The sequence below is a fragment of the Streptomyces sp. NRRL F-6676 genome, assembly GCF_000725625.1.
GTDB lineage: Bacteria > Actinomycetota > Actinomycetes > Streptomycetales > Streptomycetaceae > Streptomyces.
This window is the reverse complement of record NZ_JOHS01000007.1, coordinates 112,464-167,550: the sequence shown is the minus strand read 5'-3', so window position 1 is coordinate 167,550 and position 55,087 is coordinate 112,464. Positions and strand designations below refer to the sequence as shown.

Sequence of the window (55,087 nt, the reverse complement as noted above, 5' to 3'; positions counted from 1 at the left end):
TCTTCGCCCGCCGCGTCGCCCACCTCACCGAGGTCACCTCCGTCACCGACCCCGACGGCACCCAGGTCGTCTACGCCGTCACCGGGCAGCTCTTCTTCGCCTCCTCCAACGACCTCGTCACCCAGTTCGACTACGCCGGCGACCCCGACAAGGTCGTCATCGACCTCACCGACACCCACGTCTGGGACGCCTCCTCCGTCGCCGCCCTGGACGCCATCGAGACCAAGTACGCCCAGCGCGGCAAGACCGTCGAGATCATCGGTCTGAACACCTCCAGCGCCCGCCTGCACGGCAGGCTCAGCGGCGAACTCACCGCGAGCCACTGAAACCGGCCACCGGGCTCCGGGCCGGCGGGGCCCGGCCGCGACGGATCACTATCGTGTCCGGGGGCGCTTCCCGCGCCCCCGAGTCGTGAGGAGTGACGCACCATGGCCGAACCGGCGCCCGACGAACTGATCGACGTCCACGCCCACTTCGTGACCGACTCCTATGTGCGCGCGGCCCGGGCCGCCGGGCACACCCACCCGGACGGGATGCCCGGCTGGCCCTCCTGGAGCCCCGCGGAACACCTGCGGCTGATGGACGAGCACCGCATCCGCACCGCGCTGCTGACCATCTCCTCCCCGGGCACGCACTTCGGCGACGACGCGGCGGCCCGTACGCTCACCCGCGAGGTCAACGAGTACGCCGCCGGCGTCGTCCGTGCCCACCCCGGCCGCTTCGGCCACTTCGCCTCGCTGCCGCTGCCGGACGTCGACGGGAGCCTCGTCGAACTCGCGTACGCGCTGGATGAGTTGGGCAGCGACGGGGTCACCGTCGAGTCCAACGCGCACGGCCGCTACCTGGGCGACGAGCGGTTCGAGCCGCTGTGGGCCGAACTCGGCCGCCGCGAGGCCGTGGTCTTCGTCCACCCCACCTCTCCCGTCCACCCCGAGACGGTCTCGGCGGGCCGGCCCCGGCCGATGCTGGAATTCCTCTTCGACTCCACCCGCACCGTTTCCGACCTGGTCTTCAACGGGGTCCTCACACGGCACCCCGGCGTGCGGTGGATCTTCACCCACGGCGGCGGCACGCTCCCGCTGCTGGTCGACCGGATGGAACTCTTCCGCACCGCGTTCGACGGCGGCTCCCCGGACGAGCCGTCCGTCCGGGAGCAGGTGTCCGGGCTCTGGTTCGACCTCGCCGGGACCCCGTTCCCGCACCAGGTACCGGCCCTGGAACGCGCCTTCGGCCCCGCACGGATCCTGTACGGCAGCGACTACTGCTGGACGCCGGTCGGCGCCGTCGCCCAGCAGGTCGCCTCCCTCGACACCGCCGACCAGCCCGGCGCCACCACCTGGCGCGCCCTGACCACGGCCAACGCCACCCGCCTGCTGCCCCGCGTCGCCGCCCAGGACCGGTGACCCGGAACCGGTGACCCGGAACCGGCCCGCATCCCCCGCGGCCGGGCGCCCGCGCTCTCGACCTGTACGAACCGACCCGTGACCGCCTTCGACGCACTCGGACGACCTCGCGGAAGCCGCCCTGTCGCGGACAGCCCGTGATCCACGCGAAGGGCGGTGAGCGAGGCCGCCCGGGCGAAGGCGGTGTGGCCCGCGTGAACGCCTGATCTACCCTGAGAGGACGGCTGAGCCGGCGAGTGGGTGTGCCCGTCCGTGGCCGGGGCAGGTGCGGGTCGAGTGCGAATGAGGGCGTATGGAGTCGGTTACCGGCGGCGACGGCCGTCCCTCCCCGCTCACGGGGACACCGATACGGGTGGCGGTGAGGCTGGAGAAGGAGGGCGTGAGCATCGCCCGGGCCCGCGACCTCGCGACGGCCTTCCTCGGCCGGGTCCGGGACGAGCTGGGGCTGCCCGTGTCCGCGCGTGTCGTGGGCGACACGCAGCTCGTCGTGAGCGAGCTGGTCACCAACGCCCGCAAGTACGCCCCCGGGCCGGTCTCCCTGGAGTTGCGGGTCGAGGCGGGGCTGCTGGAGGTGGTCGTACGGGACGGCGACCCGGAGCTGCCGGTCGCCAGGCCGGCCGACGCCGACCGGATCGGCCAGCACGGGCTGGAGATCGTCAAGGCCATCGCCCGGGACCTCGAAGCGAGGCGCGAGCCGACGGGCAAACGCATCACGGCCCGCATCGCGCTCGTCGACGACTCCATGGCCGACGACTCCCTCGTCGCCGATTCCTGACGGCACGGGCGTCCCGGTGCCGGGTCGCTCACCTGCTCGGAGGGAATCGATGTTTGAAGTCGGCACTTTGGGGTGGGTTGCGCCCGACCGGTGAGTACGGAACGCTGAACGTTCGACATTTTCCAGCGGAGAGGTGGTGGGGTACGCACGGCGCGTGCCTGCCGATTTGAGTGCTTCCCTCAGTCCCACCGGCTCCCCTCCCGGTCCGTCCACCGGCACCGGCGATGCCGGCGCCCTGGTGGGCGAGGCCTGGCGCGACGCCCCGTACCCCGTGCTCGTCGTCGACCGGCACGGCGGCCTGATGCGGCTCAACCGGGCCGCCCGCCGCCTCCTGCCCGACGCGGCACCCGGTGACCGGCTGAGCGCGACGGTGCCGCCCTGGCTGTCGGACGCCCACCACCGCCTCACCGGGGCCCCGCACGGCACCGGCGGCGAGACCCCGGCCGGACACCTCGGCGACCGGTTCTTCGAGGCCCACCCCACCCCGTCGGCCGACGGAACCGTGGTCTGGTGGCTGGTCGACGAGACCGACCGCAGGCGGGCGGAGGCAGCCCTGAGCAGCGCGCGGGCACGCTCCGAGATGCTCTCGCGGATCTCCTCCACGCTTCTGTCGACCCTGAACGTGCCGCGCTGCATGGAGGTGACCGCCGCCATGGCCGCACAGCACATGGCCGAGGCCGCCGTCCTCATCGCCCCGCCCCAGGGACGCCGCCACCCCCTCACGTACGCCGCGCGCGGTGAGGCGGTCGTCCAGGTCACACGCCAGGTCGACGTCGCCGGCGTGCCGGGGCTCGCGGAGGCGCTGCAAGGTTTCCCGCCGGTGCCGGCCCGCTGGCTCAACCCGGACGACATCCCCGACTGGCTCATCCCCGACGGCTTCGCCGGCCCGGTCGGCTCGGTCATCGTCACCCCGCTGCCCGGCCACGGGGTGCCCGCCGGGGCCCTCGTACTGCTGCGCTCCGGCACCGAGAGGGCCTTCACCGAGGGCGAGGAGGTCTTCGCCCACCTGTTCGCCGCCCGGGCCGGTGCCGCGCTCTCCGCGGCCCGCCTCTACGCCGAGCAGTCCGCCCTCACCAAGACCCTGATGCGGGAGCTGCTCCCGCCGGTGCTGTCCAGTGTCAACGGCGTGGAGTACGCGGGCAACTACCGTGCCGCGGCCGACCAGGAACGCGTCGGCGGCGACTTCTACGACGTCCACCCCGGCCCCGATCCCTCCCGGGAGACGTTCGTCGTGCTGGGCGACGTCGCGGGCAAGGGACTGGACGCGGCGGTGCTGACCGGCAAGATCCGCAACACCCTGCACGCCCTGCTGCCGCTGGCCGACGACCACCAGCGGGTCCTCGACCTCCTCAACGGGGCGCTCCTCTCCTCCCACCACACCCGCTTCGCGACCCTCGTCCTCGCCTCCGTGCGCCGCCACGGCAGCCGTGCGCGGTTGCGGCTGACCAGCGCGGGCCATCTGCCGCCGCTGATCGTCCGGTCCGACGGCACGGTGGAGGAGGTGCCCACCCACGGGACCCTCGTCGGCGCCCTGCCCGAGGTGCCGGCGCGCACGGTCGAGACGGCGCTCGCCCCGGGGGAGATCTGCCTCCTCTACACGGACGGCATCACCGAGGCCCGCGGCGGCCCGCTCGGCGACGAACTCTTCGGCGAGGACCGGCTGCGGCGGGCGCTGGCCGGCTGCGCGGGCATGCCGGCGGAGGCCGTCGTGGACCACGTACAGATGCTCGCCTCCCAGTGGCTGCACTCCGGGCGCCACGACGACATGGCCGTCGTCGCGATCGGCGCGGCGAGGACCGGACCGCTGACGGTCGTCAGCGGAGAGAACAGCGGGAGGAACGGGTGAGCGACCTCACCACACCGGCCGGACTCCGGGACGCGCTGTGGCAGGCCGTGGCCGGCGGCGACGAGTACACCGCCGTCGGCATCGTCCGGGAGGCCTCCGCCGGGCAGGTCGACGAGGAGACGCTGCTCCTGGACGTGATCGCCCCGGTACAGGAACGCATCGGCACCGAGTGGGCCGCCGACCGGCTCACCGTCGCCCAGGAGCACGCCGCCACCGCGATCAACGAACGTGTCGTCGCCACGCTCGCCCACCACCGGCCGGCGGAGCCGCGCCCGGCCACCGGACGCGGACCCGGACGTGTGACGGTCGGCTGTGTCGACGGCGAATGGCACGCCTTCCCCGCCCGGCTCGTCGCCGAGGTGCTGCGGCTGCGCGGCTGGCGGGTCGACTACCTGGGCGCGCAGACCCCCACCCCGCACCTGGTCGCCCATCTGCACCACACCCACACCGACGCGGTGCTGCTCTCCGGTTCGCTCCCCACCCATCTGCCGGCCGCGCACGCCGCCATCACCGCCTGCCAGGCCGTCGGCGTCCCCGTGCTGGCGGGCGGACGCGCGTTCGGTGCCGACGGCCGGCACGCCCGGGCACTGGGCGCCGACGGGTGGGCGGCCGACGCCCGCGGCGCGGCCGACATCCTGGAGAAGGGGTTCTCCGGGCCCGACCCGTCCGCGAACCGCCAGGCCGTGGACGACCTGCCGCACCTGGCCGACCAGGAGTACACGCTGATCGTCCGGTCCCGCGCCCAGCTCGTCGGACAGACCCTGGCCGGCCTCGAGGACGCCTTCCCCGCCGTGCGCCACTACAGCGACGCGCAGCGCGAGCGCACCGCGGAGGACCTGGCCCACATCGTCGACTTCCTCGCCACCGCCCTCTACATGGACGACGCGGAGGTCTTCACCGGCTTCCTCACCTGGACCGCGGGCATCCTCCAGGCCCGCGGGGTCCCCTGCCCGTCCCCCAAGCCGGCACCCCCGCATGACCGAACCGACCGCCACCGAGTTCGCCCTGGCCACCGCCGACGAGCCGCCCACGCTGACCGTGCGGGTGACCGGCGAACTGGACCACGACACCAGCGAGGACCTGGTCCGTGCCGTGGCCGGCCACCTGGCCCGCGGTGCCGTCCACCGCGAGGTGCGCCTGGACTTCGCGGAGCTGACCTGGATCGACTCCTCCGGTCTGTCGGCCCTGCTGATGGTCCACCGCCACACCTCCGCCGCCGGGGCCCGTCTGCGCCTGCGCAACAGGCCCGAGTGCCTGGAGCGCATGCTCCACCTCACCAACGTCCTCGACCACCTCCTCACCACGCCCGCCACCCTGGCTGCCCGGGAGGCCGCCGGGACCGAGGAGGACGACGACGGAAAATCGGAGGCCGGAGCCACCTGACCCCCGGCGCCGGTAAGGTCGGGGCGTGGTGCGCAGCGACAGGACGCAGTCGGACGACGCGTTCGCGGGGCTGGCGGGGGACCCGCGGGAATCGAGGGACGAACCGGGCGAGTTGTCGGCGCGGGAGGCGCGGGAGGCGCGGGAGGCGCGGGAGGCGCGGGAGGCGCGGGAGGCGCGAGAGGCGCGAGAGGCGCGGGAGCCCCGGGTGTTGTGGTGGGGCTCGGCCGGGCTGGTGCTGGCCGTCCTCGGGACCGCCGTGCTCGTCGCCGGTGCCGGGCGCGGCGACCGGCTGCCCGTCGCCGAGGCCCTCGTCCTCGCGCAGGTCGGCGCCCTGCGGTGGCAGACGCGCGCCCCGGTCCCGGTCCTGGCCGCCAACGCGGCGACGGGGCTCGCGGTGTGGGCGCTGCTGCCCTCGGTGACCCTGACGGGCGCGCTGCTCGCCGCGCAGATCACGCTGTGCGTGCTGTCCGCCACCCGCCCGCCGCGCACATCGGCGCGGGCCCTGGCGGCGATGTGCCTCCCGGCGCCGCTGGCACTGCTGACGGGCGGCACCCCGGGGCTCGTGCTCTGTCTGCTGTCCCTCGCCCTGGCCTGGACCCTGGGGCAGTGGCGCGGGGCGCAGCAGGAGCGGGCGCGGTCCGAACTGCGCCGGGCCGTGGCGGAGGAACGCGCACGCATCGCACGCGAGGTGCACGACGTGGTGGCGCACACGCTGTCGGTGATGGTCATTCAGGCGAGCGCGGCCGACGACGTGTTCACCGAGCAGCCCGCACAGGCCCGCCAGGCGCTGCGGGCCATCGAGACGGGCGCCCGCTCCGCACTGGCCGAACTCCGCCTGATCCTGCGGGCGTTCCGACCCGACGCGGGGGAGGAGCCGACGCCCGGGCAGCGGGACCCCGCGCCCTCGCTCGCCCGCCTGGCCGAGCTGGCCGACACCGTGCGCGCGACCGGGATGACCGTCCACGTGCACGAGGAGGGCACCTTCGACGGGCTGCCGGCCGCCGTGGACCTGGCGGCGTACCGGATCGTCCAGGAAGCTCTCACCAACGCGCTGCGCCACGCGGCCGGCGCCGACGAGGTGAGCGTGCGGGTGACGGCGGAGGAGGACCACGTGAGGGTCACGGTGACCGACAACGGGCGGGCGGGGCACGGCCGTCCGTCCACGGCGGGCGCGGGGCGCGGACTCGTCGGGATGCGGGAGCGCACCCGGCTGCTGGGCGGCACCCTGCGCGCCGGGCCGCTGCCGGGCGGCGGCTTCGAGGTGGTGGCCCGGCTGCCGGCGGAGCGCGCGTCATGACCCTGCGCGTGGTGGCGGCCGACGATCAGGCGCTGGTCCGCACCGGCTTCCGCATGATCATCGACGCCCGGGACGACCTGGAGGTGGTCGGCGAGGCGTCCGACGGCGGGGAGGCGGTGCGGCTGACCCGCGAACTGGCGCCCGACGTGGTGCTGATGGACGTCCGCATGCCCGTCGTGGACGGCATCGAGGCGACCCGGCGGATCGCGGAGGGCGGCAGCCGGGCCCGGGTCCTCGTCCTCACCACCTGGGACGTGGACGCGCACGTGGTCGACGCGTTGCGCGCCGGGGCGAGCGGCTTCCTGCTCAAGGACATCCGCCCCGCCGAACTCGTCGACGCCCTCCGCCTCACCGCGCGCGGCGACGCGCTGCTCGCGCCGACCGTACTGGCCCGCGTCCTCGACCGGTTCCTGCGTACCACCCCCGACCCGGCGCCACCGCCCTCCCTGCGGGAGCTCTCCGGGCGCGAACGGGAGGTGCTCACCCTGATCGGGCAGGCGCTGTCGAACGCGGAGATCGCCGCGCGGCTGTGCCTGTCGGAGGCCACCGTCAAGAACCACGTCACCGCGGTGCTGCGCAAACTCGGCCTGCGCGACCGCGTCCAGGCGGTCGTCGCGGCGTACGACCACGGACTGGTGCGGCCGAGGCACCCCTGAGCGGCCGCCCCAGCGGCGGCCCCGGCCCCTGACGCGCCCTCTCCTCCCCAGGGAGGAGAACGGCCCGCCGTCCGCCCGTGCTCCCAGTGCCGGTCCCTCCGCGCGGCCGATCCGCGGCCGGGGCGCCCGGACCTAGCGTCGGGGTGTGATCGACGACCTGGCCTGCCTCATGTACCTGCTCGCCCACGACGAGGGCGCCGAAGGCCCCTACGACCGCTCCCGCACCGCACTGCTGGTGCGCGCCGCCGCGTTGACGGACCTCGCGCTGCGCGGCCGGCTGCGCGAGGACGGCGGCACGGTCACCGTGCACGGCACGGGGTCCACCGGTTCCCCCGTCCTGGACGCGGTGCTGCGCGACGCCGCCGGGCACGGCTGGAAGCACCTCGTGCGCAGGCACCGCAGACGGACCCTGGCCGAGGTGGAGGACAGGCTCGCCGCCGCCGGAGTGCTCAGCCTGACGGCACCCCGTGCCCGTGTCGGCGCCCGGCGTTCGACCGTCACGGATCACCCGGCGGCCGTCGCCGTCGGCGCCCCCGCGGCCCCCCCCGGGGGGCCCCGCAGCCCCCGCCGGTCCCGCATCGACGCCTGCACGGAGCGGCTCGCCGCCCTGGCACCCGGCCTGGAGCAGGCCGTCCGCGCCCTGCCGACGACCATGATCGCCGCACGCGGCGGCATGGGCGGCGGCTGACCGCGCGCGGGCGGCCCGTACCGCCGCCGGACGACCGGAACACCGCACACCACTCGGAAGTACCGGAACACCGCACACCACCCGGACGACCCGAGACACCGGACCACCAAGAAGACCCGAGACACCGGACCACCCGGAAGCACCGGAACACCACCCATGGGGAGAGACCCATGACCGAAACCGCCGCCAGGCGTCTGACCGGCTTCGCCTGCCTTGCCGCCGCCGTCGCCCTCATCGTCGAAGTACCCCTGTACTTCCTCTACTCGGGCCCGCCGCCGGACGCCAACGTGCTCGCCAGGCTGCTGATCGGCATCGTCGCGCTGACGTTCCTGATCGTGTTCGTGACGGCCTTCCGCGAGCTGGTGAAGACCGTGAGTCCCGCCCACGAATGGGCCGGCACGCTGGCGTTCGCCTCCGGACTGGTCTACGCGACGATCACCCTGGTCTCCAGCGGCTTGGAGGGCGGCGCGGTCATCGCCGCGGACCGTCCGATCGACCCGACCATCACCGTCAGCGGCACCTACATCCTCTACGGGTCGATCGACCGCCTCCTGCTCGCGCTGTTCCTGACCGCCGTGGGCTACGCGCTCTCCCGCACGCGTCTGCTGCCGCGCTGGACCCACAGGTCCGCCTTCGTCCTGGCAGGGGTGAACCTGGCCTTCGTGCCGTCCCTGTTCTTCGGCAACACCCCCGCGCACTTCTACGCGGCGAACGGCTGGGGCACCACCGCCCTGATGGGCGCGATCCTCAGTTACTGGCTGCTCGCCCTGGGCGTCTCCACCTGGCGCAGCGCCGCCCGGAGTGTGCCGGGGCAGGTCACGGACGGCCGGCCGCCGGCGCGGAGTGCGGCTCGACGGCCCGCCTGAACGCGTCCTCGTCGGCGGTGTGCGGGGCGGCGGTGAGCAGGACGACCTCGCGCAGCAGGCGGCGCCGCGGGCATGGGGTGTGACCGCCGCCCGCGTGGTGGTCGGCCCTGCCGCCCCTGGCGGTCCGCAGCGCGGGGCAGTCGGGGCAGGTGGCCCGGACCGGCGGACCGTGCGGCTGCTCGATCTCCTGGCCGTGGTGTACCCGAGGACACTCGCGGGCGCTGACGAACTCGGCCCGGCCCGGGGCCCCGTCGCCTCCGGCACACGGAAGGGCGTCGGGTCGCCGCCCGTGACATGACGGCACGCATGCGGTAGTTCGACCGGATCGTCGTGGTCGCCGACCCGGCGGGTGCGTAGGCGCCGGGTCGGCCCGAGGAAGGAAGCGAAGTCGAGCACCGTGCGGCGCCACTTCCGCGCGCACGGAACGCCCTCGGTGCCACCGGCGGCGGTTCGTTCCCCGCCACCGCCGGTGACCTTGACCACGGCCGTCGTCTCAGAGCGTGACGACGATCTTCTGCGCGGACACGCCCTTCCTGAGCTGTTTCAGAGCGCCGGGGACGGCGCTCAGCCCGTGTCCGACGACACGGGCCTCGGGAGCGGCCCGGTAGGTGCCGGAGGCGAGCGCGGCCGGGAGGAACTCCTCGTAGATCGCCGGTCCGATCTCGTTGTCCTTCAGCGTGCCACCCCAGATCCCGCTCACCGTGACTCCGAGGCGCGGTGCCCGCCGGGACTGCAGGCGGACGAGCAGCCCGGGCAGGGCCGAGGCGACGCGTTTGCTGCCCGTGGTGCGGGCGGCGATCGCGAGGGTCGGTTTGAGTGATCCGTTGCCGATCGCGAGGGTACCGGCCAGCGGGCTGTCGCCGATCCGTCGCAGGACCTCGTCCACGGCGGTGGAGCCGGCGCGGTCGACGGTCTCGGCCGCGCCCAGCGAGCGGAGATAGTCGAAGTTGTGCGGGGATGCGGTCGCCACGACCCGGTAGCCGGCATGGCGGGCGAGCTGGATCGCCTGGGAACCGACACTCGTCGACCCACCCCACACCACGACCGTCTCCGGCCGGTCGGCGGCGTCCGCACGGGGCAGCTCCAGCGCGAGGTGGTCCTTCTGGAACAGACCGGTCGCCGCGGTCGACAGCGCCAGAGGCAGTACGGCCGCCCGCTCGAAGGACAGTGAGTCGGGGAGCGGGGACACCATGTGCTGCATCAGAACGACATAGTGTGGGAAGGCGCCCTCCGCGGCCCGGTTCCGTGATTCCTCCGCACCGACCGCGTGCCCCAGGACACGAGTGCCCGGAACGAGGCGCGTCACGCCCGGACCGACCTCGACGACCTCCCCGGCCACGTCCGATCCGACGACGGCCGGGAACCTCAGCCAGGGCAGAACGAGGCGATAGGCGAGACCCGGTATCCCGTCCACCGGGTTCACCGCGACTGCCCGCACTCGCACGACGACTTCGTCGCGCGCCGGGGATGTATAGGGGGCGGGCGCCACTTCGAAGCGCGCGCCGCGCCTGGGGAGCCACAGAGCGCTGTTCTGTTCGGTCATCTGCGAATACTGCCCGATCACGGATTCCCCGGCGCGGCGCTTCGCGTGCCTGGGCGCCTCCGTTGCGGGAATCGAGTGCCGTGCGGGGAAGCGATCGGGCGGCCGCCGGTGTCCGTGAGGGCAACTCCCGTTACCTCAATGGTGACCTGGGGGGCGAGCAGGCGCAGTGCCTCCTCCGAGGGGGAGCCAGGTTGGCGGTGTGGACGGTCCTGGTCGGTTTCGTTGTTCCGTGCATGGTGGGGATGGATGAACCTGGTGTGTGGGCCGGGGAGTTGGAGTCGGTCTTCGTGCGTGTGGCGGGCCACGGTTCTCTCGGGTGGATCTTCGGCGGCGGATGCGGGACTACGCGGCCGCCGCCTTCGGGCTCGGCCTTCCGCAGCCGTGCGCGCAGCCCGTCGCGGATCGACCGCCGTATCGCGTGCGTCACGGACACCACCGGCACGGTCATCGAACTCACCGAACCCGCCCCGGCCCGCTGAGCACCGGCGCCGGTCTTCAGCGGGGCCTTCGCCGGACGACGTCGGCGAGGACCGTGGTCACCAGTTGGTGCACGGTCGCCGTGGCCGGCGGGCCGGGGTCGCGGTCCGCGAACAGCAGGTGTCCGCCCCCGACCAGCGACAGGGTGAGGGAGTCGATGTCGGCGTCGGCCGCGATACGGCCCGCGGCGCGCTCGTCGGTGAGGTAGGCGGAGACCGCGCTCGTGACCTTGGCGAGGATCGCCAGGCCGCCGCCTTCGGGCTCGGCCTTCCGCAGCCGTGCGCGCAGCCCGTCGCGGAACGTGATGAGCGGGATGATCGCGACCGGCACAGGGCCGAACAGTGCGGTCAGCGCCTCCGTGAGGTTGCCGGCCACGGTGCCGGTGCCGACGGTCTCGCGCAACTCCCGTGCCTGCGCACGGAGTTGTCCGGCCCGGTCGAGCACGAGTTCGGTGAGGAAGGCGTCGAAGTCGGCGAAGTGCCGGTGCAGGACGCCCTTGGCGCAGCCGGCCTCCTCGGTGACGGCCCTGCTGGTCAGCTCGTTCGGGCCGTCCCGCAGCAGTACGCGCTCGGCGGCGTCGAAGAGCTGCTGCCGCGCGTCGCGAAGGTGCACCCCGGTCGGCACTGGCGGCTCCTCTCCCGTGTTCCGGCGGCGGCCATTGGCAAGTGGGCGCCTGCCCACTAAAGTGAACGCATGCCCACTCTAGCGCGGGAGCAGCCCGAACCGGCCCGGCCGCACCACCTCAGGCAGCTGGCCGAGTCCTTCGGTACGGACGCCCGGCGCTACGACGAGGCCCGGCCGGAGTACCCCGGCGACCTGGTGGCCCGGGTGGTCGCCGGGAGCCCGGGACCGGACGTGCTCGACGTCGGTTGCGGCACGGGCATCGCGGCCCGGCAGTTCCAGGCCGCCGGCTGCGCCGTGCTCGGCGTCGAGCCGGATGCGCGGATGGCGGAGTTCGCGCGGGAGCGCGGCCTGCCGGTCGAGGTGGCGACGTTCGAGGCCTGGGAACCGGCCGGCCGGACGTTCGACACGCTGATCGCCGCCCAGTCGTGGCACTGGGTGGACCCCGCCGCCGGCGCCGCGAAGGCGGCCCGGGTACTGCGCCCGCACGGGCGCCTCGCGGTCTTCGGGCACGTCTTCGAGCCGCCCGCCGAGGTGGCCGAACCGTTCGCGGCGGCCTATCGCCGGGTGGCCCCCGACTCCCCGTTCGCCGCGCAGCCCGCCCGGCGTCCGCTGGAGACCTACCGAGCCGGGTACGCGAAGATCGCCGACACCCTCCGCGAGACCGGGCGCTTCGGCGAACCGGAGCAGTGGCGGTTCGACTGGGAACGGTCCTACACCCGCGACCAGTGGCTGGACCTCCTCCCCACCACCGGCGGCCTCACCCGGCTCGCTCCCGGTCAACTGGCCGAGGTGCTGGGCGCGGTGGGTCGTGCCGTCGACGCGCTGGGCGGCAGCTTCACGATGCGGTACACCACTCTCGCGGTGACGGTCCTGCGCGCCGGGAACCTCTGAAGCCGCCGCGCTGGGGGCGGGCAGGCTCGGAGGATTTCGTGCGTGGGCGGGTGCGCGCCGGGCATCGGCCGGTCGCGCGGTTCCCCGCGCCCCTGCGGGGGCTTCGGTCGTCGTCGCGCGCCCGTGTCGGGTCCGTGTGGTCGACGGCCTCCTGCGCGAGAGCTAGCATCCGCAGCCAACTGGCCGCACACTGAGGTCAGTTGGCTCGCGTTCGCCGTCTTCCCGTCACCGGTGGGGATCATGTCGATGCTACGGATTGTCAAGTACCTGACATGCGCTGTGTCGGCCGTGCTCCTCACGGCCACCGCCCCCGGCGCACTCGCCGCCACCCCCGACCGGCCACCGGCGTCCGGCCCGGCGGCGCCCACCGCCACCTGGCAGCCGCCCCTGTCGACCCGCGGCCGCTACCTCGTCGACGCGGTCGGCAACCGCTTTCGGCTGAAGTCGGCCAACTGGGACGGGGCGCAGGGCTCCTGGACGGGAAGCGGGGACACGGCGGACCCCGCCAACCATCACGCCGGGCAGGACTCCCACGGCATCCCTCTCGGTCTGGACCGCGCGCCCCTCGCCACCCTGCTCGCCGACTTCCACGCACTCGGCATCAACAGCGTCCGGCTGCCCTTCTCCAACGAGATGATCCACGCAACCGGCCCCGTGCCGGACGCCGCCGTCGCGGCCAACCCTCAACTGCGCGGAAAGACACCGCTGGAGGTCTTCGACGCCGTCGTGTCCGCCCTCACCGCCGACGACTTCGCGGTGGTGCTCAACAACCACACCAACACCACCCGCTGGTGCTGCGGCGTCGACGGCAACGAACGCTGGAACAGCGGCCGGACCACGCAACGCTGGGCCGACGACTGGGTCTTCATGGCCCGCCGCTACGCCGCCGACCCCCGGGTGGTGGGAGCCGACCTCTACAACGAGGTACGCCGGGACATCCTGCACGACCCCGACTGGGGCGGTGGTGACGACTACGACTGGTACGCCGCCGCCCAGCTCGCCGCCGACCGCATCCTCACCGAGGCCAACCCCGACCTGCTCATCGTCATCGAGGGCATCAACTGGACCGGCCTGCCCGTCGACGGCTTCGCGCACGGCCGCCCGGTGCTCACTCCCGCCCGCACCCTCTCGCACACCCTCGTGGCGAGCGACAAACTGGTCTACTCCGCCCACTTCTACGGCTACACCGGCCCCCACCACAGCGGAGCCACCGGCATCGGCGAGACCAGCGACCCCCGCTACCAGGACCTCACCGAGGACGAACTGCGGCAGGCCCTTCACGACGAGGCGTTCTTCGTGTCGGAGGAGAGCGGCCGGCACTTCACGGCACCCGTGTGGATCAGCGAGTTCGGCATCGGCGCGGGCGAGACGGGCGCCGCCGCCCGCACCTGGTTCGGCCGCGTCACCGACTACTTCGCCGACCACGACGCCGACTTCGCCTACTGGCCGCTGGTCGGCTGGGAGGGACACGACGACTGGGCGCTGCTGCGCTACGACACCGCCGGCCACCGGTACGGTCTGCTCGACCAGGCCGACTGGCGCCGCACCGGCTGGGACCGGCTGATGAGCGCACCGAGCCGCACCGGCCCCGTCGCCCCGGTACCCGTCTGGCGGATGCTCACCACCGACCACGGCGACCACGTCGAGTCGCTGCGGGTGCGGGCCACCGGCGACTGGGACCCGGGCGCCGCCAAGGCCGCCTGCCCCGACGGGCTGCGGCTGACCGGCCTGAGCCACACCGGGGGCCGGGGACTGTGCACCGACGTCACCGCGGGCGACCTGCGCGCCGAGAGCGGCGGCCAGACGGTGGTGACCGACGAACGCCACGTCCCGCAGGGCGGCGACTGGGCCTCCGGCTACACCAAGTTCCAGTGCCCGGCCGACGCGTACCTCATCGGCTTCAGCCGGCGCGGCAGCCGCACCTCGGCGGCCCTCTGCGCCCCCGCCCGCACCCCGCTGGGCACCACGGGCCGTACGGTCTGGTTCGACCGCTCCGACAACCGCCCCGACTCCGGCGGCGACTTCGCCTCCGGCCACTACAAGGGCCAGTGCGCCGACGACGAGTACGCCGCCGGGATCGCCTTCACCACCCGGGTGGGCAGCGCGGGGGGCCCGGCGGCGCTGCTCTGCCGCCGGCTGTCCTGAGCGCGGCCGCGGGGCGGGCTCGTAAGGGCGAGCGTCAGGCCCTGCTGTCGTACGCCCGCCGGCAGTCGCTGATCTCCTCGCTGTGCTCGACGGTCCAGCGGTAGAGATGGCCGAACGGCTCGCGCAGCGACTCGCCCAGCGGGGTGAGGGAGTACTCGACGCCGACGGGCGAGGTCGGCAGCACCGTACGGCGGATCATGCCGTTGCGCTCCAGGCGCCGCAGCGTCTGCGTGAGGACGCGCTGCGTGACACCCTCCAGGCCGCGCTTGAGCTCGTTGAAGCGGGTGGGCCGCTCCAGCAGCGCCATGACCATCATCGACCACTTGTCCGCGATCTGGTCGAGGATCGGCCGGCTGGGGCAGTCCGCCCGGAAGACGACAGGTGTGCCGGCGTAGACGCCGTAGGGGTCGGTGTCCTTCATGTGCCCTGGTACTCCCAAAGTGCGTTCTTGACGATCACCGCGGTGCCGCCGACGGTAGGTATGCATCACAAACTTACCCACCTTCCGGTAACCCAGGGAACCTTCATGACCTCCGTGACGAACGACGTCCACCGCGCGCCCGATGCCTACTCCACCCTGCGCCTGAGCAGCGCGGACGGTGTCGCACACATCGTCCTCGACAATCCTCCGGTGAACGTGCTCGGCGTGGCGATGATGCGCGAGCTGCGCACCGTGCTGACCGCGCTCGCGGACGACGCGTCGGTCCGCGTGATCGTCTTCTCCAGCGCGAACCCCGAGTTCTTCCTCGCCCACGTGGACATGCGCATCGGGGAGGACATGGACGCCCTCGGGGAGCTCGCCGCGTCGGCGCCGGAGGACGTCAATGTGTTCCAGGCCGTGGGCGAACTCCTCCGTCATCAGCCGCAGGTGACCATCGTCAAGCTCGCCGGGAAGGCCCGCGGGGGCGGAGCCGAGTTCGTGGCCGCGGCGGACATGGCGTTCGCCGCCGCCGAGACCGCCGGACTCGGCCAGATCGAGGCACTCATGGGCATCGTCCCCGGCGGCGGCGGAACGCAGTACCTCCGGGAGCGCGTGGGCCGCAACCGCGCGCTGGAGGTGATCCTCACCGCCGACCTGTTCGACGCCGGGACGGCCGCGTCGTACGGCTGGATCAACCGGGCACTGCCCGCCGCCGAACTCGACGCCTACGTCGACCGCGTCGCCCGGAACATCGCCGCGCTGCCCGAGGGCGTCGTCGCGGCGGCCAAGCACGCGCTGCCCGCCGCCGACCTCACGCAGGGACTTCTGCGCGAGAACGACGCCTGGGCCACCGCCATCGGCCAACCGGCCGCTCAGGACCTGATCGCCGGCGGCCTGCGCGACGGCGCGCAGACACCGGCCGGCGAACGCGGCCTCGAGACGCTGATGCGCGGCGTCGCACGCTGAGCGCGGGGCCGTACCCGCCCGCTCAGTCCAGGTCGGACATGTCCAGGACGAACCGGTGGCGGACGTCGTCGCGGCGGAGGCGGTCCAGTGCCGTGTGGATCTCGGCGGACGGCAGCACCTCGACGTCGGCGGTGATGCCGTGGTCGGCGCAGAAGCGCAGCATGGCGGCCGTCCCGGGGCGGCCGCCGCTGCCCGCCGAACCGAGCCTCTTGCGGCCCACGAGCAGGTCCATGGCCTCGACGGTGACCGTACCGAGGTGGCCGAGGAGGCTGAGCGTGCCGTCCACCGCCACCAACCGCAGATACGGGGCGAGGTCGTGAGGCGCGGAGACGGTGTCGACGACGACGTCGAAACCGTCCCGCGCTGCCGCCATGCGTGCGGTGTCCGAGGAGGCGATGAGTTCCTTCGCGCCGAGGCGGCGGGCGTCCGCGCGCTTGGCGTCCGTGCGGCTGAGGACGGTCGTCTCCGCGCCGAGCGCCACCGCCATCTTCACCGCGAGGTGCCCGAGACCGCCGAGCCCGGCCACGGCGACACGGCTGCCCGGGCCCACGCCGAGGGCGCGCAGCGGTTCCCACACGGTGACGCCCGCGCACAGCAGCGGGGCGGCCGCGGCCGGGTCCAGGCCGGCGGGGAGCGCGTGGGCGAACGCCTCGCGCACGACGTACTCGCGGGAGAAGCCGCCCAGGGTGGTCGACCCGTCCTGCCGGTCGGTGCCGCCGTAGGTGAGGGTCGGGAAGGAGTGGCAGTAGTTCTCCTGCCCCGCCTCGCACATGGCGCAGACGCCGCAGGAGTCGACGATATTGCCCACCGCGACACGGTCGCCGGGCGAGAAGGCCGTCACCCCGGGGCCGGTCGCGGTCACCACGCCGGTGAACTCGTGACCGGGGACGAGAGGGGCCTCCGCTCCCGGTTCGTAACCCCGCACGGCGTGCAGATCCGTGTGGCACAGCCCGCAGTGGTCCACCCGCACCGCGAGGTCGTCCGCGCGCAGGTCACGGCGGTGCAGCGTGGTGCGCCGCAGGGTGCCGGGTCCGGTCGCCTGCCATCCGACGGTCGTTCGCACAGCCTCTGCCTCCTACAAACAAACTGTTCGGTCTATTGCGGGCAGCCTAGGCATGGGACGGCCGTTGAGGCAAACCAACTGTTCTGTTTTGGTAGAGTGCCCGCATGCCGGAACAGCCCCAGACCTCCCGCGGCGCCGCGACGTACCGGCGCATCCTGGACGCCGCCACCGAGGAGTTCGCCGAGCACGGCATCGCAGGCGCGCGCATCGAACGGATCGTGACGGCGGCGCGCACCAACAAGGCGCAGCTCTACGCCTACTTCGGCGACAAGGAACGCCTCTTCGACGCGATCTTCCTCGGCTCGCTGGAGCGCATCACCGAGGTCGTCCCCCTCGACGCGGACGACCTCCCGGACTGGGCCGTACGCCTCTACGACGAGTATCTGCGCCGCCCGGACCTCATCCGGCTCGCGACCTGGACCCGGCTGGAGCGCCGGCCCGCCGGGCATCTCGTCGAGACCCACGAGCACTACGACGAGCGCAAGCTGGCGGCCCTCGCCGAGGCGCAGGCCGCAGGGCGCGTCCGGCAGGGCGACCCGTTCGACCTCATGGCGATGGTCATCGCCATGTCCATGGCCTGGTCGCCCGTCAGCAACGTGTACGCGGCCAGTGACCAGGAGCCCGACGAGGTGCACGAGCGGCGCCGGACCCTGCTGCGCGACTGCGTGCGCAGGGCCGTCGCGGCGGACTGAGCCGACCCCTCCCGGGCAGGTGCCGGAGCGCCGCGCCGCCGCGCGGGCGCCTCAGCCGCGCAGTCGCGGCGCCGGTGGCATCGGAGGCGCGGGAGCCTCCCCCTCCGGAACCGCGCGGAACGCCTCGATGATGTACGCGGCGAAGCGGCGCGAGGCCGCGAGACGGACGGCGGGCGGGGCCTCCTGGATGCCGCGGTGGGCCATCAGCATCAGGATCAGGTCGTCGACGACGAAGCCGGGGCGCAGCCGGCCGGCCCGCTGGGCCCGGCGGGTCAGCTCGGCGACCGCGTGCGTCATCTGCTCCCGGTCGGCGGCGAAGTCCATGGCCTCGGGAAACGCCGCCATGAACGCGTCGGCGAACCCCCGGCTCGCGGCGTGGAGTTCGCAGACCCCCTCCACCGCGCCCCGGAAGCCCCGCCACGGGTCGGGGTCGGCGAGCGCGTCGCGGACCAGGGACTGGCACGTACGCCGCTGCTCGGCGTAGGCCGCCAGCACCAGATCGCGCTTGGTCGGGAAGTGCCGGTACAGGGTGGCGGGGCCGACCCCCGCGAGCCGGGCGACCTCGCGCATCGGCGCGCCCAGGCCCTCCTCGCCGAACACCTCCCGGGCGGCGTCCAGGATGCGGGTCCGGTTGTCGAGGGCGTCGGAGCGGACGGGGTGAGTCAATTGGTCGGTCATCGTTTCTCACTTTAGCCAACCGGACGGGGGCGTCCGTTAGGTTCCGGAGACGGCGGGCCCGCCGCGAAGGACCGTGGGCCCGGCCGTCCCGTCGAACGAGGAGTGGTGACATGAAGGCCGTGGTGATCAGGACGTTCGGGAAGCCCGAGGGACTGGAGGTCGTCGACCTGCCGGCGCCCGTCCCCGGCCCGGGACAGGTACGGATCACGACCGAGGCGATCGGGGTCGGCGGTGTCGACGCCGTGATCCGCCGGGGCACGCTCGGCGACTACGGCTTCCGCGAGGGCCACCTCCTCGGCAGCGAGGTCGCGGGCACCGTGGACGCGGTGGGGGAGGGCGTGGACGCCTCCTGGACCGGGCGCCGCGTATGGGCGTTCACCGGGCTGACCGGCGGCTACGCCGAGCAGGCCGTCGCCGCCGTCGACGAGGTCCTCCCGCTGCCCGAGGGGCTGACCGCCCAGGACGCGGTGACGCTCGGCAGCTCCGGCGTGGTCGCCCACTTCGCCCTGGAGCGCGCCCGCTTCGCCCCCGGCGAGAGCGTGCTGGTGCGCGGCGCGGCGGGCAGCATCGGGCTCACGACGGTCCAGCTCGCGGCCAAGGGCGGCGCCGGCGCGGTGGTCGTCACCACCTCGTCGGCGGCGCGCGGCGACCGCCTGCGGGAGCTGGGCGCCACACACGTCCTCGACCGCTCCGGCGCGGGCGACCCGGACGCACCGAGCGGCTACGACGTGGTGATCGACATCGTGGGCGGCCCCCAGCTGCCCCAGTTCCTGGACAGGCTGAACCCCAACGGCCGGTTCCTGGTCGTCGGCGTGGTCGGCGGACAGCTCCCGGCGGACTTCGGCACCGGGCTGATCAAGAACTTCCGCAACTCGGTCACGTTCACCACCCTCAGCCTCGACACCGTGCCCGGCCCCGACCGGCAGGCGGTACGGGCGGCGCAGTTCGCCGGCGCCGCACGCGGCGAGCTGCGCACGGTCGTGCACGACGTGCTGCCGCTGGACGAGGCGGCGGCGGCCCACCGCGCGATGGACGAGGGCACCGTGTTCGGCAGGATCGTGCTGGTGCCCTGAGCACTGCCCGTGGTCCCCTGAGCGCTGCCCGGCGTCAGCGGCCGGTCGAGCCGTCGACGAGCTCGCGGAGGATGTCGGCGTGGCCGGCGTGGCGGCCGGTCTCCTCGATCAGATGGGTGAGCGCCCAGCGGACGGCCGGCGGGCGCCCGCCCGGCCGCGGGTGGGGGAGCGGCACGCCGGGGTCGGTGCAGCCGTCGAGCACCTCGTTCGCCTCGGCCACCGCCCGCCGGTAACGGGCCACGACCTCGTCGGCGCCGGTCTCGGCCGGGGCCCGGAACGTGGCCTGCCAGTCGGTGACCCGGGCGCCGAGAAACGTGGCCCGCTCCACGTGGGTCAGATGGTGGAGCAGGCCGAGCAGATTGGTGCCCGACGGCACCGCCGCCGTACGGAGCCCCGGCTCGGGAGCCCCCTCGACCTTCGCGGCGACCGAGGCGCGCAGATAGTCGAGGAAGCCGCGCAGCACCTCCAGTTCACTGTTCCCCGTGCGCGGCGGCGGGGTGTCGGAGCGGCGGGTGCGGCGGGACGGAGCGGTCATGGTGCCTGCCTGCTTTCCGGAAACGAAGGGGGGCGTGGCCCGGTCGGGACGCGGTCAGTGTCACCGGGCCCGCCGCGCCCCGCACGCCCTCTTGCGGTTTCGGCAAACCGGTCGCGGAGGGGGCGAGTCCGGCCCACCGATGGACCTGACGCCGCGCACGTGGTGGACTCTGCGCACATGAGGTTCCTCCACACGACGCTGCCGCAGCGCGTCGTCTTCGCGCCCCGGGCCTCGCCGCGGGCGGTCGCCCGCGAGACCGCCCGCCTCGGCGCCCGCCGCGTCATGCTGATCGCCTCCGCCCGCGCGGCCGCCCTCGCCGACCCGATCGCGGCCGCGCTGCCGGTCGTGCTGCGGCACGAGGAGGTCGTCATGCACGTCCCGGCCGAGGTGGCCGCACGGGCCCGCACGGCCGCCGCGCACGCCGGGGCCGACGCCGTCGTCACCGTCGGCGGCGGCTCCACCACCGGGCTCGGCAAGGCCGTCGCCCTGACCACCGGCCTCCCCGTCGTCGCCGTGCCCACCACCTACGCCGGGTCCGAGGCGACCAACGTCTGGGGTCTGACCGAGGGCGGCACGAAGACCACCGGCACCGACGACGCGGTCCTGCCGCGCGCGGTCGTGTACGACGCCGCGCTGCTCAGCACGCTGCCCCCCGCCCTGAGCGTCGCCTCGGGACTCAACGCGCTGGCCCACTGCGTCGACTCGATGTGGGGCCCGTACGCGGACCCCATCGACCGGGCGCTGGCGGGGGAGGGCATCCGGGCCCTGGCCGCGGGACTGCCCGCGGTCGCCGGGAAGGGCGGCGCGAGCGAGGGCGGCCGAGACACCGAAACCGCCGAAGGCACGGAGGGTGCCGAGGGCACGGAGGGTGCCGAGGGCACGGAGGGTGCCGAGGGCACGGAGGGTGCCGAGGGCACGGAGGGTGCCGAAGGCACGGAGGGTGCCGAGGGCACGGAGGGTGCCGAGGGCATGGAAGGCGTCGAAGCTGCCGGAGCCGTCGAAGCCGTCGAAGATGCCGACGCCGTCGAGGGCATGGCCGGCATCGCACAGACGCTGTACGGCGCCCACCTCGCCGCGGTCGCGTTCGCGTCGGCCGGCTCGGGGCTGCACCACAAGATCTGCCACGTCCTCGGCGGCATGTTCGACCTCCCGCACGCCCAGACCCACGCCGTCGTCCTGCCGCACGTCCTCGCCCTCAACGCCCCCCACGCGCCGGAGGCCGAGCGGCGCATCGCGGCCGCCTTCGGCGCCGCCACCGCCGTCCAGGGGCTCGCCGCGCTGTGCACGGCGGTCGACGCCCCGCGCGCGCTGCGGGACCACGGAATGCCGAAGGACGGCATCGCACGGGCGGTCCCCGCGATCCTGGCCGCCGTACCGGCCGGCAACCCGGCGCCCGTGACCGAGGAGAACCTCACCGCCCTGCTGTACGCCGCCTGGAGAGGAGAGCGCCGATGAGCACCCAGGTGAACCCGGACCCGGCGGACTGGACCGACGCCCACCGCCCCCTCGCCCACGGGCCGGACCCGGAGCGGGAGGCCGTCGAGGCCGGGCTCGCCGACGCCGTCGTCGCCTCCTTCGACGCCTGCCGGGACCCCCGGCTCAAGGAGCTGATGGTCTCCCTGGCCCGGCATCTGCACGCCTTCCTGCGCGAGACGCGGCCCACCGAGGAGGAGTGGGGCGCCGCGATCCGGTTCCTCACCAGCGCCGGTCGTCTCACCGACGACGTACGCCAGGAGTTCATCCTGCTCTCGGACGTCCTCGGCGCCTCGACGCAGACCGTCAACGTCAACCACACCGCACACGCGGGAGCCACCGAGGCGACCGTTCTCGGGCCCTTCTTCGTCGAGGACGCCCCGCACGTCGCACTCGGCGGCGACCTCTCCTTCGGCGCGCCGGGCCAACCCTGCTGGGTCGAGGGCACGGTGACCGGCACCGACGGCACCCCGCTCGCGGGCGCGCGGATCGACGTGTGGGAGGCCGACGAGGACGGCCGCTACGACGTGCAGTACGACGCGGCCCGGCGCGCGGCGCGCGGCCACCTGTTCACCGACGGGGACGGCGGCTACCGGTTCTGGGCGCTCACCCCGACGCCGTACCCGATCCCCGACGACGGCCCCGTCGGGCAGCTCCTGCGCGCGGTCGGCCGCTCCCCGCTGCGCGCCGCGCATCTGCACTTCCGGGTCGCCCACGAGGGGGCGCGCACGCTGGTGACGCACATCTTCCCCGAGGGCGATCCGATCGGCCGGAACGACTCCGTCTTCGGGGTCAAGGAGTCACTGGTCAAGCCCTTCGCGCGGCAGCCGGCCGGCACCCCACGCCGGACGGGCGGGTGGTCGCGGGCACCTGGAGCAGGGTGCGCTTCGACATCGTGCTCGCCCCCGCGGGGGTCTGAACGAGGGCCCCTCGCGAGGGCGCGGACGGGCCGCCGGCCGGGTACATGCCGACGGGAGTGGCGGGCAGTGGGGGCCGTGCTCGACCGTGTTGGCGCGTTTCGCCGGACAGCCGCCGAGCCGCCAGGACGACGGCGGGGCAGCGGCGTCCGGCTCCACCACCAGGAAAGCGTGGTACTCCAGGTCGGTGACGGGGTAGCGGCCGATCCGGAACGCCGGCATCTCCGCCTCGTGACTCGGGGCTTCCTTGGCGATCCAGTCCCGCACCACCCCCACGTGGCGCCATCGCGCGGTCACCGCGTCCACCCGCTTCGCGGGCACCTCGTGCACGGAACCGTCGTAGAAGGAGGCGAGGGCGCGCCCCTTCGCGGTGTCGTAGCACAGGCAGGAGAGGCCGGCCGCGGTCGGCCTGCCGAGGTGGGGCCAGGTGCCGGTGCGCAGGTCGCGGACGGCGACCGTGCTCGAGTACGAGCCGCCGGCGACGAACCGGCCGTCGTCCGAGGCGGCCACGCAGGCGAACCGGTGCGGGCTCAGCCCGTGCCGTCGGCCCCGGCGAACCGGTTCAGGCCCAGTACGCCGAGCAGTTGCAGCTTCTCGTGGCTCTCGGTGTGCGGCGGGGCGGTGAGGACGAGGAGGGTCTGCGACTGGTCCTCGGTGAACAGGGCCTGGCAGTCCAGTTCGAGGGCGCCGAGTTCGGGGTGGAGGAGCGTCTTGTGGTCCTCGAAGCGCGGGGCGACCTCGTGCCGTTCCCACAGCTCGGCGAACTCCGTGCTCGTCCTGCGCAGGGCCCGCACGAGTTCGCCGGCCCGGGATGCGGGGCCCCGCAGCCCGTAGGCGGCACGCAGGCTGGCGACCTGGGCGCGGCTCTGCCGGTCCCGGTCGGCCTCGGGGTAGAGCAGCCGCTCGGCGGGGTCGGTGAACCAGCGGTGGATCGCGCTGCGGGCCGGTCCGGTGTGGCCGGACACGTCACCGAACAGGGCGTCGGCCATCCTGTTCTGCACAAGCGTTTCCAACAGGTCGGACAGGACGAGCGCCGGGGTGTCCTCCAGGCGGTCCATGACCCGCAGCAGCGCGGGGGCGACATGCGTCGAGGCCGACAGGGACGCGGGGGCGTTGTGCCCGGCGATCCGGTACAGGTAGTCGCGTTCGCCGTTCGTCAGCCGCAGCGCCCTGGCGAGCGAGGCGAGCGTCTGCTCGCTGGGCTGCGGGCCGCGCCGCTGTTCCAGCCGGGTGTAGTAGTCGGTCGACATCACGGCGAGCGAGGCGACCTCCTCGCGCCGCAGCCCCCGGGTCCGGCGGCGTACGCCCGCGGGGAGCGCGACGTCCGCCGGCTGGAGCGCCTCGCGGCGGCGGCGCAGGAAGTCGGCCAGTGCTTCACGGTCCATGCCCACGATTGTCACCGCCCGCCGTGCCGCGAGCCAGGGACCGGCGGTCCCCCGACAAACGGTCTCTGCACCGGCGCGGCCCGACGCGTGAGAGTCGGGGCATGAACATCTCCGGTAACACCGTCTTCATCCCCGGCGCCACCAGCGGCATCGGGCTCGCCCTCGCCCTCCGGCTGCGGGCCAGGGGCAACACCGTGATCGTCGGCGGCCGGCGCACCGCCCTGCTGGAGAGGATCGCGGCGGAGCACCCCGGCATCGACACCGTGCGGATCGACACCACCGACCCCGAGAGCATCACCGCCGCCGCGGAGCAGGTGCTCGCGCGCCACCCCGGCCTCAACGTCCTCGTCACCATGGCCGGGATCATGCGCGTCGAGGACTGGCGCACCCCCGAGACGTTCCTCGCCACCGCGGAGTCCACGGTGACGACGAACGTGCTCGGCCCGATCCGGCTGATCGCCGCGTTCGTGGAGCATCTGCGGACCCGGCCGGACGCCACGATCATGACCGTCTCCTCCGGCCTCGCGTTCGCCCCGCTCCGCGTCACGCCGAGCTACAACGCGTCCAAGGCCGCGATCCACATGCTCAGCGAGTCCCTCCGGCTGCAGCTCGCCGGCACCTCGGTGAAGGTCGTCGAACTCGTACCGCCGTCCGTCCGCACCGCACTCCTGCCCGGCCAGGAGGACAACGCCCTCGCCATGCCGCTCGAGGAGTACGTCACCGAGACCGTCGCCCTGCTGGAGGCGCACCCCGACGCCGGGGAGATCCTGGTCGAGCAGGTGAAGTTCCTCCGCCACGGCGAGTCCCGCGGCGACTACGACCAGGTCGTCCGGGCACTCAACGCCGCCGACCCGCACGGGAAGTAGCCGGCCGGACCTACGGGCGCCGGGCGAGGTGCACGCCGAGCCCGGTCAGCCCCGGCAGGACGTCCGGCCGCAGGACGCGCTCGTCGTCGTAGTCCCCGCCGTCCTGCGGGCGGTACGGGAGCGGCGCGGTCGTCCACAGGGTGCGCAGCCGCTCGCGCAGCTCCTTGGCGGCGCTCTCCGCGTCCTCGGGCGTGTACCGGTCGGCGCCCGGGACCAGCAGCGGCGGGAGCACCGTCGCGCCGGAGTGGAAGAGCGTGCCGTGCAGCAGCGGGAACAGCAGTTCGTCGAGGGTTCCGTGGATGCCCCGCTCACCGTAGAACCGGGCGGGGCCGCCCGCGCCGACGACGACCAGCGCCGGCTTGCCGGAGAGGAATCCCTCCCCGTAACCGAGCGGCCGCCCGTCCGGTGCGTGCAGGCCGTAGGCGTAACCCTGGACGAAGACCCGGTCGAACCAGCCCTTGAGGATCGCGGGCATCTGGAACCACCACAGCGGGAACTGGACGACGAGCGCGTCCGCCCGGTCGAGCTTGTCCTGCTCGGCCCGGATGTCGGCGCTCAGCGTGCCGTCGCCGTGGGCGCGCTTCGCGGCGGCCGCGACATGGAACCGTTCGGCGGGATCGTGGGCGTAGTCCGTGGTGTCGACGACGGGGTTCCAGCCCATCGAGTAGAGGTCCGAGACCTCGACCTCGTGGCCGGCGTCCAGGAGTGCGCGCCGGCCCTCGGCGGCGAGGAAGGCGGTGAGGGAACGGGGATCGGGGTGGGCCATGACCCAGAGAATGTTCATGGCGTCGATCATGTGACGGCGGCACCACCGCCACGACTGGCCGGATGGACAACATGTGCGAAGATCGGGCCATGACCGTCTTCGCAGGTGACGGCCGCCACCGGGTGGCCGTCCTGGTCCGCGACCGGATGCTGCCGTTCGAACTCGGCATCGTCCACCGGCTGTTCGGCCAGGCCCGGTCCGCCGCCGGGGAACCGCTCTACGAGGTGGTGACCTGCGCGCTCGTGGCCGGTGAGGTCCGCACGGACACCGACTTCACCGTCACCGTCGCACACGGTCCCGAGGCGCTCGCCGAGGCCGACACCGTCTTCGTCCCCGGAGCGGAGAGCGACCGCGCGCCCGGCGCCGGTCCGCTCGAACCGGCGCTGGCCGCCGCGCTCGCCCGGGTGCGGCCCGACGCCCGGGTCGCGTCGATCTGCACGGGCTCGTTCGTCCTGGCCCAGGCCGGACTGCTCGCCGGGCGGCGGGCCACCACCCATTGGCGCTCCTCAACGCGCTTCACCGAACGCTTCCCGGACGTGGCCTTCGACCCCGGCGTCCTCTACACCGACGACGACGGCGTCCTGACCTCCGCGGGCGCGGCCGCGGGCATCGACCTGTGCCTGCACATGATCCGCTCCGACCACGGCGCCGACGTCGCGGGCGAGGTGGCCCGCGGCACCGTCGTCCCGCCGCACCGCGAGGGCGGCCAGGCCCAGTACATCACCCGGCCGCTGCCGGAACCGGCGGTCTCCTCCACCGCCCGGGCCCGCGCGTGGGCGCTCGCCAACCTGCACCGGCCGCTGACGCTGCGGGAGCTGGCGGCCCAGGAGTCCACCAGCACCCGCACGTTCACCCGGCGCTTCCGCGAGGAGATCGGTACCTCACCGGGCCGCTGGCTGACCCGGCAGCGCGTGGAACGCGCCTGCACGCTCCTGGAACGCACCGATCTCTCCGTCGAGGAGATCGCCACCGACGCCGGCTTCGGCACCGCCGGCTCCATGCGCCTGCACCTCCAGGCCGAACTGGGCGTCTCCCCGACGGCGTACCGCGCCACGTTCCGCGGCTAGAGCCTGTCGTTCGGATCAGGTCGCGGGGGACTGACCGCCCCTACACCCCGAGACCGCCCACCACCGAGAACTCCTGCTTGGTGAACTCACCCGTCAGCATCGGCATGGCCGTGCCGATGGCCGCCTTCGCCTCCGGGAGTCGCAGGGAGGCATCGTGGTGCTCCTTGGTCTTCCACATCTCGGTCACCCAGATCGTCACGTCGTCGTCGTGGGAGAGCCCCACGAGGTAGAGGTCGCACCCCGCTCCCCGGAGCCCGTCGACGGCACTCAGGAGAAGGTCCACGACCTCCTCCCGGGAGCCGGGCCGGGTCTTCATCGATGTCGTGCAGCCGTAGGTCATGGAGGGACCCTCTCTCTTCTCGTCCGTCCTCGCTTCACACCGCGGTCGGAGCCCGGCCGGTACCCGCCCGCCGACTCCATTCCGGCGCGATGCCGACTCACATGATCGTCCTCAACGGTGGTTCCCTCATCGCCGCGCGGGTGGGGTGACCGGCGGACCCCTGGTGGTGCGGCGGGCGTGGGCCGGACAATATCGGTGACCGTGACCGTGACCGTGACCGTGACCGTGACCGTGACCGTGACGTGCGGGGTCTCCGTGGGGTGGGGCGTGGCCGGGAGGGTGGCGATCGCGGTGCGGGTGGCGCGGGCGGCGTCCGGGGCGCGGGTGCGGGCGCGGACGACGATGCGGACGTCGGCCCTGGGCGGACCGGCGTCGCCGGCGCGGCTGACGCCTGTCCCGGCGGGGGAGGGGCCGCCACGGAGCGCCGAACGCGGCCGGTCGCTCACGCCGGGCACCTGCGCGTACGGTTCGGCCACCGCTCCCACCCGATGCCGCACGTCCGCCGACCCGATCGCCCCCCGCACGAATTTTCCCCGGCGTGCGGGGCAACCCGAAGCGGCCCCCACCCAGTTCACCTGGTGTGAGCGACACACGAATCGCACAGGCACGATGGCGGGGGCATGACCGGCGCGATGGGCAACAGCGGCAGCGCGCGGGACTTCGAGGCATTCGTCGCGGCCTGTGGACCCCGACTGCTGCGCATGGCGTGGCTGCTGACGGCGGACCCGCACCTCGCGGAGGACCTGTTGCAGACCGCGCTGGCGAAGGTGTGGCCCAAATGGCCCCGGATCGCCGACGAGCACCCGGAAGCGTAAGTCCGCAAGACGCTCGTCACGACGCACGCCTCGTGGTGGCAGCGCCGCTGGAAGGGCGAGGTGCCCCACGGCGAACTGCCCGACCGGGCGGCGTCCGGCGACCCGTTCGCCGCCGTGGACCTGGAGCAGTCGCTGGCCGCCGCGGTTCGTCGCCTGCCCCGGCGGCAGCGTGCCGTGCTGGTGCTGCGCCATCTGGAGGACCTCTCGGTCGAGGAGACCGCGGAGATCCTGGGCTGCCGGCCCGGAACCGTCAAGAGCCAGAGCGTCAAGGCACTGCGCACCCTGCGCACCGTGCTCGGCGACCGGCTCCTGGACGGCACGGCACCGCCGCCCGGCTCCGACGGTCCACCGTCGGCCTGTACGACGGGCGGAGGGCAGTCGCGTGCATGACCACGAGGTGACGGACACCGGCGAGGACGCCGAACTGCGGGTGCTGGTGCAGCGGGTGGTGCCGCATCTGGAGGCGCCGGCCGACCGGATGTGGCAGGTACGGCGCCGGGTGCGGCGCCGGCGCCGGCTGCGGGCAGCGGCGGCGGGCGCGCTGGCCGCCGCGGGCCTCGGGCTCTGGCTGGGCACCGGCTCGCCCGGAGCGCGGCCGGACACCGCACCCCCGGCGGCGACCGCCCCGGCGGAAGCGGACGGTCACCTCCAGCGGTTCGCCACCGTCGCGGGACTGACCCTGGAGGTGCCCGCCGGGTGGCAGGCGCTCGCCGTGCCCCGCGGCGAGGACGGGGCCGTGGTCTACGCCGCCGCGCAGCACCTCGGCACCGACCGGGTCGCCGGGGGCTGCGGCGAGGAGACCACCGGCGCCGCGGACACGTTCGCGTGCGCCCCGCTGTCCGCGCTGGAGCGGGGCGGCGTCCTCGTCGCCTTCGAAGCCCTCGACGGTACGACGCCCACCGCGCCCCCCGCCTCCCGGCACGCCTCGGCCCACACACCCGGCGCCGCCTGCCGGAGCCTGGGCGGCCGACTCCAGTACGCGGCCCGCCCGTTGTGGAAACCGGGGCGGGACCGCCCCGCCCTCCAGGTGAGCATGTGCCTGGGCGAGCCCCCGGCCGAACCGGCGGGAAGGGACGACTCCGGCCCCACGCCGTCCTACACCGTCGACCCTCATCACGACGGCGAGCGCGCGTTCGACATCGAGGCCGTCCCGGACGGCTCCGGGGCCGCCTGGAACGGCGTGCTCGCCCAGGTCGAGGCACTCATCGGCTCGGCCCGCCACAACTGACCTCCTCGCGGACGACCGACAACCACCACACCGGGCTTCCTCCCGGAGAACGGACGAGAACCGACACCCACCACACCGGGCTTCCTCCCGGAGAACCGACACCCACCGCACCGGGCTTCCGCCGCCCGGAAAACCGACAGCGACCACACCCACGCCCCCGAAGGACCCCCCACCTCATGTCCCTGCGCCGCCCCGCCCATCTCCCTCCCCGCCCGGTCCGCCACGGCACCGCGGTCACGGCCGGCGCCGTGCTCCTCCTGTGCGGCTGCGCCGGCCCCTCGGCCGGCACCGACGGGGCGGACCGGCCCGCCGGCCACGCGACGTCCACGACCACCGCGGGACGGCCCGGCGTCACCGAGAACACCGTCCGCACCCAGCGGGTCCTGCCCGGCGTGGGCCCCGCCCTGCTCGCCCGCATCCCCGACTCCACCCGCCAGGTCGTCCTCGTCACCGGCAAGGACCGCGACGGCAGCACCGCCGCCGTCCGCCTCTACGAGCGCACCGCCGACGGCTGGGAACCCACGACCGGGTCCTGGCCCGCCCACAACGCGCTCAAGGGGTGGACCGACGACCACCGCATCGGCGATCTGCGGTCCCCCATCGGCGCGTTCACCCTCACGGACGCGGGCGGCCTGCTGCCCGACCCGGGCACCCGGCTGTCCTACGACCGGTCCACGGGGTTCCGGATCTCCGGCACCGGCTCACGGGGCGAACCGCTGGCCGGCTCCTTCGACTACGTCGTCGCGATCGACTACAACCGCGAGCCCGGCACCACCCCGCTGGACTGGACCCGCCCGCAGGGCGCCGAGAAGGGCGGCGGCATCTGGATCCACGTCGACCACCACGGCCCCACCCAGGCATGCGTCAGCATCGCCAGGAACCACATGAAGGAACTCCTGCGCGCCCTTGACCCGTCCCGCAGGCCGATGATCGTCATGGGCGACGCAGCGTCCCTGGCGCGCTGACCGGGCCCTTGGCGGTATTTGATAGCGCAGCCGCAGCCGCAGCCGCAGCCGCAGCCGCAGCCGCAGCCGCAGCCGCAGCCGCAGCCGCAGCCGCAGCCGCTGTCCGCCCACCGTGACGTGCACGGTCTGGCGCACCCCTCCGGTCACTGGCAGTTCACCGCCCCCGACTGCCAGGGCACGGGAACCGTGGCGGTCGACACCCAGGTCGCGCACGGCGGCACCAAGTCGCTGCGGGTGGACGGCCGGGCCGGCTACTGCAACCACGCGTTCGCCGCCGCCGGCGCGGACCTCTCCGCGGCGGGCCCGGTGCTGTACTTCCGCATGTGGGTGCGGCACACCACCGCCCTGCCCGCCTCGCACGTCGCCTTCGTCTCGCTCCCGGACGCCTCGCAGAACGGCCGGGCGCTGCGCGTCGGCGGCCAGAACGGGGCCCTTCAGTGGAACCGGGAGAGCGACGACGCCACCCTGCCCGCCCAGAGCCCGGCCGGCGTGGCGCTCAGCAGGCCGCTGCCGACCGGGAGTTGGCAGTGCCTGCGGTTCGCCGTGGACACCACCGCGCCCAAGCTCGACACTTGGCTCGACGGCGAACTGGTTCCCGGGCTGCACGCCGACGGCGTACCGACGCGGGACGTCGACCAGCTGTGGCTCTCCCGGACCACACCGCCCGAGCCGACGGCCCTGCGCCTGGGTTGGGAGAGCTACGCGTCCGGCGACGACACCCTCTGGTTCGACGACGTCGCCGTCGGCTCCGCGCCCCTCGGCTGCTGACGGCGGCTTCCCACGCGGCCGGCCGGGCGTCGGCGCATAGGCTGTGGCGATGGACGATCCCCTCCTCACCGCCCACGCCCTCGTGCGGGACCGCTGCCCCGACGCCCGGGCGGCCTTCCTCGCCGGCAGCGTGCTGACCGAGCGCCGGACGCCCATGTCCGATCTGGACATCGTGGTCGTCATGGACGGGCCGCCCGCCCCGGGCCGGGAGACGCTGATGTACCGCGGCTGGCCGGTGGAGCTGTTCCTCCAGACCGAGGCCGTCTGGCGCGACTTCGCCGACAAGGAGACGGCCAAGCGGAGTTCGCCGCTGCTCTCGATGTGTGCCGAGGGGATGCTCCTGGTGGACGCGGACGGGCTGGGCGCCGCGCTCCAGGAGGAGGCGCGCAGACGCTGGGCCGCGGGCCCGCCGCCGCTCTCGGAGCGTGAGCGCGACTACCTGCGGTACGCCGTGACCGACCTGCTCGACGACCTGCGCGGCTGCGCGGACCCCGCGGAGCGGGTCTACCTGGTCGCGCAGCTGCTCCAGCGCGCCTCGGAGCTGGTCCTCCTGGCCGGCGGCCACTGGCTCGGCGGCGGCAAGTGGCTGTCACGGCGGCTGGCCGCCGCCGACCCCGCACTGCACCGGGCGCTGCACGAGGCCGCCGCTCAGGCGGTCGGCGGGGACACCAAGGGCTTCGACGCCGCCGTGACCCGGGCACTGGACACCGCCGGCGGCCCGCTGTGGGAGGGGTACGTCGTGAGGTGAGCCGGTATCGTCCGAGCCGTGCCCGATCTCGAGCTGAGACACCTCACCCACCTCATCGCCGTCGCGGAGACCGGCAGCATCACACGGGCCGCGCAGCGGCTCATGATGACCCAGCCCGCGCTGTCGCGGTCGATCAGGGCGCTGGAGCGCACGGTCGGCGTCCCCCTCTTCGTGCGCCGCTCCCACGCCACCGAACTCACGGCCGCGGGCGCGGCGTTGCTGACCGAGGCGTACGCGCTGGTGGGGCGCTCCCGAGCGGCTCTGGAGCGCGTACGCGGCATGCGGACCGCGGCGGAGACCCTCACCGTGACCGCCCCGCTGTGCGACGTGGTGGCCGTGACGGCGGCGAGCCGGTCCTTCGAGGCGGACCGCCCGGGCGTGCGGGTGAACGTCGTCCCGCGTGAATGGCTGTCGCCGGTGGAGGAGTTGCGGGCGGGCGGCGCGAACGTCTCGTTCCTGCGGGACCGGCACGACCGGGACGGACTCGTCGTCGACCGGCTCGCGCGGGAACCACGCATGGTCCTGCTGCCTGCCGACCATCCGCTGGCTGCTCGAGACCGGCTGACCCTGTCCGACCTGCGGAAGGAGCCGGTCACCCACTGGGCGGGCATGACCCGGGAAGAGGCGGACCACTGGACCGGCGCGGACGTCGACCGGCGTCCCCGCCGGCACGGCCCCCTGGTGCGGAACGCCACCGATGTGCTCGCCGCCGTCGTCCTGGGCCGGGCGATCGCCTTCGTCCACGGCTCGACGCTGCCGGACACCGGGCTCCCCGGGCTCCGCGTCCGGCCGGTCGAGGGCCTCTCCGGGAGCAGTCTGGAGATCGGCGTGCCGGCGCACGGCGCGCACCCGATCGCCGAGGAGTTCGTGGAACACGCGCGCAACCGCTGGGCTCCGACCGGCGGTTGACCGCCACGGACGGCGGCCCCACCGGCCATGCGGACAGAGCATGCCCGGTGCTGCCCCATCGGCATTACCGGCGCGACCGGTGCCGCTGATTGGATCACTGGTGCACGTCCGACGTGCCGACCGGGCGGGGTTCCGTACGGAGGAGTCGCCCCTCCACCGTGCCGGACCCCGTGGTCACCCCTTGGTGCGACACCGCGAGCCGTCGGCACTCGGAGGAGACAGGACGCGCATCGGCTCGTCGTGGACGAGAGCGGACCGTCCCCGGGAAGCCGTCGGCGCACCGACGTATCACCGGCACATCACCGACAGGGCATTCGCCCGGACGACTGGACTGGAGCAGCATGACGTTCACCATCGCGCAGGAACCGTGGGACAGCGCCGACGGCGACCGCCTCCGCGCCGCCATGGAGAAGGAACTGGCCGCCCGCTACGGCATTCCGGACCAGGAGACCGACAAACCGACCGCGGAGAACGTCGACGTGTTCCTGATCGCCCGTGACGCCGGCGGCGGCGCGGCGGGCTGCGGTGCCCTGCGCCTGCTGCCCGACGGCACCGGGGAGATCAAGCGGATGTACGTGTCCCCCGACGCCCGCGGCACAGGTGTGGCCACGGGCATCCTGCGCGACCTCGAGGAGCACGCACGCCGGCGGGGGATCGCCACCGTGCAACTGTCGACCGGCGTCAAACAGCCGGACGCGATCCGCTTCTACGACCGCGAGGGCTACCGGCGCACCGACGGCTACGGCCCCTACAAGGGCCACCCCATGGCCGTCTGCTTCGCCCGCCGACTCGGCTGACGGCAGGACGACGCCCTGGTACGGGCGCCCCGCCCAACGGGCTTCACACCCGCTTCCGCGCCCGCCCCGGTGCCGGCCGGGCCGCCGTCGACAGGGCGTGCAGGTCGTCGAAGGCCCGGTCGAGGTGCGTGTCCAGGTTCTCCGAGGGATCGTCGATCCAGGCCTGGGCCGCATGGTGGAAGGTGCCCCAGCCGGTCTGCGCGGCCAGGCCGGCCAGCCGGCCGGGGACGCCGCGCCGGCGCAGCGCCTGTGTCAGCGCCTCGATCAGTGACGCGGCCTTGGCGAGGTCGCGTTCGCGGAGTGCCGGGGTCTGCGCGATGATCGCCAGCCGGGGCTCGGAGAACGGGCGCTTCTCCTCGAGCATCCCCCCGGCGACCCTGAAGGCGCACAGCAGCATGCCGAGCGGCGGCAGGTCGCCGGGTGCCTCGGCCACCGCCTCGACCATCGCGTCGCGCAGGTCGGCCTCGCCGTCGAAGAGCACCTCGCGCTTGTCCGGGAAGTGCCGGAAGAACGTCCGTTCGTTCACGCCGGCGCGGGCGGCGATCTCCGCTGTCGTGGTCCGGTCGAATCCGCGCTCCCGGTACAGCTCCAGGGCCGCCTGCTGAAGGCGGCGACGCGCTTCTGCTCCGCTGCGTGGCACCCGGTGAGCATACACACATGTCAGTGACTGGCGTTACTTGACGCCAGTCACTGGCGCTACCTAATGTCAGTGCCTGGCGCTAAGAAGTGCCAGTCACTGGCGTATCCAGGGAGCGTTCCATGCATGTCTTCGTCACCGGCGGTTCCGGACAGACCGGCCCCGCGGTCGTCACCGAGCTGATCGCGGGCGGCCACACCGTCACCGCTCTGGCGCGCTCCGACAGCGCCGCCGCCAAGCTGAGGTCGCTGGGGGCGGTGCCGCACCGCGGCTCCCTGGACGACCTCGACAGTCTGCGCAGCGGCGCCGAGGCCGCCGACGGTGTCCTGCACATGGCCTACGGCGGCGACTTCTCCGACCTCGACGACATGATGAGGCGCGACCGGACCGCCATCGAGACGCTCGGCCGGCCGCTGGAGCACTCGGGCAAGCCGCTCGTCGTCACCTCCGGCACGCTGGTCCTGCCCGAGGGCCGGGAGAGCGGCGAACGGGACGAACCCGACCGGACCGGATTCGCCGCCTTCCGCCTCGCGGGCGAGCGGGCCTGCCTGGACCTCGCCGCCCGGGGCGTCCGCGCGAGTGTGGTCCGGCTCGCCCCGACGGTCCACGGGCCCGAGGACCACGGCTTCATCCCCATGCTCGTCACCACCGCACGGCGGACCGGCGTCTCGGCCTACGTCGGGGACGGCACCAACCGCTGGCCCGCGGTGCACCGCGGCGACGCGGCGGTCCTGTTCCGCCTGGCCCTGGAGAAGGCGCCCGCGGGCAGCATGCTGCACGGCGTCGGCGAGAGCGGCGTCACCCTGCGGAGCATCGCGGAGACGATCGCCCGCGGCCTCGGCCTGCCCACCGCCTCACTCACCCCGGAGGAGGCCGCCGGCCACTTCGTGAACCCGTTCATGGCCCGCGTCTACGCCTTCGACGGCCCCGCCACCAGCTTCCACACCCGCGAACTGCTCGGCTGGTCGCCCCGCCACCCGGCACTGCTCGACGACCTCGCCCACGGCGACTACCTCACGCCGCCGGCGGCCTGAGCCCCCTCACCCGTGGGCGGCGAGCAGTTCCCGCAGGTCGGCCAGGGCCTCGGCGAACCCGTACGTCTGGGCCACCGCGACCGGGTTGATCACCACCTCGTCGGCGCCCGCCTCGAAGTAGCGCCGCACCTCCGGGACCAGGTCGCCCGGTTTGCCGTAGAGGAACACCCCGGCCTCCACGAGCTCCCGGGCGCCCGACACCGGATCGCTGACGTCGACGTCGAGTCCGGCCCGGCGCAGCATGTCGGCGTAGTGGTGGACGCGCAGATGCTTGTCGGTGCCGCGCTGGGCCAGCGGCAGCGGGCTGCGCCCGGGGCGGGCCACCGCCGCGTGCACCACCGTCACCAGCCGGGGCCGGGGCCGGCCGGCGGCGACGGCGCCCTCCTCCAGGGCGGGGAGCAGCACTTCGCGGATGTAGGAGGGCGGCGTCATCCAACTGATCGCCACGTCCGCCGTACGGCCCGCCGCCCTCGCCATGCCCGGCCGCAGCACTCCCGCGCCCACCTCTGCTGGCGGTGCGTCCCGCACCGGCGGCAGCGCGGCCCCGCCGACCCGGAACACCGGACCCTCGTGACGTACCGCCCCGCCGCGCAGCAACTCCCGCACCACGCCCACGTATTCGGCGACCGCGGAGGCCGGCCCGGCGTAGTGCGCGCCGTGCAGCGCGGTGACGAAGGCCGGCTCGCCCGCCCCGTAGCCCACGACGGGCGGATGCCCGGTGAGCAGCGCGAGCGAGCGGGCCTGGGCGGCGGCATCGAAGGGGTGCCGCAGCGCGGTGAGCGCCACCGACAGGCCCACCGGCACCCGGAACCCGGCGCCCGCCAGCCAGGCGAGCGCCTGATGGCTCTCGACGGTCAGCGACTGCCCGAGCCACAGCCGCCGTGCGGCACCGTCGCGGACGAGCGCGGCCGTGCCGGTCAGCTCGTCCAGGTCCTCCACATGGTGCGGGAAGAGCACCGAGACGTGTTCCCTGCTCGTCATCGCGGCTCCCTCGTGCGCATCGCGTCTCCCTGCTCCCGTCGGCCCCCGGCCGGGTGGGCACGGCCACACGGTAGGTTCCGCCGGGCGGGCGCGGACAGTGGCAGGTTCCTGCCCCCGTCCGCCCGCCGACCGGCAGTCCGGTGCGCGGCGACGGGGCCCCGGCGTGGCCGGAGGCGGCGGTTTCCTGCCGTGGCGTGAGCGGTGGCCGCCCTGCTGTGATCGAGGGGTACGGCGCGTGTCCGAAGCGGCCGCGCCCGGATTCGAAGGGACCCCTTGTGAACACCTCGGACCTGATGGGCGGTTACTCCGCCTACACCACCGTCGGCGCCGCCGTCGAGGAGGCCGCCGCGCGGACGGCCGTCGACCAGGACGCCAGCGAGCCCCTGACCCTCATCCTCACCCTGCTGACGCGGACGGTGGTGTGACTCCCCGGCCGTGACGCGACCCGGACCGGCCGTGACGCGGCCCGCACCGGAGCGGGACGGGCCGCCCGTCGGCCGGGCTCACCCCCCGGCGTGCCGGGCCAGCCGGCGGGTGTACGCCACCGCGCGGTCCCCGGTGAACGCCTCGGCCACCGCGACCAGCCAGGCCGCCTCCTCCTCCACGGTGCCGGGGCCCGCGGCGAAAGTACCGTCGTCCGCCCCCAGGGCGGGACTTTCGCCGCGAGCCCCGGGCCCCTCGCCCGCCCGCCCCGGAGCGCACCGGCGGCCCGCCCGCGCCGCCTCCAGCGCCGCGACCAGCCAGGCCGCCTCCTCCACCACCGGTCTGCGGCCGGGATCGACGGGGAACCGCGCGAGCGCCGCCGCCGTCCACGAGGGCGTCTGCGCGGGCCAGTAGGGGCGCAGCGCGAGATAGCCGTCGCGGATCTCGATCACCCGCCGGTACAGGGCGAACCGCGCACCGCCCGGAGCCAGGGGCACCGCCCTCGGCCCCGGCACCGTCAGCGCCGTCTCCGGCACCACCGCGTGCAGGGCCGCCCACAGCGGTTCCAGCGCCCGGTGGGCACGCCAGGCGCGCAGCCGGTGCCTCCCCCCGGCCACCAGCGGATGCCACAGCGCCGCCGTCGCGCCGAGGGCGGCGAGCAGCAGACACCCACTGGCCAGGGCCATGGCGACCGGATCCATTTCGGCGCCCTGCCGGTGGTCCACGGCCATGTTGACGATGCCGCTCACCCCCCACACCGCCCACAGCGCGCCCACCGCGGTGCCCGCGGCGACCAGCCGCAGCCCCGTCCGCAGCGCCCCCGGCCGCAGCCCCCGCGCACAGCGCCGCACCGGCAGCGCGAACAGCACGAGGCACCACAGGCTGTAGAGGGTGAACACCGTGTCGAACGCGGCCAGGGCGGCCCAGTCGGCCCGGCCGCCGGCGACGATCGCCACGCCGCCCGCCGCACCCGCCGGTGGCCGCCCGCCGGCGGAGGCGGCCAGGAAGAGCACCGCGCACAGGGTCCCGGCCGTCACGCCCACGAACGCGTGCGAGCACTCCGACACCGCCCGCCACCGCGGCAGCCCGAGCCGCATCGCGGCGAGCGGGAGGAAGGACAGGGCGGCCATCTCCAGCTCCCGGCCCAGCAGATGGACGCACCCGGCGGGCACGGACAGCACCCGCAGGACGGCGGCGGTCCCGGGCGCGAGCAGCGCCATCGCCGCCCCCATGCACAGCCAGAACCCGCACAGGCACCCCACCGCGGTGCCGCGCCGGGCGGGGCGCAGTTCGTACCAGCCCAGGGAGAGCGACGCCGCCGCGGGGACGTACGCCAGTTCCTCAGCCACGCGCCCGCTCTCCGCCGCGGGTGCCGACCAGGACCCCGGCCCGCCCGTGCCCGTCGGCCGGGTGCGGCGGCCCGGCGCGCAGGGCCCGGTGCTGGATGAGGGAGGCCAGTAACTCCGCCTCGCGCTCCTGCGGTTCGGGGTAGCCGGTGCGGCCCAGGACCCGGCGGATCAGGGCCGGATGCAGCCCCGGCATGAGGGCGCGGGCCGCCGCGGAGGCCGCGTAACCGGTCCGGTCGTGGCCGCACAGCAGGTGCGCGGCCTCGTGCAGCAGGATGTGCTGCCGGTGCAGGGGGGTGGTCCGCGCGGTGTGGACGATGTAGTCGGCCCGGTCGGTCGTCACGAGCAGCCCGCACGGGCCGGGGGAGTCCATGGCGACGTCCAGGATCTCGATGGGCCGGCCGCGCCGGGCGGCGAGAGCGGCGATGAACGTCTCGGCGTCGAAGGGGACCGGCAGATCGAGGCCGTCCACGAGTCTGTGCAGCCGCCGCCTGTGGTGTCTTCCCGCCCGGTCCGTGAGCACGGACAGCCCCTCTGCGCGCACCAACGACTCCCCTTCGCCGTCCGACCCGCGTTGACTGTACAGCCAGCCAGTGAAAAGTCAACGGGCCGATTCCGCCACGCGGCCGACGGATGGGGGAGGGGCGGTGGGGCCGTCTCACACCGTCTCGCGCACCATCTCCGTGCCTCCCGACTGCCCTTCCACCAGGGCCCGGTACCCGGGGCTCGTGCGCAGCAGCTCCTCGTGCGAGCCGGTGTCCACGACCCGTCCGTCCCGCAGGAGGGCGATCCGGTCGGCGTGACGGACGGTCGACAGCCGGTGGGCGACCACCAGCACGGCCCGCTCGCCCGCCAGCCGGTCCACCACGTCCCGCAGCAACCGCTCGTTCACGCCGTCCAGTTGCGAGGTCGGCTCGTCCAGCAGGACGACGTCGGCGTCACTGAGCAGTGCCCGCGCCAGGGCGAGCCGCTGCCGCTGGCCGCCCGACAGATCCGTACCGCCGCCCAGCGGGGTGTCGAGACCGTCCGGCAGCCCGGCGACCGTACCCGCGAGCCCCACGCTCTCCAGCACCTGCCGCAGCGCCGTGTCGTCCACCGGACCGGGCGAGCCCAGGACGAGGTTCTCCCGCACCGTCCCCTCCAGCAGGGTGAACGACTGGTCGACGTAGGCGATCCGGCGGCGCAGCGCGTCGAGCGGCCAGTCGGCCAGCTCCGTGCCGTGCAGCGCGACGGTGCCCCCGGCGGCGGGCAGCAGGCGCTCGACCATGTTCAGGACCGTCGACTTCCCGGCGCCCGACGGACCCACCAGCGCGGTGACGCCGCGCCGGGCGACCGTCAGGTCCACCCCGCGCAGCACCGGCTCCGCGTCGTAACCGCCGGTCAGACCGCGCAGCCGCAGGGCGGGGGCGCCGGGCACGGGTGCGGGCTCGCGGTCGGGCCCCGGCGCCTCCGGCGGAAGCTCCAGCGCGGTACGGATCCGGCCGCGGGCCGCCATGCCCGCCTGGAGCCGCGCGATGCCGGTCGCCAGCACGGTCAGCGGGGCGATCAGCTGGAAGAGGTACATCATGAACGCCACGAAGTCCGCCGGACCCAGCGCGCCCGAGGCCATCCGCACGCCGCTGCCCGAGAGCACCCCGATGACGGCGATCTGCTGGCCGACCGTCATCAAAGGCGTGATGAACGCCTGCGCCCGGTCCGCCGACACCGCCGCCTCCGCGGCGGCCCCGGCCCGCTCCACGATGCCCGAGGCGGTGCGCTCCTCCGCCCGGTTGGCCTTGATCACCGCCAGCGAGGAGAGCGCCGCGGTGAACCGCTGCGCCACCTCGCCGAGCGCCCGCTGCTGCGCGGAGATGCCCCGGCGCATCCCCGAGACGAACACCGCGATGGCCGTGCCCGCCACGGCGAAGGTCGCCACCACGATCAGCAGCAGCACCCAGTCCAGTACGCCCATGACCACCAGGGAGACGCCCGCGACCAGCGCCGACGCGGGCAGCGCCGTGACCCCCACGTCGAACATCGAGCGCAGTTGGGCGGAGTCGCTGGTGATCCGGGCGACCAGATCGCCGGTCCCGGCCCGCCGTACGTCGAGCAGCCGGGCGCGCAGGACATGGCGGACGACGCGGGCGCGCACGTCCAGCACGGTCCACTCGCCGACGCGCCCGAGCAGGAAGGACGACCACGCCCCGGCCAGAGCCCCGCCCAGGGCCAGCACGGCGAGGACGAGCACGGAGACGAGCGGGGAGCGGTGGCCGCCGATGTCGACCACGAGCCGGCGCACCGCGAGCGGCACGCACAGGGACGCGGCGACCGACAGCAGGATCAGCGGAACGGCGACGGCGGTCTGCCCGCGGTGCCGCGCCAGCGCGGACAGGGGACCGGCCGGGAAGGGGGCGGAACTCATGGGTCGTCCTCTCGGGACAGGGGCAGGGGCGGGTGCTCAAGGGCTCAAGGGCTCAAGGGCTGAGGGGGTGAGGGGCTCAAGGGCTGAGGCGCACAGGGGTTCAGGGGTTCAGGGGTTCAGGAGGTCAGCAACGGCCGCGCGGGCGCCGTGCCGAGCGCTTCGGTGGCCGCCGAGGTGTGGACCCAGCCGGCGATGCCCACCCGGGAGGTGCAGCCCAGCTTCTTCATCGTCTCCCGGACGTGATTGACCACCGTCCACTCCGAGATCTCCAGCTGGCGGGCGATCTGACGGTTGCTCAGCCCGTGCGCGACGAGGAGCGAGACCTCGGTCTGCCGGCGGGTGAGCGGACCGGTCCGTCCGGCGTCCGTCTCGTCGTGGTTCTCCGGCCGGGGCGGCCCGCCCCGGTGCGCGGCGAACTCCGCGAGCACACCGGGGAGTCCGGCCTCGGCCCCCTCGCGCAGCGCCGTGACGACGTCCCGCTCCGCCAGCAGCCCGCGGACCTCGCTCTCCCGCAGACACCCGGCGAAGTCCGGGTCGTCGGGCGCACCGGGCAGCCCGGCACGCGCGGCGGAGAAGGCGCCCAGTACCCGGGCGGCGGCCGTGGCGCGGGCGGTGATCCCCGGCCGCAGCGGAGTGCCGGCCAGATTCAGGAAGGCGCCCAGCACGGCCGGCGCCCCGAGCCCGCGCAGCGCGGCCAGCGCCCGCTCGTAGTAGGCGGCGGCGGCCCCGGTCCGCCCGTCGGCGGTGGCGAAGACGCTCAGGCGCAGCAGGGCCGCGCCCGCGGTGAGCAGGTCCCGGCGCCGCAGCGCATCCGGCAGGACGGCCAGCGCGGTCCGGGTCGCGGCCTCGGTCCGTCCGTCGAGGAACTCGGCGAGGCACACCTCCAGTTCCACCCCGGACGCGGCGGCCTCGTCGCCGTCCTCCCGGTACCGGGCCACGGCCCGGTGCAGCAGCGACAGCCCGCGGCCGGGGTTGTCGTGGTGTGCCGCGAGGCCCCGCAGGGCGAGGAGGCGGCCGGTCAGGGCGTCGGCCGCGGGGTCCGCGGCCACCTCCTCCGCCACCTGGCCGAGCCGGCTGAGGGCGGCGTCGAAGTCCCCGGCCCGGACGGCCGATTCGGCGAGCAGCAGGCCGAGCCGTGCCCGGCCGGGGGCGGTCACGGGCCGGGGCAGCCCGGCCGGCGGCGCGGCACCGACACCGGCACCGGCCACCGTGTGCACGGAGAAGTACAGGTGCTCGGCGAGGTCCAGGGCCGCGTCGGTGCCGTCGTCGGCGTTCCCGGGCGTGCCGCGGGGCTCGTCGGCGCGCCCGGGGGCGTCGTGCGCCGGTGGGGCGCCGAGTGTCTCCAGCGCCAGACGGAGGTTGCGCTCCTCGGCGCGCAGGGCGGTGACTCCGGCGAGCTGGTCGCCCGCCAGGACGCGTGCCACCGCGTCGCGTGCCACATGCGCGTAGTAACGGGCGTGCGCCTGCCGTGCGTCCGCCGTCACGGACGACGGACCCCGCCCGGGCGGCGGGCTGCCGAACGGGACGTGCAGCCGCGCGCGGGAGTGGCCGCCGAGCCGGCCCGAGGGGCGTCCGGAAAGGGTGAGGAGGTGACGGTCGAGGAGTTCGGCGAGCGCGCCCGGGAACGCCCCGAGCGGCACACCGGACACCTCGCGCAAGGCCTCGGGCCCGCACCCGCCCGGGAACAGCCGTGCGTGGTCGAGCAACCGCCGTGCGACGGGACCGAGTTGCCGCTCCGCCCCGTCACCGCCCCCGTACGCGCGCACCACTCCCGCGGCGGCGGCCGGCCCCGGCTCCCAGTCCAGTGCGGCACGCAGCACCTCCGGCCCCTCCCATCCGGCCACCCGCGCCGCCAGGCACAGGTCGCCGGGCACCCCGCCCAGGTCGGCGCAGATCCGGGCGGTCTGCGCGAGGTCGTGCTCCCGCGCCGGCAGACCCGGGTGGAGGGCGCGCAGGCAGGCGAGGTAGAGCCGTACGGACGGCACGCGGGACAGGCCGTCGGGGTCCAGGACGGTGCAGTCGAGGGGCACGGGGAGCGCGGTCACCGGCCGCCCGGCGAATCCCTCGGCGGTCAGGGGCCGCCGGGCGGTGGCGAGGACCCGCGTACCCGCACGCGCGGCCGCGGCCAGCGCGCTCAGTAACCGGGTCGCCCGGGCGCCCGGCCCGCCGCGGTCCGCGCCGGGTGCGCCCGGCGCACCGGGCACCGACGGACCTCCGGGCACCGGCGGACGGTGGCGGGCCGGCTGGTCGAGCCCGTCGGCGAGCACCAGAGCGCCGGGGCCGGGTACGGCGCCGGTGCCGGTCCCGGCTTCGATGGCGGGGTCCGGAGCCGGGTCCGCCGTGAGCAGCCGGGCGAGTGCCGCCTCCGGGTCCGCGTGGGCCGTGGCGTCGAAGAGGGTCACCCCGGCCCCCGTCCGCTCCGCGTACGCGACGGCCACGGCGTGCGCCAGCCGCGTCTTCCCGATGCCCGGCGGCCCGTACAGCAGGACGCCGCCGCGGCCGGGACCCTCCCGGGTGAGCAGCGTCAGCAGCTCGGCCGTCTCCCGTTCACGGCCGATGGTCTCGGCGGGGAACGGCGTTTGCTCAAATGAATAGGACCCTGACTGCCATTCATCTTGGCTCACCGGCTCAGGATGGGGCGCCACCCGGCGCATGTCAACTAAGATGAATCCGCAGGAAGTTCGGATCAATCTCCGCAGATGCTGTGCTGTGCTGTGCCGAAGGCGTCGGCGGGAAGCGTGAGGTGAGCGTGGCCGGTACGGAAAGCAGCCCCTCGGGTCTGGCCGAGCGGATCGACGCGCTCTTCCGCCTCGTCCTCGACCCCGACCGCCGGCCCTACACCAACGAGGTGGTGGCCCGGGCCTGCCGTGAACGGACGGGTGTGTCGTTCTCCACCACATATCTGTGGCAGCTGCGCACCGGACGGCGGGACAACCCCACCAAGCGCCATCTGGAGGCGCTGGCCCAGTTCTTCGAGGTTCCGCCCGCCTACTTCTTCGACGACGCGCAGGGCGCGGAGATCTCCCGGCAGCTCGAACTCCTCGGTGCCCTGCGCGACGCCGAGGTGCGCGACGTGGCGCTGCGGGCCGTCCAGCTCTCCCCGGAGGCGCTGGGCACGGTCAGCGACCTCATCGACGTGATCGCCCGGCGCGAGGCCAGGGCGGCAGACGAGGGGGACGACGCCTGACACCGGCGGAGCGGGGCACGACAGGGCCCGGCCCCCGGCGGAAGCGGTCTTCCGCCGGGGGCCGGGCCGGTGAGGGTGCGGATCAGCCGATGATGGTGATCGTGACGAGCGTGAGCGGGATCAGCGTCCAGCTGGCCTCCGCGCGGTCCTGGTCGTACTCCTCGACCGCCGCGGCGGGGGTCGTGTAGGCGCTGTAGCCGCTCATCAGGTCCTCGGTGCTCATGCGGTTCTCCTTCACGTGCGTGGACGGGTGGAGGGGTGAACGGGCGGGTGCGGGGTGGGGCTCAGGAGGCGGTCAGGGGCAGCAGGATGGTGACCACGAGGCTGATCGTGGTGACGATCCACGGCGACGCCTCCGCGTCGTCGTGCTGGTTGCGTGTGGTGGCCAGCTCCTCGACGGCGGTGCGCGGGCTCGTGTAGGCGGCGTAGCCGCCCATCAGATCGGCGCTCTGCATGTTCTCTCCTCGGACGTGAACGGGTCCGGCCCCGGTCGTGGCCGGTGCTCCGATCCCACCAGCGCGGCCGGTCCGCGCCCAGTGGCAGGTAACTGGCGCCAGGGCCGGCGACCGGCCGCCGCCCGGGCCCGCCACGTGCCCGCACCGGCCGGTCCGCGACCGGACCGACAGGTTCCTGCCGGGTCGACGGACCGCCCCGCCAGGTCCGTTCCTGTCACTGTTCCGCCGCGCGCCGGGCGGCCTAGCGTCACGGCCATGGCAGCGACGACCACGGAACCAGCGCCTCCGCCCGCACCGGCATCCTCGCCCGCACCGGCCGCCCCCCGGACACCCGACGCCCCCGCACCGGGGCACACCGTCCCCCACCGCCCGTCGGCCGGGGTGGAGCGGGCCATGGCCACGCTCGGCATCGCACCCTTCGTCCCCGGGGACGCGCTCAGCCTCCCCGGCCGCAACGAGAACTGGGCCGGCCCCACCGCCGACGGCCGGCAGGTCTTCGTCAAACGGCTGGACGCCACCCTGCCCGGAGCGCGCGACCGCTTCGAACGGGCCCGCGCCTTCGAGCGTGCGCGGTCCGCCCGGCGCGGTCGGCCCGCCCTGGCCGCCCCCGAGTTCCTGGGCGCCGATCCGGACACCCTGGTCCTGGTCCACGCCCGGCTCGACGCCGCCGTGGCATGCAGCACGCTCGCCGACGAGGACCGCTTCGACACCGTGCTGGCCGGACGCCTCGGCCACGCGGTGGGCACCCTGCACCGCCTCCCGGACGACGGCGTTCCCCGCCCGTCCGCCGCCGTACGGGGGCACTCGCGGCTGACCGGGCTGACGGTGCGCGAGTACGCCGACGCCAGCGGGGCCGAGCTGGAGGCGTGGGCGCTGCTCCACCACGACGCCCGGCTGCGCACCGCGCTGGGCCGCCTGCACGAGTGGTCAGCCGCCGCCCCGCACACCCCCGTCCACGGCGATCTGCGGCTCGACCAGTTCCTCCTCGGCGGCGACGGAGATCCCACGGCGCAGCCGCACCTCACGGACTGGGAGGAGTTCCACCTCGGCGACCCGGCCGGTGACGTCGGCGGGTTCGTGGGCCAGTGGCTGTACCGGGCGGCCTCGCGGATGTTCACCGCGCTCGACCTCGACGGTCCCGGCGCGGGCGACGACGCCCACACCGCGCTCGTCGGGAACGGCGAACGCCAACTCGTGGCCGTACGGCCGCTCGTGACCGCCTTCTGGGAGGCATACCGCCGCGCCGCGCCCCCCGTCGACGCCGGGTTCGCCGCCCGCGCGACGGCCTACGCCGGCTGGCACCTCTTCGACCGGATGTTCGCCGCCGCGTCGCTCGGCGCGCGGCTCACCGCCGTACAGAAGGGCACGGCGGGGGTGGGCCGCACCGCGCTGCTGGCCCCCGAACGCTTCGCCGAGACCGTGGGGCTGTCCGCCGGGACCGTCGGACAGTGCGCCGAAACCGTCGGACTGGAGGAGTCATGAGGGAACCGTCCGCCGCACCCCCGGAGACCGCACTCGCCCCCCGGCTGCGCGAGGCCCTGGCCACCCTGCGGATCGGGCAGGACCGGCGCACCGTCCTGGTGGGGGAGCGGCCCGTCACCGGCAGCACCCCCCGCGAACTGCGGGCGGCCCTGGGCGCGGTGCTGTACGACGAGTGGCACGCGGGCCTCACCCCGCACGCCCGGGAAGCCCGCGACGGCCGGAACGGGGCGGCCGGCCCCGCCTCCCGCCGCGACCGCGCGTTCGAGGGCCGCCTCATCGCCGCCACCCCGCACACCCTCACCCCCGTCGACGCGGTGGTGCGGTCCGGCCCGGAGCCCCGGGGGGACACGCTCCTCGCCGAACTCGGCCGGGTACTCGTCCGCGTGCCCGCGGCATCCGCCCGGACGGAAGGACCGGCCGCGCCGGGCCGGAGTGTGCGCCTGGACCTGCCGGCCGTCCGCCCCGCGCTGTCCCCCGGCTTCCTGCTGCTGGACGGCCCGCACGGCGGCCTGTCCGGCGGGGCCGGCCGGCCCGTCCTGCGGATGTACGTCCACCTGACGGACCCGGACGCCGCCGCCGGCGTCTGGCGGACCCTGCTGGCCGCACTGGCCGCCCGGTCCGCGCGGTACCGGGCGAAGGTGCTCTCCCGCCCGTGGTCCTACCCGCGCCGGGACGCGCTCGTGGTCTACCTGGAGGAGGCGGACGCCCCGCTGGCGACCGGTCTCGCCGACGAGGTGACGGGACTGCCCGGCGTCGGCAGGGACACCTCCGTCTTCGCCCACGAGGTGGCCCCCGGTGTCGCCCTGGCGTGGGAGCCGGCCGACGGCCGGCCCGGCCGGCCCGCGAAGAGCTTCGGCCAGCACCGCGCGGCGGCCGTCGCCGAGGGACTTCTGCGGTACGCCCACGACCCGGACAGCACCGACGGCTTCCTGCGTCCCGCGGCGGCGGACCTGGCCGGGGCGGACGCGGTACGAGAGGTAGACGGTTCCCTGCGCGCCGCCGCCGTCGACCCGGCCGAGCCCGCCCGCAACCTGGACTCCGCCCCGTTCCCGGCGCCGGGCCGGCCGCGGCGGGCGGTCGGCGCGGGGTAGCGTGCGCCTCATGAGCGTGCGCGTCGCAGTCAACTACCCGGCGCCGATACCGGTCGGCCACCTCGTCGAAGTGACCGAGTACGAGGACGTCCGCCCCGAGAAGAAACGCCGCGGGGCCGGCCTGGGCGAAGCCTTTCAGCACCCGGTGCTCCTCGACGTGGACTCGGGCATCCGGTACATGAACCACGTCCACGCGAGCGCCGGTGCCAACGGCGGCAACGCCCACCGGCCGAACCGGTATCCGTCGGCCCCGCGCCGGGAACTCCCGGTGAGCAGGGTGTGGCGGGGCCGGGTCCTCGCCTGCGCGCTGGTGTATGTCGAGGCCCTGTCGACCCAGCACACCACACTCGAACTGGACCCCGTCCCGCCCGCCTGACGCGCGGCCCCGCCTCAGCTCGCCCGGGGCCAGCCGCGCAGCAGGGCGGCGATCCGGGCGGCGGTGCAGGCCGGGTCGCGCAGCAGGTCGCGGAGGGCGAGCGCGTCCTCCCGCGCCGGCTTGACCGGGATGCCGGAGGCCTCCAGGTACATCACGCCCGTCGCGGCGGCCACCGCCAGGTTGGAGCGCTCCAGCCAGCGGCAGCGCCCGAGGACGTGCACCAGCGCGGCGGCACGGGCGTAGGGGCCGTCGTAGACGGGGGTCTCCAGCAGTTCGGCGCGGTGGCAGGCGACCGCGGCCACGGGCACCCCGTAGTCCTCGGGGGCGGGGTCCGCCGCACCGGCGACCTCCGCGACCTGCAAGATCCAGGGAACGTCGATGCGCAGGTCCATTACGCGGCGTGCGCGCCCCGGGCGCGACGCTCGGCGTCCTCCGCCTCGTCGAACACCGCCTGGTGCTCGTCGAGGAAGCGCCGCGCCGCCTCCAGGCCGCGCTGCCGCATCCCGTCGGCGTCCTCCCGCACGAGCGCGGCGATGTAGTCGCCGACACTCATGCCGCGGTCCCTGGCCCGGGCCGTGGCCAGCTCCGCGATCTCGTCGTCGACCCGCCAGCCCTTCTGCGTCTTCGCCATACCGCGATGGTAACAGCTGGTACCACCGCGCGGAGGGGCGTTGTCAGTGGGGGCAGGCAGGATGACCCGCATGACGACATCCGCAGCATCGCTCATGGACGCCGCCGCCTACGCGCAGGCGGTCGAGGACGCCGTGACGGCCTCGGCCGCCTACTACGCGGACGGAACCTCGGCACTGGACGACGACGCCTACGACCGGCTGGTGCGCACCATCGCCGCCTGGGAGGCCGACCACCCCGAGCAGGTGCTGCCCGGTTCCCCGACGGGCAAGGTCGCCGGCGGCGCCGTCGAGGGCGACGTCCCGCACACGGTGGCGATGCTGAGCCTGGACAACGTGTTCTCGCCGGAGGAGTTCACCGCCTGGACCGCCTCCCTGGCCCGGCGCCTCGGCCACGAGGCGGAGCGGTTCGACGTCGAGCCGAAGCTGGACGGACTCGCCGTCGCCGCCCGCTACACCGGCGGCCGGCTGAGCCGGCTCATCACGCGCGGGGACGGGACGGCCGGGGAGGACGTCTCGCACGCGATCGGCACCATCGAGGGCCTGCCCGCCGAACTCACCGAACCGGTCACCGTGGAGGTCCGGGGCGAAGTCCTCATGACGACCGCCCAGTTCGAGCACGCCAACGAGGTGCGCACCGCGCACGGCGGACAGCCCTTCGCCAACCCGCGCGGCGCCGCCGCGGGCAGTCTGCGCGCCAAGGAGCGCGCCTACACCGTGCCGATGACCTTCTTCGGCTACGGCCTGCTGCCCCTGCCCGGCACCGGCACGGAGCTCGCCGCCCGGCTGACGGAACTCGCCCACAGCGAACTCATGGCGCGGGCCGCCGCGTTCGGCATCAACACCACCGCCACCACCGCCGTGCCCGGCAGCACCACCGCCACCGTCGAGCAGGTGCTGGACCGGGTGCGGGAGATCGCCGCCCTGCGCGCCGAACTCCCGTTCGGGATCGACGGCATCGTCGTCAAGGCCGACCTCGCCGCGGACCAGCGCGCGGCGGGCGCGGGCTCACGCGCCCCGCGCTGGGCGATCGCCTACAAGCTGCCGGCCGTCGAGAAGATCACCCGGCTGCTCGAGGTGGAGTGGAACGTCGGCCGCACCGGCATCATCGCCCCGCGCGCCGTCCTGGAACCGGTCGAGATCGACGGCGCCACCGTCACCTACGCCACCCTGCACAACCCGGCCGACATCACCCGCCGCGACCTGCGCCTGGGCGACCATGTCATGGTCCACCGGGCCGGCGACGTCATCCCGCGCATCGAGGCCCCCGTCGCCCATCTGCGCACCGGCGACGAACGGCCCATCGTCTTCCCCGAGGTGTGCCCGCGCTGCGGGTCCGGCATCGACACCAGCGAGCAGCGTTGGCGCTGCGAGAACGGACGCAACTGCCATCTGGTCGCCTCCCTGTCGTACGCGGCCGGGCGCGACCAGCTCGACATCGAGGGCCTCGGCCACACCCGCGTCGTCCAGCTCGTGGACGCCGGGCTCGTCAGCGATCTCGCCGACCTGTTCGCCCTCACCCGTGAGCAGCTGCTGGGCCTGGAGCGGATGGGCGAGACCAGCACCGACAACCTCCTCGCCGCCCTCGGGGCGGCCAAGGGGCGGCCGCTGGCGCGGGTGCTGTGCGCGCTCGGCGTCCGCGGCACCGGCCGGTCCATGTCCCGCCGGATCGCCCGGCACTTCGCGACGATGGACCACCTCCGCGCGGCCGACGCGGAGGCGATGCGGCAGGTGGAGGGCATCGGCACCGAGAAGGCCCCCTCGATCGTCGCCGAACTGGCCGAACTCGCCCCGCTCATCGACAGACTCGTCGCCGCCGGCGTCAACATGACCGAACCCGGAGCCACCCCGCCCGCCCCGTCCGCCACGGGTGAGGGCACCGGCGGCGACGGCACCGGCGACGGTGACGGCACCGGCGCCGAGCCGGCGGCCGGACCACTGACCGGAATGACCGTGGTCGTCACCGGCGCGATGACCGGCCCCCTGGAGAAGCTCAGCCGCAACCAGATGAACGAACTCGTCGAACGGGCCGGCGGCCGCTCCTCCTCCAGCGTCTCCAGGAAGACCACCCTGGTCGTCGCCGGGGAGGGCGCGGGCTCCAAGCGCGCCAAGGCGGAGAGCCTCGGCGTCCGCCTGGCCGGCCCGGACGAGTTCGCCGCCCTGGTCGCCGACTTCCTCGACCAGGAAGACCACGAGGCCTGACGGCCCCGTGACCGGAGGTCAGCCGACCGCCTGCGTGCCGATGACGGAGAGCAGACGCAGCTTCTCGTGGCTCTCGGAGCCGGGCGTGGCGGTGTACACGAGCAGACGGTGCGACTGGTCGGTGTCGAGGAGTGACTGGCAGTCGAGCTCCAGAAGCCCGACCTCGGGGTGGAGGAAGCGTTTGACCTTCTCGGGGCCGACGCCCACCTCATGGGTCTCCCACAGGGTGCGGAACTCCTCGCTGCGTTCCAGGAGGAGACCGGCGTAGTGGGCCGCCCGCGAGCCCGGGCCCCGCAGGGTGGCGATCTCCCGCAGTCCTGAGGTGAACATGCGGGAGAGATGGGCGTGTTCCTCCGGCGCGTACCGCGCGCGGGTGGCCGGTAGGGTGAACCAGCGGAAGCCGATGCTCCGCTCGGGCCCGGTGAACCGGGTGGTGTCGCCGGTCAGGGCCACCCCGAGCGGGGTCTGGCGCAGGGTCTCCCCGAGTTCGCTGACGATCTCGGCGGGGGTGTCGGCCAGCCGGTCGAGGATGCGCAGCAGTCCGGGGCCGACATGCGCGCCGGCCGAGCCGCGCACGGGCGGGTGGTGCCCGGCCAGCCGGAACAGGTGGTCGCGCTCGTCCAGGGAGAGGTGCAGGCCCTGCGCGATCGAGGCGGCCATCTGCGCGGAGGGCTGCGGGCCTCGCTCGCGCTCCAGCCGTGCGTAGTAGTCGGCCGACATGTGGCACAGCGCGGCCACCTCCTCCCGCCGCAGCCCGCTGGTCCTGCGGCGGGGCCCCCGCGGGAGGCCGACGTCCTCGGGCTGCAACAGCTCCCGCCGACGCCGCAGAAAGGCGGCCAGTCCGGCCCGGTCGATCTCCATGGCTGCTCTCCTCCGTGCCGCTTGCGCTCCTACTTCTACCGCCTCGCGCCGGCCGGCACGGCGGCGCAGCCACGGATCGTCGATCCCCCTCTCCGACCCGCGGGTCGGCCGCGAAGCCCCGGGAAACGGATCCTGACCGGCGAACATGGCGAAGGCCGGCCGTATCCACGGCCCAGCGATCAGTGGATCGGCAGGCCCTGCACCCCGCCGCCGTACTCGGTCACGGTGGCGGCAACGACACCACGAGGGAGCCCCGGCCATGCCACGTACCGACTTCGATCTCACCGTCCCCGATCTGTCCGGCAAGCGCGCCGTCGTCACCGGCGCGAGCGACGGCATCGGACTCGGCCTCGCGACCCGTCTCGCGGCCGCCGGCGCGGAGGTGCTGCTGCCGGTCCGCAACCCGCGCAAGGGCCAGGCGGCGCTCGACGCGATCCGCGCGCGGGTCTCCGGCGCGGACGTGTCCCGGCGCACGCTGGACCTGTCCTCCCTGACGTCCGTCCGGGCGCTGGGCGAGACCCTGCTGGCGGAGGACCGTCCGATCCACCTGCTCGTCAACAACGCCGGCGTCATGACACCGCCCGAGCGGCAGACGACCGCGGACGGGTTCGAGCTTCAGTTCGGCACCAACCACCTCGGCCACTTCGCCCTCGTCGCCCGTCTGCTGCCGCTGCTGCGGGCCGGCCGTGCCCGCGTGACCTCGCAGATCAGCGTCGCGGCGAACCAGTACGCCATCAACTGGGAGGACCTGAACTGGGAACGCTCCTACGACGGCAGGCGCGCCTACAGCCAGTCGAAGATCGCGCTCGGGCTCTTCGGCCTGGAGCTGGACCGCCGCAGCGCGGCCGGTGACTGGGGCATCACCAGCAATCTGTCCCACCCGGGCGTCGCGCCCACCAGCCTCCTGGCCGCCCGCCCCGAACTGGGCCGCGCCAAGGACACCGTGGGCGTACGCGTCATCCGCGCGCTGTCCGCCCGCGGCATCCTCCTCGGCACGGTCCGCACCGCGCAGCTCCCCGCCCTGTACGCCGCCACGTCGCCCGAGGCCGAACGCGGAGCGTTCTACGGCCCCAGCGGCCCCGGCCACCTGGGCGGGCCGCCCGCCCCGCAGAAGCTCTACAGCCGCCTGCACAGCACGGACGAGGCCCGCCGCGTCTGGGCACGCTCCGAGGAACTGACCGGGGTGCGCTGCGGGTGACCCGGGAGCGGCCGGTTCGGCTCCTGCCGGAGCGGGCGCGGGGAGGCGCGGGCGCCGTCACAGGGTGAGGACGATCTTGCCCTGGAGGTGGCCGTCGTCGAGCAGCCGGTGCGCGTCGGCGACGCGGTCGAACGGGAACGTCTCCTGGACGTGCACCCGGAGCCTGCCCTCTTCGACGAGGCCGACCAGAGCGCGCAGGGCGACCGGGTCCGGGTCGACCGCGATGCCGCTGAAGCGCAGGCCGGCCGCCTCGTACGCGGCGATCAGCCCCGTGTCCTCCTCGGCGACCGCCGTCACCAGATGGCCGCCCGGACGCAGCACCTTCAGCGACCGCTCGGCGGTGTCGCCGCCGATGGTGTCGAGCACGACGTCGACGTCGCGGACCGCCCCGGCGAAGTCGGCCGTCGTGTAGTCGATCACCTCGTCGGCGCCGAGCCCTTCGACGAACTCCCGCTTGCCGCCGCTCGCCGTCGTGATCACGTGCGCGCCGAGCGCCTTGGCGATCTGGATCGCCACATGGCCGACCCCGCCCCCACCGCCGTGGACCAGGACGCGGTCGCCCTCGCCCACACCGGCGAGATCGACCAGGCCCTGCCACGCCGTGAGCCCGACGATCGGCAGCGCCGCCGCCTCGACGTGCGAGAGCGCGGCCGGCCTGCGCACCAGGTGCAGCGCGGGCGCCGCCACCAGCTCGGCGTATCCATTGGCCGCCCGGGGGAAGAGCGGCATCCCGAACACCTCGTCGCCGGGCCGGAACCGCCAGGTCCCCGGCGCGTCCTCGACCACGCCGCTGATGTCCCAGCCGAGGACGAACGGGGGCCGGCCGAGCAGCGGGAACTCGCCGGCGCGCAGCCGTGCCTCCAGGGGGTTCAGCCCGATCGCCCGGACCCGGACGAGGACCTCCGTCGGCAGCGGCCGGGGCGCGGGCGCGTCCTCCACGACGGTGAGCACCTCGGGACCGCCGAGCGTGTGCTGGGTGATGACTCGCATGACTCTCCTGGCTGAGCAGTGAGGGGGAAGGGGAAGAGATCAACCAGGCTAGGTATGCGACAGGAACCACCAGGTACCTTTGGCGCCATGAGCGGATTCGGTCGCGGTGACGTCTTCCTCGCCGACTGCCCGGCACGTCTCGCGGTCGAACTGATCGCCGACAAGTGGACGGTGGTCGTGCTCTACGGACTCAGTCAGGGCCCGGTGCGCCACGGCGAGTTGATCGGACTGATCGGCGGCATCTCCCGCAAGGTCCTCACCCAGACCCTGCGGCGGCTCCAGGCGCACGGCCTCGTCCGCCGCCACGCCTACGCGGAGGTGCCGCCCCGCGTCGAGTACGAACTCACCCCTCTCGGGGTGTCGCTGATCGAACCGATCCACATGCTGACCGAGTGGGCGCGCGCCAACGGCGAGGCGGTCCTCGACGCCCTCGAGGCCGCCCCCGAGGCGTGAGCGGTGCCGCGGCGCGGAACCCTCTCGGTGGGCGCGGGCACGTCCTGCGGCCGCGAGGGTTCCGCGCGGACGCGCCCTTCACCCTGCCGACGGTGCCGCCCCGGCGTCACCGTCAGGTGGCGGCGAGGTCGATGACGATCTTTCCCCGTACGTGCCGGCCGGCCTGGAGTTCGGCCGCGCGGCGGATCTGCTCGATCGGGAAGGTGGCCGCGACGGGCACCCACAGCCGGCCCGCCGCGACGAGGCCGGCGATCTCCTCCAGGGCGCCGGGGGCCGCGTTGGCTCCGTTGGCCGCCGCGACGCCGTCGACCTGCGCGGCGATGGTGCAGATGCGGCTGTCGGGGACGCCGAGCTCCCGCGCGACGTGCACGGTCTCCACTCCGTGCAGGTCGACGGCGGCGGCGATGCCGCCGGGGGCGAGGGCGCGGACCCGGTCGGCCAGGCCGTCGCCGTAGGCGACCGGCTCGGCTCCGAGCTTGCGCAGGTAGTCGGCCGAGGCCGCCGATCCCGTCCCGATCACGCGCGCTCCCGCGATCCGGGCCAGCTGGACGGCGAACACCCCGACCCCGCCTCCGGCGCCGCCGATCAGCACCGTGTCGCCGGGGCCGGGGCCGACCGCGGCGAGGGCGGCGGACGCCGTGCGGCCCGCGATGGTGAGGGTGGCGGCGGTGCGGTCGTCGACGCCGGGGGGCGTGTGGTGGGCCTCGTTCGCCGCGGTGTCCCTGGCCGGGTCGATGACGACGAAGTCGGCGACCGCGCGGGACAGCGCGCCCCCGAACACCCGGTCGCCGGGGGCGAAGCCGGTCGCGCCGTCACCGACCTGGTCGACCACGCCCGCGTAGTCGGTCCCGAACCCGGCCGGCAGGGTCAGGCCGAACCGGGCGGCGGTGTCCGCGTCGGCGGTCATGATCCAGTCCATCGGGTTCAGGCCGGCCGCGGTGACCCGCACCCGGATCTGTCCCGGACCGGCCTGCGGCGCGGGGACCTCACGGACGTCCAGTACGCCGGGGCCGCCGAACGTGTCCATCCGGACCGCCCTGCTGTCGCCCGCGGGCGTGTGCTCGTTTCGTGCCTGCATGTGCGGCTGTCTCCTCGGGAAGGGGGAAGCACCGAAACGGACTATGCTCCGTTTCATGAGTGACAGTAACAGAAACGGAGCGCGTTCCATTTCCTCCGGGGTGGCGGAGCGCACACCGCGGGCGGACGCGGCCCGCAATCGCGACCAGTTGCTCGCGGTGGCCACCCGCGTCTTCATGTCGGCCGGCACCGAGCCGTCGATGCGCGCGATAGCCCGCGAGGCCGGGGTCGGCATCGCCACGCTCTACCGGCACTTCCCGACCCGGGAGTCACTGGTCGACGCGGTCTACCAGGACCAGGTCACGCGACTGACGACCGGCGCCCGCGAGCTGCTCGGCGAGCTCGCCCCGGCCGCGGCGATGCGGCGCTGGATGGATCTGTTCGGGGACTGGATCGCCGCCAAGAACGGCATGCTGGACACGCTGGTCGCCATGATCGAGTCGGGCGAGATCACCCACGGGCAGACCCGGACCGAGCTGCTGACGGCCATCACCACGATCCTCGACGCGGGCCGCGCGGCGGGCGACCTCCGCCCCGACGTCACCGCCGAGGACATCGCCGCCGCGCTCATCGGCATCTTCACCGTGACCCCCCGGCCCGGCCGCGAAGCCATGGCCGCCCGCCTCCTGGACCTCCTGATGGACGGCCTCCGCCCCGCCGGAGGGATCAGGCCGTCGTCCGCGCGGCCTCGGCCTCCTGCCGGGGCCCCGTGACCAGCGGTACGGTCTCCCCGTCGCCTCGCAGGTGGGCCGTGAGGCCGCGCTTCGCGGCGGCCCGGGCGAATCGCTCGGCGATGGCGGGCTGTTCGACGTAGGTGGGCGGGTTGTCGAACAGTTCGTAGTGGATGGCGCAGGCGGCGGTCGCGCCGAGCGCCGCCGCGGCCTCGACGGCCTGCTCGGGCGTCAGGGTGACGGGCACGTCCACCTCGTACCCCTCGAACTTCGCGATGACGCCGTTGACGGGTAGGAAGGCGACGTCGAAGGGACCGTGATCGCGGGCGATCTGCCACCAGTTGCCGTGCCACATGGTGTCCCCGCAGTGGATGATCCGGGCCCCGGCGCCCTCCACGACCCAGGCCACCTGGTCGGAGTCGGTGCCCCGCCAGTCCAGCGAGGCGACCGGCGTCACCGTCAGCGGGCCGATGTGCCGGGGCTGCCCCAGCTCCTGAGCGGTGGCCGCGATGCCGTCCTCGGCCAGC

The 55,087-nt window shown here is 74.5% G+C and carries 55 protein-coding genes and 4 pseudogenes (2 of these 59 only partly in view); 36 read left to right on the top strand and 23 right to left on the bottom strand.

All coding sequences use genetic code 11. From position 1 onward, the window contains the following. From IO29_RS06115 to IO29_RS06075, 10 genes and pseudogenes are all read left to right on the top strand, one after another. On the top strand, positions 1 to 326 hold the end of the coding sequence (locus IO29_RS06115) for a SulP family inorganic anion transporter (RefSeq protein ID WP_030377618.1). Its footprint begins 1,147 nt before the window's first position; only the last 326 of its 1,473 coding nucleotides appear in the window; the start codon falls outside the window, past its left edge; its stop codon occupies positions 324 to 326. Between the two features lie 102 nt (positions 327 to 428). Then, positions 429 to 1,403 carry an amidohydrolase family protein gene (locus IO29_RS06110; RefSeq protein WP_030377619.1) on the top strand — a complete coding sequence of 325 codons (975 nt, stop codon included), beginning with the start codon at positions 429 to 431 and terminating at the stop codon, positions 1,401 to 1,403. Between the two features lie 292 nt (positions 1,404 to 1,695). After that, on the top strand, positions 1,696 to 2,178 hold the full coding sequence (locus IO29_RS06105; RefSeq protein WP_030377620.1) for an ATP-binding protein: 483 nt from the start codon (positions 1,696 to 1,698) through the stop codon (positions 2,176 to 2,178). Between the two features lie 301 nt (positions 2,179 to 2,479). Continuing rightward, complete coding sequence (locus IO29_RS06100; protein WP_199806839.1) at positions 2,480 to 4,024, top strand: PP2C family protein-serine/threonine phosphatase; 1,545 nt, start codon at positions 2,480 to 2,482, stop codon at positions 4,022 to 4,024. Beyond that, positions 4,021 to 4,989: pseudogene (locus IO29_RS36345) on the top strand (cobalamin B12-binding domain-containing protein); the annotation flags it as partial. The gene IO29_RS06100 and the pseudogene IO29_RS36345, both read left to right, overlap by 4 nt. A 10-nt stretch (positions 4,990 to 4,999) precedes the next feature. Beyond that, on the top strand, positions 5,000 to 5,407 hold the full coding sequence (locus IO29_RS06095) for an STAS domain-containing protein (protein ID WP_063738063.1): 408 nt from the start codon (positions 5,000 to 5,002) through the stop codon (positions 5,405 to 5,407). A 205-nt stretch (positions 5,408 to 5,612) separates the two neighbouring features. Then, positions 5,613 to 6,704: a sensor histidine kinase gene (locus IO29_RS06090; protein ID WP_234307390.1), complete on the top strand. Its 1,092-nt coding sequence runs from the start codon at positions 5,613 to 5,615 to the stop codon at positions 6,702 to 6,704. Continuing rightward, complete coding sequence (locus IO29_RS06085; protein WP_030377625.1) at positions 6,701 to 7,360, top strand: response regulator; 660 nt, start codon at positions 6,701 to 6,703, stop codon at positions 7,358 to 7,360. The genes IO29_RS06090 and IO29_RS06085 overlap by 4 nt, the downstream gene beginning before the upstream one ends. A gap of 145 nt (positions 7,361 to 7,505) precedes the next feature. Then, entirely contained in the window at positions 7,506 to 8,048 is a 543-nt protein-coding gene (locus IO29_RS06080) for a GPP34 family phosphoprotein (protein ID WP_037840522.1), read from the top strand. A gap of 170 nt (positions 8,049 to 8,218) precedes the next feature. After that, positions 8,219 to 8,914, top strand: a complete 696-nt coding sequence (locus IO29_RS06075; protein WP_033224608.1) for a hypothetical protein — start codon at positions 8,219 to 8,221, stop codon at positions 8,912 to 8,914. 493 nt (positions 8,915 to 9,407) lie between these two features. Here IO29_RS06075 and IO29_RS06065 read toward each other — a convergent pair whose 3' ends face one another. Together IO29_RS06065 and IO29_RS06055 are read right to left on the bottom strand one after the other, a co-directional pair. Then, a complete protein-coding gene (locus IO29_RS06065; protein ID WP_030377629.1) occupies positions 9,408 to 10,457 on the bottom strand; it encodes a zinc-binding alcohol dehydrogenase family protein in 1,050 nt (349 codons plus the stop codon). Positions 10,458 to 10,952: 495 nt separating this feature from the next. Next, positions 10,953 to 11,558 (bottom strand): TetR/AcrR family transcriptional regulator, encoded by a 606-nt coding sequence (locus IO29_RS06055; protein ID WP_030377631.1) that lies wholly within the window; start codon positions 11,556 to 11,558, stop codon positions 10,953 to 10,955. Between the two features lie 69 nt (positions 11,559 to 11,627). On the opposite strand from IO29_RS06055, the gene IO29_RS06050 reads away from it, so the two are divergent. Both IO29_RS06050 and IO29_RS06045 read left to right on the top strand, forming a co-directional pair. Then, complete coding sequence (locus tag IO29_RS06050) at positions 11,628 to 12,449, top strand: class I SAM-dependent methyltransferase (RefSeq protein WP_030377632.1); 822 nt, start codon at positions 11,628 to 11,630, stop codon at positions 12,447 to 12,449. A 240-nt stretch (positions 12,450 to 12,689) separates the two neighbouring features. After that, positions 12,690 to 14,594 carry a glycoside hydrolase family 5 protein gene (locus IO29_RS06045; RefSeq protein ID WP_030377633.1) on the top strand — a complete coding sequence of 635 codons (1,905 nt, stop codon included), beginning with the start codon at positions 12,690 to 12,692 and terminating at the stop codon, positions 14,592 to 14,594. 34 nt (positions 14,595 to 14,628) lie between these two features. Here the strand turns inward: IO29_RS06045 and IO29_RS06040 are convergent, their stop codons facing one another. Continuing rightward, complete coding sequence (locus tag IO29_RS06040; RefSeq protein WP_030377634.1) at positions 14,629 to 15,015, bottom strand: winged helix-turn-helix transcriptional regulator; 387 nt, start codon at positions 15,013 to 15,015, stop codon at positions 14,629 to 14,631. A gap of 105 nt (positions 15,016 to 15,120) precedes the next feature. On the opposite strand from IO29_RS06040, the gene IO29_RS06035 reads away from it, so the two are divergent. Then, on the top strand, positions 15,121 to 15,981 hold the full coding sequence (locus IO29_RS06035) for an enoyl-CoA hydratase/isomerase family protein (protein ID WP_051707297.1): 861 nt from the start codon (positions 15,121 to 15,123) through the stop codon (positions 15,979 to 15,981). Positions 15,982 to 16,003: 22 nt separating this feature from the next. Here IO29_RS06035 and IO29_RS06030 read toward each other — a convergent pair whose 3' ends face one another. Beyond that, complete coding sequence (locus tag IO29_RS06030; RefSeq protein ID WP_030377636.1) at positions 16,004 to 17,044, bottom strand: NAD(P)-dependent alcohol dehydrogenase; 1,041 nt, start codon at positions 17,042 to 17,044, stop codon at positions 16,004 to 16,006. 104 nt (positions 17,045 to 17,148) lie between these two features. On the opposite strand from IO29_RS06030, the gene IO29_RS06025 reads away from it, so the two are divergent. After that, positions 17,149 to 17,736 carry a TetR/AcrR family transcriptional regulator gene (locus IO29_RS06025; RefSeq protein ID WP_030377637.1) on the top strand — a complete coding sequence of 196 codons (588 nt, stop codon included), beginning with the start codon at positions 17,149 to 17,151 and terminating at the stop codon, positions 17,734 to 17,736. A gap of 51 nt (positions 17,737 to 17,787) precedes the next feature. On the opposite strand, the gene IO29_RS06020 is transcribed toward IO29_RS06025, so the two are convergent. Next, complete coding sequence (locus IO29_RS06020) at positions 17,788 to 18,414, bottom strand: TetR/AcrR family transcriptional regulator (protein WP_030377638.1); 627 nt, start codon at positions 18,412 to 18,414, stop codon at positions 17,788 to 17,790. A 110-nt stretch (positions 18,415 to 18,524) separates the two neighbouring features. Here IO29_RS06020 and IO29_RS06015 point away from each other — a divergent pair, with 110 nt between their 5' ends. Then, entirely contained in the window at positions 18,525 to 19,487 is a 963-nt protein-coding gene (locus IO29_RS06015) for a zinc-dependent alcohol dehydrogenase family protein (RefSeq protein ID WP_030377639.1), read from the top strand. A gap of 34 nt (positions 19,488 to 19,521) precedes the next feature. Here IO29_RS06015 and IO29_RS06010 read toward each other — a convergent pair whose 3' ends face one another. After that, positions 19,522 to 20,022, bottom strand: coding sequence for a mycothiol transferase (locus IO29_RS06010; protein WP_030377640.1), 501 nt, complete (start codon positions 20,020 to 20,022; stop codon positions 19,522 to 19,524). A gap of 177 nt (positions 20,023 to 20,199) precedes the next feature. Here IO29_RS06010 and IO29_RS39300 point away from each other — a divergent pair, with 177 nt between their 5' ends. Together IO29_RS39300 and IO29_RS36330 are read left to right on the top strand one after the other, a co-directional pair. Continuing rightward, positions 20,200 to 21,477 (top strand): iron-containing alcohol dehydrogenase, encoded by a 1,278-nt coding sequence (locus IO29_RS39300; RefSeq protein WP_030377641.1) that lies wholly within the window; start codon positions 20,200 to 20,202, stop codon positions 21,475 to 21,477. After that, positions 21,474 to 22,414 (top strand): annotated as a pseudogene (locus IO29_RS36330) (dioxygenase). Before IO29_RS39300 ends, IO29_RS36330 begins: the two are co-directional and overlap by 4 nt. A gap of 528 nt (positions 22,415 to 22,942) precedes the next feature. Here the strand turns inward: IO29_RS36330 and IO29_RS05990 are convergent. Then, a complete protein-coding gene (locus IO29_RS05990; protein WP_030377643.1) occupies positions 22,943 to 23,797 on the bottom strand; it encodes a helix-turn-helix transcriptional regulator in 855 nt (284 codons plus the stop codon). 101 nt (positions 23,798 to 23,898) lie between these two features. Here IO29_RS05990 and IO29_RS05985 point away from each other — a divergent pair, with 101 nt between their 5' ends. Beyond that, a complete protein-coding gene (locus IO29_RS05985; protein WP_030377644.1) occupies positions 23,899 to 24,663 on the top strand; it encodes an SDR family oxidoreductase in 765 nt (254 codons plus the stop codon). A 10-nt stretch (positions 24,664 to 24,673) separates the two neighbouring features. Here IO29_RS05985 and IO29_RS05980 read toward each other — a convergent pair whose 3' ends face one another. Further along, on the bottom strand, positions 24,674 to 25,447 hold the full coding sequence (locus IO29_RS05980; protein WP_030377645.1) for an NAD(P)H-dependent oxidoreductase: 774 nt from the start codon (positions 25,445 to 25,447) through the stop codon (positions 24,674 to 24,676). Positions 25,448 to 25,491: 44 nt separating this feature from the next. Between IO29_RS05980 and IO29_RS05975 the strand changes: the two genes are divergently transcribed. Further along, positions 25,492 to 26,496 carry a GlxA family transcriptional regulator gene (locus IO29_RS05975; RefSeq protein WP_030377646.1) on the top strand — a complete coding sequence of 335 codons (1,005 nt, stop codon included), beginning with the start codon at positions 25,492 to 25,494 and terminating at the stop codon, positions 26,494 to 26,496. A 40-nt stretch (positions 26,497 to 26,536) separates the two neighbouring features. On the opposite strand, the gene IO29_RS05970 is transcribed toward IO29_RS05975, so the two are convergent. Then, positions 26,537 to 26,836 (bottom strand): putative quinol monooxygenase, encoded by a 300-nt coding sequence (locus IO29_RS05970; protein ID WP_030377647.1) that lies wholly within the window; start codon positions 26,834 to 26,836, stop codon positions 26,537 to 26,539. Between the two features lie 620 nt (positions 26,837 to 27,456). On the opposite strand from IO29_RS05970, the pseudogene IO29_RS05965 reads away from it, so the two are divergent. From IO29_RS05965 to IO29_RS05935, 7 genes and pseudogenes are all read left to right on the top strand, one after another. Further along, positions 27,457 to 28,041 (top strand): annotated as a pseudogene (locus IO29_RS05965) (SigE family RNA polymerase sigma factor). Continuing rightward, the gene (locus IO29_RS35485) at positions 28,034 to 28,879 is read left to right on the top strand and encodes a hypothetical protein (protein ID WP_051707300.1); all 846 of its coding nucleotides are present in this window, start codon (positions 28,034 to 28,036) and stop codon (positions 28,877 to 28,879) included. Before IO29_RS05965 ends, IO29_RS35485 begins: the two are co-directional and overlap by 8 nt. 176 nt (positions 28,880 to 29,055) lie before the next feature. Then, complete coding sequence (locus IO29_RS05955) at positions 29,056 to 29,844, top strand: hypothetical protein (protein WP_030377649.1); 789 nt, start codon at positions 29,056 to 29,058, stop codon at positions 29,842 to 29,844. 135 nt (positions 29,845 to 29,979) lie between these two features. Further along, a pseudogene (locus IO29_RS05950) lies at positions 29,980 to 30,612 on the top strand (cellulose-binding protein); the annotation flags it as partial. A 49-nt stretch (positions 30,613 to 30,661) separates the two neighbouring features. Further along, a complete protein-coding gene (locus tag IO29_RS05945; protein WP_030377651.1) occupies positions 30,662 to 31,360 on the top strand; it encodes a nucleotidyltransferase domain-containing protein in 699 nt (232 codons plus the stop codon). Positions 31,361 to 31,378: 18 nt separating this feature from the next. After that, positions 31,379 to 32,269, top strand: coding sequence for a LysR family transcriptional regulator (locus IO29_RS35480; RefSeq protein WP_051707301.1), 891 nt, complete (start codon positions 31,379 to 31,381; stop codon positions 32,267 to 32,269). Between the two features lie 341 nt (positions 32,270 to 32,610). Next, complete coding sequence (locus IO29_RS05935) at positions 32,611 to 33,066, top strand: GNAT family N-acetyltransferase (protein ID WP_030377653.1); 456 nt, start codon at positions 32,611 to 32,613, stop codon at positions 33,064 to 33,066. A gap of 43 nt (positions 33,067 to 33,109) precedes the next feature. Here the strand turns inward: IO29_RS05935 and IO29_RS05930 are convergent, their stop codons facing one another. Next, positions 33,110 to 33,706, bottom strand: a complete 597-nt coding sequence (locus IO29_RS05930) for a TetR family transcriptional regulator (RefSeq protein WP_030377654.1) — start codon at positions 33,704 to 33,706, stop codon at positions 33,110 to 33,112. Positions 33,707 to 33,825: 119 nt separating this feature from the next. Here IO29_RS05930 and IO29_RS05925 point away from each other — a divergent pair, with 119 nt between their 5' ends. Continuing rightward, entirely contained in the window at positions 33,826 to 34,737 is a 912-nt protein-coding gene (locus IO29_RS05925; protein WP_030377655.1) for an SDR family oxidoreductase, read from the top strand. Positions 34,738 to 34,743: 6 nt separating this feature from the next. On the opposite strand, the gene IO29_RS05920 is transcribed toward IO29_RS05925, so the two are convergent. Beyond that, a complete protein-coding gene (locus tag IO29_RS05920; RefSeq protein WP_030377656.1) occupies positions 34,744 to 35,718 on the bottom strand; it encodes an LLM class flavin-dependent oxidoreductase in 975 nt (324 codons plus the stop codon). A 275-nt stretch (positions 35,719 to 35,993) separates the two neighbouring features. Between IO29_RS05920 and IO29_RS38440 the strand changes: the two genes are divergently transcribed. Continuing rightward, positions 35,994 to 36,143 carry a hypothetical protein gene (locus IO29_RS38440; protein ID WP_158709283.1) on the top strand — a complete coding sequence of 50 codons (150 nt, stop codon included), beginning with the start codon at positions 35,994 to 35,996 and terminating at the stop codon, positions 36,141 to 36,143. 78 nt (positions 36,144 to 36,221) lie between these two features. On the opposite strand, the gene IO29_RS05915 is transcribed toward IO29_RS38440, so the two are convergent. From IO29_RS05915 to IO29_RS39975, 4 genes are all read right to left on the bottom strand, one after another. Next, positions 36,222 to 37,490, bottom strand: a complete 1,269-nt coding sequence (locus IO29_RS05915; RefSeq protein ID WP_030377657.1) for an MAB_1171c family putative transporter — start codon at positions 37,488 to 37,490, stop codon at positions 36,222 to 36,224. Further along, a complete protein-coding gene (locus IO29_RS05910; RefSeq protein WP_199806832.1) occupies positions 37,483 to 38,031 on the bottom strand; it encodes a ParH-like protein in 549 nt (182 codons plus the stop codon). The genes IO29_RS05915 and IO29_RS05910 overlap by 8 nt, the downstream gene beginning before the upstream one ends. Before the next feature lie 114 nt (positions 38,032 to 38,145). Next, complete coding sequence (locus tag IO29_RS05905) at positions 38,146 to 39,888, bottom strand: ABC transporter ATP-binding protein (protein ID WP_051707305.1); 1,743 nt, start codon at positions 39,886 to 39,888, stop codon at positions 38,146 to 38,148. Positions 39,889 to 40,004: 116 nt separating this feature from the next. Further along, the gene (locus IO29_RS39975; RefSeq protein ID WP_030377660.1) at positions 40,005 to 42,512 is read right to left on the bottom strand and encodes a LuxR C-terminal-related transcriptional regulator; all 2,508 of its coding nucleotides are present in this window, start codon (positions 42,510 to 42,512) and stop codon (positions 40,005 to 40,007) included. Positions 42,513 to 42,637: 125 nt separating this feature from the next. On the opposite strand from IO29_RS39975, the gene IO29_RS05895 reads away from it, so the two are divergent. Continuing rightward, positions 42,638 to 43,075: a helix-turn-helix domain-containing protein gene (locus IO29_RS05895; RefSeq protein WP_030377661.1), complete on the top strand. Its 438-nt coding sequence runs from the start codon at positions 42,638 to 42,640 to the stop codon at positions 43,073 to 43,075. A gap of 82 nt (positions 43,076 to 43,157) precedes the next feature. Here the strand turns inward: IO29_RS05895 and IO29_RS38820 are convergent, their stop codons facing one another. Beyond that, complete coding sequence (locus IO29_RS38820) at positions 43,158 to 43,298, bottom strand: LxmA leader domain family RiPP (protein WP_199806833.1); 141 nt, start codon at positions 43,296 to 43,298, stop codon at positions 43,158 to 43,160. Between the two features lie 61 nt (positions 43,299 to 43,359). Continuing rightward, complete coding sequence (locus IO29_RS38435) at positions 43,360 to 43,530, bottom strand: hypothetical protein (protein ID WP_158709284.1); 171 nt, start codon at positions 43,528 to 43,530, stop codon at positions 43,360 to 43,362. Positions 43,531 to 43,785: 255 nt separating this feature from the next. Between IO29_RS38435 and lxmK the strand changes: the two genes are divergently transcribed. The 3 genes from lxmK to IO29_RS05880 are packed head-to-tail and all read left to right on the top strand — an operon-like array spanning position 43,786 to position 46,479. After that, positions 43,786 to 45,012 carry a class V lanthionine synthetase subunit LxmK gene (lxmK, locus tag IO29_RS05890; protein WP_051707306.1) on the top strand — a complete coding sequence of 409 codons (1,227 nt, stop codon included), beginning with the start codon at positions 43,786 to 43,788 and terminating at the stop codon, positions 45,010 to 45,012. Next, positions 45,009 to 46,103, top strand: coding sequence for a T3SS effector HopA1 family protein (locus IO29_RS05885; protein ID WP_051707308.1), 1,095 nt, complete (start codon positions 45,009 to 45,011; stop codon positions 46,101 to 46,103). Before lxmK ends, IO29_RS05885 begins: the two co-directional genes overlap by 4 nt. A gap of 10 nt (positions 46,104 to 46,113) precedes the next feature. Continuing rightward, a complete protein-coding gene (locus tag IO29_RS05880; RefSeq protein ID WP_030377664.1) occupies positions 46,114 to 46,479 on the top strand; it encodes a hypothetical protein in 366 nt (121 codons plus the stop codon). A 14-nt stretch (positions 46,480 to 46,493) separates the two neighbouring features. On the opposite strand, the gene IO29_RS05875 is transcribed toward IO29_RS05880, so the two are convergent. Continuing rightward, complete coding sequence (locus IO29_RS05875) at positions 46,494 to 46,871, bottom strand: hypothetical protein (protein ID WP_030377665.1); 378 nt, start codon at positions 46,869 to 46,871, stop codon at positions 46,494 to 46,496. Next, positions 46,871 to 47,110 (bottom strand): hypothetical protein, encoded by a 240-nt coding sequence (locus IO29_RS05870; protein WP_030377666.1) that lies wholly within the window; start codon positions 47,108 to 47,110, stop codon positions 46,871 to 46,873. Before IO29_RS05870 ends, IO29_RS05875 begins: the two co-directional genes overlap by 1 nt. Positions 47,111 to 47,171: 61 nt before the next feature. Between IO29_RS05870 and ligA the strand changes: the two genes are divergently transcribed. Then, positions 47,172 to 49,310 carry an NAD-dependent DNA ligase LigA gene (gene ligA / locus IO29_RS05865; protein ID WP_033224613.1) on the top strand — a complete coding sequence of 713 codons (2,139 nt, stop codon included), beginning with the start codon at positions 47,172 to 47,174 and terminating at the stop codon, positions 49,308 to 49,310. An 18-nt stretch (positions 49,311 to 49,328) separates the two neighbouring features. On the opposite strand, the gene IO29_RS05860 is transcribed toward ligA, so the two are convergent. Beyond that, complete coding sequence (locus tag IO29_RS05860; protein WP_030377668.1) at positions 49,329 to 50,171, bottom strand: helix-turn-helix transcriptional regulator; 843 nt, start codon at positions 50,169 to 50,171, stop codon at positions 49,329 to 49,331. Between the two features lie 259 nt (positions 50,172 to 50,430). Here IO29_RS05860 and IO29_RS05855 point away from each other — a divergent pair, with 259 nt between their 5' ends. Beyond that, positions 50,431 to 51,369 carry an SDR family oxidoreductase gene (locus IO29_RS05855; protein WP_030377669.1) on the top strand — a complete coding sequence of 313 codons (939 nt, stop codon included), beginning with the start codon at positions 50,431 to 50,433 and terminating at the stop codon, positions 51,367 to 51,369. Between the two features lie 57 nt (positions 51,370 to 51,426). On the opposite strand, the gene IO29_RS05850 is transcribed toward IO29_RS05855, so the two are convergent. Further along, a complete protein-coding gene (locus tag IO29_RS05850) occupies positions 51,427 to 52,359 on the bottom strand; it encodes an NADP-dependent oxidoreductase (protein WP_030377670.1) in 933 nt (310 codons plus the stop codon). An 87-nt stretch (positions 52,360 to 52,446) separates the two neighbouring features. Here IO29_RS05850 and IO29_RS05845 point away from each other — a divergent pair, with 87 nt between their 5' ends. After that, positions 52,447 to 52,812, top strand: coding sequence for a winged helix-turn-helix transcriptional regulator (locus IO29_RS05845; RefSeq protein ID WP_030377671.1), 366 nt, complete (start codon positions 52,447 to 52,449; stop codon positions 52,810 to 52,812). A gap of 112 nt (positions 52,813 to 52,924) precedes the next feature. Here IO29_RS05845 and IO29_RS05840 read toward each other — a convergent pair whose 3' ends face one another. After that, positions 52,925 to 53,890, bottom strand: a complete 966-nt coding sequence (locus tag IO29_RS05840) for an NADP-dependent oxidoreductase (protein WP_033224615.1) — start codon at positions 53,888 to 53,890, stop codon at positions 52,925 to 52,927. Between the two features lie 55 nt (positions 53,891 to 53,945). Between IO29_RS05840 and IO29_RS05835 the strand changes: the two genes are divergently transcribed. Next, positions 53,946 to 54,602 carry a TetR/AcrR family transcriptional regulator gene (locus tag IO29_RS05835; protein WP_051707345.1) on the top strand — a complete coding sequence of 219 codons (657 nt, stop codon included), beginning with the start codon at positions 53,946 to 53,948 and terminating at the stop codon, positions 54,600 to 54,602. Here the strand turns inward: IO29_RS05835 and IO29_RS05830 are convergent. Further along, positions 54,556 to 55,087: the 3' portion of an MBL fold metallo-hydrolase gene (locus tag IO29_RS05830; protein WP_051707310.1), read on the bottom strand. The gene runs 284 nt beyond the window's last position; the window shows 532 of its 816 coding nt (coding positions 285–816); its start codon lies beyond the right edge, outside the window; it ends in the stop codon at positions 54,556 to 54,558. The two genes, IO29_RS05835 and IO29_RS05830, sit on opposite strands and share 47 nt — an antisense overlap.

Coding starts and splice junctions, on each gene's coding strand:
- IO29_RS06105 (WP_030377620.1), top strand. CDS start 1,696: ATGGAGTCGGTTACCGGCGGCGACGGCCGTCCCTCCCCGCTCACGGGG.
- IO29_RS06095 (WP_063738063.1), top strand. CDS start 5,000: ATGACCGAACCGACCGCCACCGAGTTCGCCCTGGCCACCGCCGACGAG.
- IO29_RS05980 (WP_030377645.1), bottom strand. CDS start 25,447: ATGAACATTCTCTGGGTCATGGCCCACCCCGATCCCCGTTCCCTCACC.
- IO29_RS06035 (WP_051707297.1), top strand. CDS start 15,121: ATGACCTCCGTGACGAACGACGTCCACCGCGCGCCCGATGCCTACTCC.
- IO29_RS05975 (WP_030377646.1), top strand. CDS start 25,492: ATGGACAACATGTGCGAAGATCGGGCCATGACCGTCTTCGCAGGTGAC.
- IO29_RS05990 (WP_030377643.1), bottom strand. CDS start 23,797: ATGGACCGTGAAGCACTGGCCGACTTCCTGCGCCGCCGCCGCGAGGCG.
- IO29_RS06040 (WP_030377634.1), bottom strand. CDS start 15,015: ATGAAGGACACCGACCCCTACGGCGTCTACGCCGGCACACCTGTCGTC.
- IO29_RS06110 (WP_030377619.1), top strand. CDS start 429: ATGGCCGAACCGGCGCCCGACGAACTGATCGACGTCCACGCCCACTTC.
- IO29_RS38820 (WP_199806833.1), bottom strand. CDS start 43,298: ATGAGCACCGAGGACCTGATGAGCGGCTACAGCGCCTACACGACCCCC.
- IO29_RS39300 (WP_030377641.1), top strand. CDS start 20,200: ATGAGGTTCCTCCACACGACGCTGCCGCAGCGCGTCGTCTTCGCGCCC.
- IO29_RS05850 (WP_030377670.1), bottom strand. CDS start 52,359: ATGCGAGTCATCACCCAGCACACGCTCGGCGGTCCCGAGGTGCTCACC.
- IO29_RS38435 (WP_158709284.1), bottom strand. CDS start 43,530: ATGCAGAGCGCCGATCTGATGGGCGGCTACGCCGCCTACACGAGCCCG.
- IO29_RS05920 (WP_030377656.1), bottom strand. CDS start 35,718: ATGACGAGCAGGGAACACGTCTCGGTGCTCTTCCCGCACCATGTGGAG.
- lxmK (WP_051707306.1), top strand. CDS start 43,786: ATGGCAGCGACGACCACGGAACCAGCGCCTCCGCCCGCACCGGCATCC.
- IO29_RS06085 (WP_030377625.1), top strand. CDS start 6,701: ATGACCCTGCGCGTGGTGGCGGCCGACGATCAGGCGCTGGTCCGCACC.
- IO29_RS06015 (WP_030377639.1), top strand. CDS start 18,525: ATGAAGGCCGTGGTGATCAGGACGTTCGGGAAGCCCGAGGGACTGGAG.
- IO29_RS06050 (WP_030377632.1), top strand. CDS start 11,628: ATGCCCACTCTAGCGCGGGAGCAGCCCGAACCGGCCCGGCCGCACCAC.
- IO29_RS06065 (WP_030377629.1), bottom strand. CDS start 10,457: ATGACCGAACAGAACAGCGCTCTGTGGCTCCCCAGGCGCGGCGCGCGC.
- IO29_RS05970 (WP_030377647.1), bottom strand. CDS start 26,836: ATGACCTACGGCTGCACGACATCGATGAAGACCCGGCCCGGCTCCCGG.
- IO29_RS05835 (WP_051707345.1), top strand. CDS start 53,946: ATGAGTGACAGTAACAGAAACGGAGCGCGTTCCATTTCCTCCGGGGTG.
- IO29_RS05935 (WP_030377653.1), top strand. CDS start 32,611: ATGACGTTCACCATCGCGCAGGAACCGTGGGACAGCGCCGACGGCGAC.
- IO29_RS06010 (WP_030377640.1), bottom strand. CDS start 20,022: ATGACCGCTCCGTCCCGCCGCACCCGCCGCTCCGACACCCCGCCGCCG.
- IO29_RS06045 (WP_030377633.1), top strand. CDS start 12,690: ATGTCGATGCTACGGATTGTCAAGTACCTGACATGCGCTGTGTCGGCC.
- IO29_RS05860 (WP_030377668.1), bottom strand. CDS start 50,171: ATGGAGATCGACCGGGCCGGACTGGCCGCCTTTCTGCGGCGTCGGCGG.
- IO29_RS05945 (WP_030377651.1), top strand. CDS start 30,662: ATGGACGATCCCCTCCTCACCGCCCACGCCCTCGTGCGGGACCGCTGC.
- IO29_RS05845 (WP_030377671.1), top strand. CDS start 52,447: ATGAGCGGATTCGGTCGCGGTGACGTCTTCCTCGCCGACTGCCCGGCA.
- IO29_RS05925 (WP_030377655.1), top strand. CDS start 33,826: ATGCATGTCTTCGTCACCGGCGGTTCCGGACAGACCGGCCCCGCGGTC.
- IO29_RS05840 (WP_033224615.1), bottom strand. CDS start 53,890: ATGCAGGCACGAAACGAGCACACGCCCGCGGGCGACAGCAGGGCGGTC.
- IO29_RS05855 (WP_030377669.1), top strand. CDS start 50,431: ATGCCACGTACCGACTTCGATCTCACCGTCCCCGATCTGTCCGGCAAG.
- IO29_RS05985 (WP_030377644.1), top strand. CDS start 23,899: ATGAACATCTCCGGTAACACCGTCTTCATCCCCGGCGCCACCAGCGGC.
- IO29_RS06075 (WP_033224608.1), top strand. CDS start 8,219: ATGACCGAAACCGCCGCCAGGCGTCTGACCGGCTTCGCCTGCCTTGCC.
- IO29_RS05880 (WP_030377664.1), top strand. CDS start 46,114: ATGAGCGTGCGCGTCGCAGTCAACTACCCGGCGCCGATACCGGTCGGC.
- IO29_RS05870 (WP_030377666.1), bottom strand. CDS start 47,110: ATGGCGAAGACGCAGAAGGGCTGGCGGGTCGACGACGAGATCGCGGAG.
- IO29_RS05885 (WP_051707308.1), top strand. CDS start 45,009: ATGAGGGAACCGTCCGCCGCACCCCCGGAGACCGCACTCGCCCCCCGG.
- IO29_RS06025 (WP_030377637.1), top strand. CDS start 17,149: ATGCCGGAACAGCCCCAGACCTCCCGCGGCGCCGCGACGTACCGGCGC.
- IO29_RS05875 (WP_030377665.1), bottom strand. CDS start 46,871: ATGGACCTGCGCATCGACGTTCCCTGGATCTTGCAGGTCGCGGAGGTC.
- IO29_RS06020 (WP_030377638.1), bottom strand. CDS start 18,414: ATGACCGACCAATTGACTCACCCCGTCCGCTCCGACGCCCTCGACAAC.
- IO29_RS05955 (WP_030377649.1), top strand. CDS start 29,056: ATGTCCCTGCGCCGCCCCGCCCATCTCCCTCCCCGCCCGGTCCGCCAC.
- ligA (WP_033224613.1), top strand. CDS start 47,172: ATGACCCGCATGACGACATCCGCAGCATCGCTCATGGACGCCGCCGCC.
- IO29_RS05905 (WP_051707305.1), bottom strand. CDS start 39,888: ATGAGTTCCGCCCCCTTCCCGGCCGGTCCCCTGTCCGCGCTGGCGCGG.
- IO29_RS06100 (WP_199806839.1), top strand. CDS start 2,480: ATGCGGCTCAACCGGGCCGCCCGCCGCCTCCTGCCCGACGCGGCACCC.